Consider the following 57,671-nt stretch of genomic DNA (forward strand, 5'->3'; position numbering starts at 1 on the left):
CATATCTGGCGTTGACTTTTGGCACGCTGTTGAGTTCTCAAGGAACGGACGCTTCCTTTGTTCCTGTTTCACCAGGATCTCCGGGCGCTTCCCTTCGGTGTTTCACACTCTATCAGGCCTTTTTCGTCTTCCGAACCGCCGCTTTTCTGCAAAAAAATGCAGATGCGCGCAATTCTTGAGTCGCGATCAAGACGCTGGGAGTGCCGCCCACCTCAACCGGACGCAATTGATTGCGTCCTTGCTGTCCGGGGCAGGTCTCAGACACTACAGCTCCGGTGTGGGCGAGGCAAATCGATTCAGCGGGACGCGCGCTCCGCAACCCGGCGTCTCTCATGCGGAACCGTCAGTTCTTATGACTTACGCTTCTGAACGGTGCGCCGTCCAGGACAGGTAGTGACGGCGGCCTGATGAATCTCCACCCCTGGGAGGCTTCCCATGACCACCGTGACGTCCCCTCTTGCCGGACGCGCCATCGGACTCGCGGCTGTGCCCGACCCGGTGTTCTCCGGAGCGATGGTGGGTCCCGGTACCGCCATCGATCCGGTGCGTGAGCCGTCTACTGCTGTTTCGCCCGTGGACGGTGTTCTCGTATCGCTGCACCCGCACGCGTTCGTCGTCGTCGACTCCGAGGGGCACGGCGTGCTCACCCACCTTGGTATCGACACCGTCCAGCTCAATGGCGAGGGCTTCGAGCTGCTCGTGAACAAGGGTGACACCGTTGCCCGCGGCCAGGAGATCGTGCGCTGGAACCCGGCGGCGGTCGAGGAGGCCGGTAAGTCGCCGGTGTGCCCGGTCGTCGCGCTGGAGGCCACCGCGGACTCGCTCGGCGAGGTGCGCGAGGACGGCGACGTCAAGGCGGGCGACCAGCTCTTCTCCTGGCAGTAGCCGGGCGCCGTCCCGAACGGCAGGTACGACATCCATCGCGGCGGCTTCGCCCGTCGCATCAACCGGAGACGGGTGCAATGGAGACAACGCTGCGAGGCGTCGGCGTCAGCCACGGTGTGGCGATCGGCGAGGTGCGGCACATGGGCACGGCGGTCCTCGAGCCGCCGGCCAAGCAGATTCCGGCGGACGAGGCGGAGCGCGAGCAGGGGCGTGCCCGGCAGGCCGTGGAAGCTGTTGCCGCTGACCTGATAGCGCGGGGGAATCTGGCGGGCGGCGAGGCCCAGGCCGTGCTGGAGGCCCAGGCACTGATGGCTCAGGACCCCGAGCTGATTGCTGATGTCGAGCGGCGGATCGCCGTCGGCTCCACCGCCGAGCGCGGTGTGTATGACGCGTTCGCCGCCTATCGGGCGCTGCTCGCCGGTGCCGGTGAGTACCTCGCGGGCCGGGTCGCCGACCTCGATGATGTGCGCAACCGGATCGTCGCCCGGCTGCTGGGTGTGCCGATGCCGGGTGTGCCGGACAGCGATGAGCCGTATGTGCTGATCGCGCGCGATCTGGCGCCGGCCGACACCGCGCTGCTCGACCCGACGCTGGTGCTCGGGTTCGTGACCGAGGAGGGCGGGCCGACCAGCCACAGCGCGATTCTCGCGCGGGCGCTGGGTGTGCCGGCCATCGTCGCGCTGCCCGGTGCGGGTGAACTCGTCGAGGGCACGGTCATCGCGGTCGACGGCAGCACCGGTGAGGTGTTCGTGGAGCCGAGCGCCGAGAAGCGTGCGGTGCTGGAGCAGGCCGCGGCGGAGCGGAAGGCCGCGCTGGCGGCGTCGTCCGGTCCGGGTGCCACGTCCGACGGGCACAAGGTGCCGCTGCTGGCGAATGTCGGCGGACCCGGTGATGTGGCCGCGGCGGTCGAGGCCGGGGCCGAGGGTGTCGGTCTCTTCCGTACCGAGTTCCTGTTCCTGGACGACAGCAAGAGCGCGCCGTCCGAGGAGAAGCAGGTCGAGGCGTACCGGAAGGTGCTGGAGGCGTTTCCGGAGGGCCGCGTGGTCGTGCGCGTGCTGGACGCCGGTGCCGATAAGCCGCTGGACTTCCTGACGCCGGCCGATGAGCCGAACCCCGCGCTGGGTGTGCGGGGGCTGCGGACGCTGCTCGACCACCCCGATGTGCTGCGTACGCAGCTGACGGCGCTGGCGAAGGCGGCCGAGGGGCTGCCGGTCTACCTCGAGGTCATGGCGCCGATGGTGGCGGACCGGATCGACGCGAAGGCGTTCGCGGATGCCTGCCGGGAGGCCGGGCTGCGGGCGAAGTTCGGCGCGATGGTGGAGATCCCGTCGGCGGCTCTGCGGGCGCGGTCGATTCTTCAGGAGGTCGAGTTCCTTTCGCTGGGGACCAACGACCTGGCGCAGTACACCTTCGCCGCCGACCGTCAGGTCGGTGCCGTCTCGCGGCTCCAGGATCCCTGGCAGCCGGCGCTGCTGGATCTGGTGGCGGTTTCGGCCGAGGCGGCCAAGGCCGAGGGCAAGAGCTGTGGTGTCTGTGGTGAGGCGGCCTCCGATCCACTGTTGGCGTGTGTGCTGACGGGGCTCGGGGTCACCAGCCTTTCGATGGGTGCGGCATCGCTTCCGTACGTGCGGTCGACGCTGTCCAAGCACACGCTGGCGCAGTGCGAGCGGGCGGCGGCCGCGGCGCGTGCCGCGGACACCGCCGAGGATGCGCGGGCTGCCGCGCAGGCGGTGCTCTCCGGGGAGTGATCTCGCGCGGCGCATGCGTCGCAGGAGTGTTGACGGCCGTCCCGCCCTTCTGGGCGGGCGGCCGTTGTGTGTTTGTGGGCCGGGCGGGGTGGTGCGGTCAGTGGTGGTGGGGGTCGGGCGGGGGTGTGAGGGGGAGGCCGGGGGCGTAGTCGACGCGGTGCTCGGGCGGGATCGGTTCGCCGGTGTCGGCGTCGGTGCAGTAGGCCGTGAAGACCTCGGCGGCACCGAGGGGGCGGGGCCAGGAGTCGCCGAGGGTCCAGCCGCGGACCGTGTCGTGGGCACCGTCGCCGGTGGCGTCACGGTCGGTGGGGGCGGTGGTGGTGCGGGAGACGAGGCCGCCGGGGGTGCGCAGGGCGAAGCCGGCGGCGAGGACCGTGCAGAAGACGAGGGTCTCGGATTCGGCGAGCCGGGGCCGGGCGCCGTCGCGGCCGGTGGCGTGGAGGACCGCCAGGAGGGGCGGCTCTCCGGCCGCGACGGAGCAGACGAGGTGGTGGGTGCCTTCGCCGAGGGAGGCCAGAAGCTGCTGGAGGGCCTGGGTGGCGCGGGCGAAGGCGGCGTGGCCCAGGTCTTCGCCGCACTCCTCGCAGGTGCCGGCGCGGGCCAGGAGGCCGGAGGCGTGGTCCCAGGTCGCCTGGCGGTCGGCTTCTTCGACGAGTAACGGGAGCAGCTGGGTCAGCGGCTCGCCCTGGTAGGTCAAGGTGGCGCCGGTGCGGGCGACTTCGGCGGTGTAGCGGCTGCGGCTGTCGGGGCGGTCCGGGTCCAGGGCGAGGTCCGCGCAGTATTTCTCGTAGGCGGCCGGGTCGAAGAGGCTGATGGTCGTGAGCACGCCCTGGGAGGCGAAGCGGCGCAGCAGGGTCTCCATCTGCCGGAGGTAGCTGCGGTGGTCGTCGAACGGGAAGGTGCGGTAGCGGCGCATGGCGCTGAAGTCCTGCTCGTCGGCCAGGACGGCGGCGCTGCTGGGGACTTCGCGGCGTAGTGCGCGTCGGGCGGTGGACGGGTCGGTGTGCCGGGATGCGGATGTCATGACTCCCCCTGAGTGAGATGCGCCGGCTCTGTCCGAGGTGCGGCGGCCGTATATCACTTGTCACAGAGAGTAATCGAGGGGTCTGACAATGCGGCGCGGCGCCGGACCGCGGGGCGTGGGTGCCCTGGCGGTCCGGCGCCGGACGGGCCTACTGCGCGCTGTCGGCGGCGCGCTCGCGGGCCACCCGCTCGTAGAAGCGGAGCAGTTCGAGGTTGTCGACGGAGCCGGGGTTGACGGCCTTGTCGAGCGGGGTGCCCTGGAGGAGGCGCTTGACGGGGACCTCGATGCGTTTGCCGGTGAGGGTGTGCGGGACACCGGGGGCTTCGATGATGTCGTCGGGGACGTGGCGGGGCGAGAGCTGGTCACGGATGGTCCGCTTGATGCGGTCGCGCAGGGCGTCGTCGAGGGTGGCGCCGGGGGCGAGGTGGATGAAGAGCGGCATCCAGTAGCCGCCGTCGGGGAGCTCCAGGCCGATGACGAGGGATTCGCGGATCTCGGGGAGCCGTTCGACGGCTTCGTAGATGTCGGCGGACCCCATCCGGACGCCCTGGCGGTTGAGGGTGGAGTCGGAGCGGCCGTGGATGACGACGCTGCCGCGGGAGGTGACGGTGATCCAGTCGCCGTGCCGCCAGACGCCGGGGTACATGTCGAAGTAGCTGTCGTGGTAGCGGGTGCCCTCGGGGTCGTTCCAGAAGCGGGTGGGCATGGACGGCATGGGGTTGGTGACGACGAGCTCGCCGACCTCGTCGACGACCGGCTTGCCCTGGGGGTCCCAGGCCTGGAGGTCGGTGCCGAGGCAGGGTGCCTGGAGTTCGCCGATGTGGACGGGCAGGGTCGGGACGGCGCCGGCGAAGCAGCTACAGACGTCGGTGCCGCCGCTGACGGAGGCGGTCCACAGGTCGGCGCCGCTCTCCGCGAAGGAGTCGTGCAGCCAGCGGAAGCCGTCCGGCGGGAGCGGGGAGCCGGTGGTGGCGACGCAGGTGACGGCGGAGAGGTCGAGGTCGCGGGCCGGGTGGATACCGGCCTTGCGGCAGGCCATGACGTAGGCGGCGGAGGTGCCGAAGACGGTGGCGCGGGTGGTTTCGGCGACCCGCCATTGGGCGGAGATGTCGGGGTGGCCGGGGCTGCCGTCGTAGAGCACGATCGTGGAGCCCACCAGGAGACCGGCGACGAGGAAGTTCCACATCATCCAGCCGGTGGAGGTGTACCAGAAGAACCGGTCGTCGGGGCCGAGGTCGCAGTGCAGGCCGGTCTGCTTGAGATGTTCGAGCAGGATGCCGCCCTGGGACTGGACGATGGCCTTGGGCAGGCCGGTGGTGCCGGAGGAGTACAGGACCCACAGCGGGTGGTCGAACGGGAGCTGCTCGAAGACCGGTTCGGTGTCGTTCGAGGTCAGGTCCGACCAGTTCAGGGCGCCTTCGGGGGCGGGGGTGCCGAGCAGGGGGATGTGGACGACGGCACGCACGGTGGGAAGTTCGGCGCGGAGTTCGGCGACGGTGTCGCGGCGGTCGTGTTCCTTGCCGCCGTAGCGGTAGCCGTCGACGGTGAACAGGACGACGGGTTCGATCTGCTGGAAGCGGTCCAGCACGCTGCGGGCGCCGAAGTCGGGGGCGCAGGAGGTCCATACGCCGCCGACCGCGGCGGTGGCGAGGAGCGCCACGACGGCCTGCGGGATGTTGGGGACGTAGGCGCTGACGCGGTCGCCGGGGCGGACGCCGAGGCGGCGGAGTTCGGCGGCCAGTGACCCGACCTGGGCGCGCAGCTCCGTCCAGGTGACGGGGGTGGGCTCATGGGTCTCGTCGACGTACAGCAGCGCGGGGGCGTCGGCGCGGGCCGGGTCCTGGGCGGCGCGCAGGGCGTGCTCGGCGTAGTTGAGGGTGGCGCCGGGGAACCAGCGGGCGCCGGGCATCGCCCGGTCGGCGAGGACGGTCTCGTACGGGGTGGCGAAGCGGACGTCGAACCACTCCGCGGTGGCCTGCCAGAAGGCGGGGAGGTCGTCGACGGACCAGCGGTGCAGAGCGGCGTAGCTCGTGGCGGGGTCGCCGGGGGTGGGGGCGGGTGCGCCGTGGTGCGTGGCCGCCCAGGCGTGGAAGCGGGTGACCTGTGCGCCGGCGATACGGTCCGGGCCTGGTTGCCAGAGGGGTTCCGGCTGCGGGGCGGACTGCGGTGCGGTGGTCATGATGCGGCTCCCGGGCGGTACGCGTCGTAGGCGTCGGGCGCGCACGGCGGCGGGGGTCCCCCGGCCCAGCGGATGGGCGTGTGCGCGTGACACGGCTTGCCTGGACGATGCCATGTGATCGACTTCCGCACCAGGGTGGTCTCCCCACATTCGGGGGGTGGCGGATGTGGTGGCGGCATGTGGTGCGGGACGGTTCCGGGGGCGCACAGGGGGACATACGGCGAGATTCAGCCATCGGACGGCGATCCGCGGGCCTGAAGGTGGCCGAGCGTGACCCGGTGCAGGTGAACGGCAGTTGAACGGTGCCCGCGCACCCGGCCGGAAATGGCAGGCTGACCGGCATGGACGGGCGGGATCTGGTGCGGTCGGTACGGATGATCAAGGCGATCGGGCCGGCGCAGGGGCTACGGTCCGTGCGTACGGCGTGGCGGGCACGGCGGGCGGATGCGCTCGCGCTGCCGCGCCGCACGGCCGAGCGGGCACGGGTCCCGGGCGCGGCGCGCGGCGCGGAGTCCCAGCCGGGCGGCGGAGTGATCCACTTCGCCCGGTCGTCGCTGCGGGTGCGGGTCGCCGCGGGCGGGGCGGTGTTCTGCGGCTGGGACGGTGCCGAGCCGGAGCCGTCGTACGCACTGGCCGGGGCGTGTCCCGAAGTGGACGCGCGGGTGGTGCTGGAGCCCGATACGGACGGCGGCTGGCGGGTGGTCTCCGAGCGGGTGCTGGTGGTGGTCTCCCGGCACGGTGCGGTGGAGGTGCGGACGCCCGGCGGGGCGGTGCTGCGGCGGGAGTTGCCGCCGCGCTGGTGGGAGGGCATAGCCGCGGAGGGTGCGGGCGGGCGGCCAGAGGGCGGTGCCGCGCGCTGGGTGCAGCGGGCGGAGGTCGCGGCCGATGCCCGGTTCTTCGGGCTGGGCGGCCGGGCGCACGGGCCGCGGCTGCGGGACGGTGCGTACCGGCTGTGGAACACGGATCCCGGTGGCGCCTTCGGTCCGGGGGACGATCCGCTGTCGCTGACGATGCCCGTCCAGCTGGTGGTGGCCGACGCCGGTACGCATCTGGTCTTCCACGACAATTCCTGGGACGGCCGGGTGACGCTGCGCGAGGGCGCGGAGGGCGCGGGCTCGGGTCATGACCGGCCGGGCACCTGTGAGCTGCGGATGGACGGCGGACCGCTGCGCTACTGGGTGCTGGCGGGCACCCCGGCCCGGGTGCTCCAGGGCTGGACGGCGCTGACCGGGGCGCCCGCGCTGCCGCCGCAGTGGGCGCTGGGATATCAGCACGCCCGCTGGGGCTTCGGCGGGGAGGCCGAGGTGCGCCGGGTGGTGGCGGGCTACAAGGAGCGCGAACTTCCGCTGTCGGCGGTCCATTTGGACATCGACCACTACGACCGGCACCGGGTCTTCACCGTCGACCGGCAGCGCTATCCGGATCTGCCGGGTCTGGCGCGGGAGTTGCGGGCGGACGGGACACGGCTGGTGTCGATCGTGGATCCGGCGGTGAAAGCGGAGCCTGGGGACGCGGTCTACGAGGGCGGGGCGGCGGCGGACGCCTTCGTCCGGGACGCACAGGGGCAGGAGGTCCGCGGGGTGGTGTGGCCGGGCGAGTCGGTGTACCCGGATTTCACCGATGCGCGGGCGCGCAAGTGGTGGGGGGCGCTCTACGCGGAGCGGCTGGCGCAGGGCTTCTCGGGGTTCTGGCACGACATGAACGAGCCGGTCTCCTTTGCCGCTTTCGGGGAGCGGACACTGCCGCGCTCGGCACGGCATGCGCTGGAGGGGCGGGGCGGCGACCACCGGGAGGCGCACAACGTCTACGGCCTGGCGATGGCACGGGCCGGCTTCGAGGGGCTGTGCGAACTGCGGCCGGCCGAGCGGCCGTTCCTGTTCTCCCGTTCGGGCTGGGCGGGGATGCAGCGCTACGGGGGCAGCTGGTCGGGCGATGTGGCGACGGGCTGGCCGGGGCTGCGCGCTTCGCTGTCGCTGGTGCTGGGGCTGGGGCTGTGCGGGGTGCCGTACAGCGGTCCCGATATCGGCGGGTTCTCCGGGGTGCCGTCCCCGGAGCTGTATCTGCGGTGGTTCCAACTGGGTTCCTGTATGCCCCTGTTCCGTACGCATTCGGCGTTCGGGGCGGGGCGGCGGGAGCCGTGGGAGTACGGGACGGAGGTGCTCGAAGCGGCCCGTACAGCGCTGTACGAACGGCAGCGGCTGCTGCCGTACTTCGAGACGCTGGGGCAGCTGGCGCGGCTGACCGGGGCCCCGTATGTCCGGCCGGTGTGGTGGAGCACGCCGCGGGACCGGGCGCTGCGGGACTGCGAGGACGCCTTTCTGCTGGGGGATGCGCTGCTGGTGGCGCCGGTACTGGCGGCGGGCGTGACCCGGCGGCCGGTGCGGCTGCCGCGCGGCCGGTGGTACGACACCGCGAGCGGGCGGGCGTACGACGGCCCCGGGCAGGTGTGGGTGGAAGCGCCGCTGTCGCGGATTCCGGTGCTGGCACGGGCCGGGGCCGTGCTGCCGGTGACGGGGGCGGACGGCGGGACGGAGCTGGAGGTGTGGGCGCCGGTGCCCGGCCGCGGGGGCAGCGGGCTGGTGGTGCCGGACGCCGGGGACGGCTGGCAGCGGCCGACCGTCGAGCGCTTCGTCTCGCGGCGGGAGGGCGCCCGGGTGGTCGTGGAGCGGCGGGACGGGGACGCGGTGGGGTATCCGGTGCGGGTGCGGGGGCTGGAGGAGGGGGCGGAGGCGTAGCCGGGCCGGGCCGGCTGGAGGCGGTCGGGCCGGGCCGGCTGGAGGCGTAGGCGGATCGGCGGTGTGGCGGACGGCAAGACAGCGGGGCGGAAGGGGCGGGTGCGGCGCATAGTTGGGCCTGTTGCCGCGGCGGACCGGTGGTGCGGCGGGTCTTCCCCTCCTGCTGCCGTGGCTGGTAAACGGGGGCCATGCCGAGACTTGTTGCCGCGCTGCGCGGCCTTGCTGCCGCTGCCACCGCGCTGATCACCGTCGCCGCTGTCCCTTCGGGTGCGGCGGCGGGCACTCTCCCGCACCGCGGGGCACCGTCGTCGCATCCGGCCAACGACCCCAAGGCTCCGAGGGAGTTCGTCGCACTGCGGGACGTGGATCCCACGATCATCCAGGAGATGCGCTACGTCACCCCGCACACCTTCATGGGGGTGCCGGTGACCGGCTACCGGGCGCCGATGTGCCTGCTGACCCGGGATGCGGCACGGGCGTTGCACCGGGCGCAGCGCTCGTTCCTGGGCCGCGGATACTCCCTCAAGGTCTATGACTGCTACCGGCCGCAGCGCGCCGTGAACCACTTCGTGGCCTGGGCCAAGGACCTCGGCGACCAGCGGATGAAGGGCGAGTTCTATCCGCGGGTCGACAAGTCGATGCTCTTCCGGGACGGCTATATCGCGGAGAAGTCCGGGCACAGCAGGGGCAGCACGCTCGATCTGACACTGGTGCGGCTGCCGGCCCTGCCGACCCGGCCGTACGTCCCCGGGGAGCCGTTGTCGTCATGCCACGGCCCGAAAGCGGCCCGCTTCCCGGACAATTCACTGGACATGGGAACCGGCTTCGACTGTTTTGACACCCTGGCGCACACCCTCGACCCGCGGATCAAGGGCGCGCAGCGGGCGAACCGGCTGCTGCTGAAGGACGGCATGGAGCGCGCCGGCTTCGTCAACTACCCGTACGAGTGGTGGCACTACACCTTCACGCCGGAGACGTTTCCGGACACCTACTTCGACTTCCCGGTCGCCCGGCGGTCGCTCGTCCGGCACTGACCGCCCGCGCCGGCGGCCCGGCCAGAGGCCCTGTCGGCAGCCCGGCCAGCGGCCCTGCCTTGTCCGCCGCCGTCGGTCCGTAGGACTCCAGGAGGACCGGGGCGGACAAGGCGGCGGAGAGGGCGTCGGTCCAGGCGTGCGGGTCGCTGCCGGGCGTCTGCCAGCGGTCCGGGCGGGCGCTCGACAACTGGTCGGTGAGCGCCTGTTGGCGGCGGAGGTCGCCCGGCCGCGCGGCCGGGATGCGGTCCATGAGTCCGTCCGGGGTGCGGTAGCCGTGGGCGAGGCGCAGCGCGCGGTGGCGGGCCGGGGCGTCGAGATGGGTGACGGCGAGGGCGTCCACTCCCCCGCAGGCAGCGAGGGCGTAGGCGTGCGCGGGAACGTCGAAGTGGCCGGCGCGGAAGGCTCCTTGCCAGCGGCCGTGGCCGTTGTGCGGCTCGGGGAGGGCGGCTGCCAGGGCGGGGTCCTCGGTGACGAGCGGGCCGGGGCCGTGCCGGGTCGTATAGGTCCGTACGACGCCCAGGCGCAGCGCGGTGTGTGGCCGGCCGGCCTCGGCGAGGAGGGTTTCGGCGCCGTCGAAGGTGGTGGTGGACCAGGTGGTGTAGGGGTGGAAACCGTGCCCTTCGTCCAGCAGGACGCCCTGGGCGCCTTCGAAGACGGCCGGGCCGCGGCGCAGCAGGCCGGGCAGATGGGTCTCGTCGACGAGCGTGACGTGGTCGGCGAAGGCGGTGCAGGCGTCCAGGCAGGCGTCGACGGGTGGTGCGTCGAGCGGGCCCACCGCGGCGGTGAGGCGGTCGCGCAGCAGGGTGAGTTTGCGGCGCAGGGCCGTACGGGAGGTGCAGTCGCCGGCCGTCGGGGCGTCGGCGGGATGGGCGAGTGCGTAGGCGGCGGTTTCGCCGATGCCCATGCCGCAGGAGCCGTGCCGGGCGGTGCCGCGGGCGCGCTCCCGGGCCCGGTTGGCGGCCGCGTGGTAGGGCGTGGTGAGACGGGCGCGCCGGTCCACGGTCAGCAGCGCGAGCGGGTCCGGGACGCCGAGCGAGGCGAGATGCCGGGCCTCCGTGGCGAGCGCCAAGGGGTCCACCAGCATCAGGTGGGACAGATGGGTGGGGACGCCGCTGAAGGTGCCGGAGCCGAACTGGGCGAAGGTGTGGTGGCGGCCGTCGGTGGTGACGACGTTGTGGGCCGCCTGGGCGCCGCCGTTGAAGCGGATCACCGCCGTGACCGGCGCCGCGTCCGGTCGGGGGACGCAGAGCCGGTCGACGACGGTGCCCTTGCCCGCGTCGCCGTAGCCGAGATCGACCACGATGGTGTGCACGGAGGGTTCCTCTTTCCGAGGGGGCACAGATTTCCGAGGGGACACGGTGTCCCGGGGGTCACAGCCGGGTGGTGCCGCCCGGTCCGGGGGCGCCGGGAGCGCCGGGGGTGTCGAGCAGGGGCGCCGTGGAGTGCGCGACGGTGCCCCGGCCGCGGCCGAGCGTGGCCAGCGCCTTGCCGACGGTGCCGCCCGCGTCGGAGCCGATGTCGGCGAGGTCGTCGAGTCCGGCGGCGAGGTCGATGGCTTCCTCGCCGAGCCCGACGGTCAGGGCGAGGGTTTCGCAGACCGCGCCGAGGTCGTCGAGTTCGATGACGTTCTGGCCGAGGAGCTTGCGCCAGGTGCGCAGGACGGCGGTGTTGCCGACATGGGCGGCACCGGCCGGGACGATGAAGTAGACATCGAATTTCCGCTGTACCTCGGCGAGGACCGAGGGGAGCGGGAGGTCTTCGCTGAGCTCGTCGCCGAAGACCGCGCGGACCTCGCGGGCCTTGACCTTCCCGTAGGGCATCTCGTCGCCGATGAGGAAGAGGTAGCCGCGGCGGCCGCGCTTCTCGTGGCAGTCGATGCTGGTGTGGCGCGCCATGGCGTAGAGGGCGAGCTCGTAGGACTCGGTCATCTGGCCGCCTCCACCGCCTTCCAGGAGGATGTTGCCGAGGTCGTCGTCCATACGGTTGTCGGACTCGAACTGCCCGATCTGGAGCGGTACCCGGTCGCAGGTGGCGTCGCCGACGGCCCCGAAGAGGATCTGCGGGTGCTCGACGTACCCCTTGCGCAGCAGCAGGCCGAACAGCTCGGGAAGTTTGGTCTGAAGCGCCCGCGGCACCGCGCGCATCGACCCGGTCACGTCGAAGAGGACGGAAATGGCGAGCGAGGCGGGGTGTTCGTCGGAGTCGCGGCTCTCACGGGTGGCCAGGCCCTTCGGGTCGAGCGAGGGGTGCGCCGTCCAGGTGTGCCGCGGGGACGAGGTGGTGACACGGTCGCTGTAGTCGAAGGCGCTGGTGCCGGCGGCGGCGCGGTAGTGCGCCGCGGCGCCGTAGACGTCGGTGGACCAGTTTCCGCTGCCCATGGTGAATCCCCCTGTGTGGTGGGCGGGTGGTGTAGTGGAGAGAGGTGCGGCGCGCTCCCGTACGGGGCGGCGCGCCCGGCACACGGCTCACGGATGCGGTGTGGGCATCGTGAACGGGCGGAAGGTGCGGGGCCCGTAGAGGCGGTCGAGGAGCGCGTCCAGCTCTGCCAGCAGTTGCCAGGCATCGTGCGGACGGCGGGCCTCGGCCGGCAGGGTGCAGCCGCGCAGGAACGCCCGCATCGGCTTCGGGGTGCGCTCCCCCATGAGGGTGGCCATGGTGTGGGAGGCGAGGTGGATGTCGGTGGCCTCGGTCGCCGGGCGGCGGCCGGTGACCTCCGGCGGATAGGCGGCACGGTGGCGTTCGACGAGCGCGGGGACACGGTCGCCGAGGGCCGTGCTGTAGCACCAGTTGACGAGGACCAGGCCGTGCAACCCGGGGTGGATGAGGACGTGTTCGGGGAGTACGGCGCCCTGCACCCGGCCAGCGCGGTGTGCCCAGCCGAGGGCGGTCAGGAGTCTGCGCCACATCCAGGCGGCGTCGCGCGGGTCGAGTCCGTCCGGGTGGGTGTCGTGGACCTCGGCGAGGGTGTGGAAGCCGCCGGACGGTACGAGGGTGTCGGGCGGTACGAGGGTGTCGGGCGGTACGAGGGCGTTGACGCGGCGTTCACTGCCGGTGCCGGTCTCATGGTGGCGGAAGGACTCCAGCAGGCGGGGTGCATAGGCACGGTGGCGCCGGTCGCCGTGTCGCGCCAGCCGGTCCAGCGCCTGGGCCTCACGCTCCATGAGGTCGTTGTCGGTGACCGCGCGCGGGATCTTCAGCAGCGCGCGGTGCCGGGTGCCGTCCTGCTCGTACGACGCCTCCCGGAGCACCGCGAGGTCACCTGCGACCAGGGGCGCGCCGAGGGTGTACGTGCGGCGGCGAGTGGTCAGGGTCGGGCGGGTGGCGGCGGTGTGCCGCTGCCAGAGGGTGTCGAGGCGGGCGAACTCGGCCTCGGCGTACGGGCGTTCGGCGGCCGGCGCGGTGTCGGGGTGCAGCAGTCGGGCGAGTCTGCGGTAGGTCCGGGCGGCAGCGGTGGCGTCGTGGGGGAAGAGGTCCGCGGGGCGGCGGGCGGCGGCCAGCGCGGTGCGGGCGGCGGCGCGAGTGCGCGGCGCGTCCGCGGCCGTGGGGGTCATCGCACGCTCTCCTCCCGGTCGGGGCGCAGCAGCGCCGGGTGCAGCAGACGGGCGTCGCCCGCACGGTAGAGGCGGGCGCGCGGACCGCCGCGGGCTCCCCCGCGGGCCGCCGTCGCGCCGGTGGATTCGACGAAGCCGGGGACGGAGAGCACTTTGCGGTGGAAGTTCCCGGCGTGCAGCGGGCTGCCCCAGATGGATTCATAGACGCCGCGGAGCTCGACGATGGTGAATTCCTCCGCGAGGAACGCCGTGGCCAGCGGGGTGTACTCGATCTTTGCGCGGGCGCGGTCGAGTCCGTCGGCGACGATGCGGGCGTGGTCGAAGGCGAGCGGGCGGAGGGTCTGCGGGCCGGGCTTCCCCTTCGCCGCCGTGTCGTCGGCGGGCCGGGGCACGGAACCACCCCCGTCGATCCCGTGCCCCGGACCCTGCTCTGGGGGACGCGGCCGGGCCGCGTCCGGTTCGGTGAAAGTCTGCGAAGTCACCCTTTCGGGGCCCTGCGTCTCCGCGCAGCCCTCGCACCGACCGCCGAGATCCAGCGCGGAGACGGGGACCCAGGCCGCGGACGAGGCGTCGCCGCCGCCCCGGGCCTCGGGGAGGTCGGGCGCGAAGGCCAGGTAGGCGACGGTCACGACCGGCATGCGCGGGTCACGGCCGGGGTCGCCGTACGAACCGAGCTGTTCGAGATGGACGCGCTCCAGCTGCGTGGCGTCCAGCCCCGTTTCCTCGGCGAGTTCGCGGGCCGCGGCCGCATCGAGCGACTCCCGTCCCGCGCGGACGAATCCGCCCGGCAGTGCCCAGGCGCCCTGGAAGGGCCGGCCGCCGCGCTCGACGAGCAGGATGTGCAAGGCCCCCGCGCGCAGCGTCAGCGCGACGATGTCGACGGTCACGGCGATGGCGGGGAACTCTCGCGGGTCGTAGGCGGCGAGGAATGCGCTGTCGCCGTCGTCCTGCGCGGCGCCGCTCCCGTTGCCCTGCCGATCCGTGGTCACAGCCGCCCCCGATGTTGTTCTCACTCCGAGTCTTTCTCGGAATGAGCACAACATAGCACCGGGTGGTGGCGGCGTCCAGGAGAGCAAGAGAGTGGTGACGTACCGCAGGTCCGCCAGGGGCGGCGAGCAGGCGCGGCAGGGTGTCTTGCCGGAGCCGGAGAGGCCGAGGAGGGAGAAGAACTCCCCTTCCCGGATGGTGAGCTCGCCGGCATCGACGGCGCACAGCCGGCCGGATTCCTTGGTGACGGCGGTGAGCCGTACGGCGAATGCGGCGGGTGCGGCAGGTTTGGTGAGTGCAGCAGGTGTGGCGGGTTCACGGTCCGGACGGGCGTCGATCCGGCAACTTCGGTTACGGGCGCCCCCTCGTGAACGGCTTGATCGCCCGGCGGCTGTGCCGGGGTTCCGCGCGGAGCGGCAGCGTGCCACACTCCTGACGTTCCGTCAGATATTGGTTCGGTCCGTCGGTTCTGTGGTTGTCGGTCTGCGGTCGGGGAGGGTCTGTGGCACATACGCACAAGCCGGTGGTGCCGGGGTGGTTCGATCCGGACGCGGCAGACTTCCGGCTGTTGGGGACACGCTGCCGGGCCTGCGACGCGGTGTTCTTCCCCCGCGAGGACGCGTTCTGCCGCAACCCCGCGTGTGGAGGCGACGAGTTGGCGGAGGTGCCGCTGTCCCGGCACGGCACGGTCTGGTCGTACACCGACGCGCGCTATCGCCCGCCCGCCCCCTACGTCTCCGATCCGGACGCCGAATGGCATCCGTACCTCCTGGTCGCCGTGGAGCTGGCGGAGGAGCGGATGGTGGTCCTCGGGCAGGCGGCACCCGACGTCCGCGCCGCTGAGCTCACCGTGGGCACGGAGGTCGAGCTGGTACCCGGGATCCTCAACGAGGGCGACGGGCACAGCTGGACGACGTGGCACTGGCGGCCCAGTGGGGGTGAGCGGGGGGCCGGCGCGGAGCGTGCCGCGCGGCGGTCCGGCACGCACGAGGCGGAGCCCGGCACCCCGCCCGTACACGTCGCCGCCCCCGATGCGGAAGTCGCCACCCGAGAAGCGGAAGCCGCCGCTCCCGGCGGGGAAACCGCATCACTACACCCGCCCACCCCCCGAAGGGGGGTGGGCGGCGGGGAAAAAACTGTAGGTGTGGGTGGGCGACGGGCAGGGAGGAGCCCCGGAAGCACCGCGACCCGGGATGTGGCGGTGCTCGGCGCGGGTATGCATCCCTGGGGCAAATGGGGGCGCAGCTTTGTCGAGTACGGCACGAACGCGGCCAGGGAGGCGCTCGCGGACGCCGGGCTCGACTGGCGCGCCGTGCAGAGCATCGTCGGCGCGGACACGGTGCGCGGCGGCTACCCCGGCTATGTGGCAGGCGCGACCTTCGCCAAGGCGCTGGGCTGGCAGGGCGCCCGGGTGACCAGCGTCTATGCGGCCTGCGCGTCCGGCGCACAAGCCATCGGCGCCGCGCGGGCGCAGATCCTCTCGGGGATGGCGGACGTGGCTCTGGTGGTGGGCGCCGACGCCGCACCCAAGGGCTTCTTCGCCCCGGCGGGCGGCGACCGGCCCGACGACCCGGACTGGTTGCGGTTCCGGGTGCTCGGGGCCACCAACCCGGCGTACTTCGGCCTGTACGCGCGCCGCCGGATGGCGCTGTACGGCGATACGGCCGACGACTTCGCGCAGGTGAAGGTCAAGAACTCGGCGGCGGGCGCGGCCAATCCGTACGCCCGTTACCGCAAGCGGGTCACCGCGCAGGAGGTCGCGGCGTCGGCCGTGGTCTGCGATCCATTGCGGCTGCTGGACATCTGCGCCACCTCCGACGGCGCCGCGGCACTGGTCCTGACCAGCATGGAGTTCGCGCGCCGGCACGGCGCCACGGATCCGGTCCGGATTCGCGCGGTCTCCACGGCCACCCCGCAGTATCCGCGGACCGTGCTGGACCTGCCGGATATCGCCACCGACTCCGCGGCTGCCGTACCGCCGCCGGAGACCGGCTTCCGGGCCTCGGTCGCGCACACCGCCTACGAGGAGGCCGGGATCGGCCCCGAGGATCTTTCGCTGGCCGAGGTCTACGACCTGTCCACCGCGCTGGAGTTGGAGTGGTACGAGGACCTGGGGCTGTGCGGCCCCGGCGAGGGGACGAAGCTGCTGTGGGACGGCGCGACGGCGCTGGGCGGGCGTCTGCCGGTGAATGCCAGCGGCGGTCTGGCCTCGTTCGGCGAAGCGGTCCCGGCCCAGGCCATTGCCCAGGTCTGCGAGCTGACCCGGCAGTTGAGGGGGCAGGCGGGCACGCGGCAGGTGGCGGGAGCCCGGGTGGGCGTGACCGCCAACCAAGGGCTGTTCGGGCACGGGTCGGCGGTCGTCGCGGTGCGGTGAACACGAGAGCGGGAGCGGTGAGGGCGGGCCCGGAACAGGAGCGGTGAGCGCGAGCCCGAAACGGAATCGGTGAGCACGGGCCCGGAACAGGAGCGGTGAGCACGGCCCCGGAAGCGGTGAGCGCGAGCCCGCCAGGCGCCGCCCCGCCCGGTCAGGAGGAAGCGCGGACCCGGTCAGGCGGAGGTGCGCGCCCGCGGGCGACGGCGACGGACGGTAGCGGCGCCCTCGCTGCCGGTCTCCGCATCCTCTGCTGTGCGCGACCTTGACGGCCCCTCAGCACCGGTGAACACTTCCGGATGCCAGTCGGCATCGCCGCACTCAGGCACCCCGGCCGGCTGGCAGCGGCTGTCCGCTGCCCGCCGGTGGCACGCACCCTGCACGGAGGACCGGGGGACGTCCCCGGGCGAGGGCCAAGGAGCCGCCATGTATTCCAATGGGGACATCGTCGTCGGTGAAGTGATCGGCACCGCGATACTCATACTCTTCGGCGCCGGTGTGTGCGCCGCCGTCACCCTGCACTACTCCAAGGCGAAGGGCGCCGGCTGGGTCGTGATCGCCTTCGGCTGGGGCATGGGCGTACTCGCCGGCGCCTACACCGCGGCGCCGCTGTCCGGCGGGCATCTCAACCCCGCTGTCACGCTGGGCTCGGCGGTCGCGGGCGGCACCGAGTGGTCGAAGGTGCCGCTGTACATCCTGGCGCAGATGGTCGGTGCGGCGATCGGGGCCGTACTGGCCTGGGCGCTGTACTACGCGCAGTTCGCCGCCAACGCGGAGCCGGACAAGGCCCAGCCGACGCTGGGGATCTTCTCCACCGGCCCGGAGATCCGCAAGCCGGCCGCCAACCTCGTCACCGAGATCATCGCCACCATCGGCCTGGTGCTGCCGCTGCTGTTCTTCGGCCAGAACAAGGGCATCGGCATCGGCCGGGTCCCCGGCGAGCACGTGGGCGTCTACGGCTCCGGGATCAATGTGCTGCTGGTCGCGCTGCTGGTCGTCGGTATCGGGCTGTCGCTGGGCGGGCCCACCGGCTATGCCATCAACCCGGCCCGTGACCTCGGTCCGCGCCTGGTGCACGCCCTGCTGCCGATCCCCAACAAGGGTTCCTCGGACTGGAGTTACTCCTGGATCCCGGTGGCCGGGCCGCTGATCGGCGCGGTGCTGTCCGGCCTGGTCCACAACGCGGCGTTCTGACACCGGCCGAGAAGTGTCCGGCAGAGAAGTGTCCGGCCGAGAGGTGTCCGCCCGACCGGCCCGGGCCCGCTGCACCCACTCACCAGGACTTCAGGAGGCGTGACGGCATGACGGAGCGAACCGGGAAGACCGAGAAATATGTGGCCGCGATCGACCAGGGCACCACGTCGAGCCGCTGCATCATCTTCGACCACGGCGGCGCGATCGTCGCCGTCGACCAGCGCGAGCACCGTCAGATCTTCCCCAAGCCGGGCTGGGTGGAGCATGACGCCACCGAGATCTGGTCGAAGGTACAGGCCGTGGTGGCGGGCGCGCTCGCCAAAGCGGGGCTGCGCGCGGACCAGCTCAGTGCGCTGGGCATCACCAACCAGCGGGAGACCACGGTCCTGTGGGACCGGGCGACCGGCAAGCCGGTGCACCACGCGATCGTCTGGCAGGACACCCGGACCTCCCAGCTGTGCGCCGAACTCGGCGGCGCGGACGGCCAGGACCGCTTCCGTGAGGCCACCGGACTGCCGCTGGCCAGCTATTTCTCCGGCCCCAAGGCCGCTTGGCTGCTGGATGAGGTTCCGGGGCTGCGAGCCCGTGCCGAGCGCGGCGAGATCGCGTTCGGCACCATCGACTCCTGGCTGATCTGGAATCTGACCGGCGGCACCGACGGCGGGGTGCATGTCACCGATGTGACCAACGCGGGCCGCACGATGCTGATGAACCTCGGCACCCTCCAATGGGATCCGGCGATCCTGTCGGCGATGAACGTACCGGCGGCGATCCTGCCGGAGATCAGGTCGTCGGCCGAGGTGTACGGCACGGCCGTGGGGCAGCTGCACGGGGTGCCGGTGGCGTCCGCGCTCGGCGACCAGCAGGCGGCCGTCTTCGGCCAGACCTGCTACGGCGTCGGCGAGGCCAAGAACACCTATGGCACGGGTTCGTTCCTGCTGTTGAACACCGGTAACCGCCCGGTCCCCTCCAAGAACGGGCTGCTGACGACGATGGGCTATCAGCTCGGCGGTGAGGCGCCGGTCTACTGCCTGGAGGGGTCCATCGCCATCACCGGTGCGCTCGTGCAGTGGTTCCGCGATCAGCTGGGCATCATCGCGTCGGCCGACGAGATCGAACCGCTGGCGGCGAGCGTCCCGGACAATGGCGGGGCGTACGTCGTACCGGCGTTCTCCGGTCTGTTCGCGCCCTACTGGCGTTCCGACGCACGCGGCGTGATCACCGGCCTGACCGGGTTCGTCACCAAGGCGCATCTGGCGCGCGCCGTACTGGAGGCGACCAGCTGGCAGACCCGGGAGGTCGTGGACGCCATGTTCCAGGACTCGGGCGTGCGGATCACCCAGCTCAAGGTCGACGGCGGGATGACCGCCAACAACCTGCTGATGCAGCACCAGGCGGATGTGCTGGATGTGCCGGTGATCCGCCCGGTGATCTCGGAGACCACCTGTCTGGGAGCGGCGTACGCGGCCGGTCTGGCGACCGGGGTCTGGCAGGATCTGGACGAGCTGCGGACCCACTGGAAGCGGGACACGGAGTGGACGCCGCGGATGGATGCGCAGGTCCGCGACCGCGAGTTCGCCAACTGGCGCAAGGCCGTGGAGCGGAGCTTCGGCTGGCTGGCCGACGACGGTTCGGCCAGGTAACGGCGTCGGCAGCGCGCAGACGTACGGCCCGTACCCCGGACGGCGGGGTACGGGCCGTACTTCCGCGCCCCGTCAGGGGAGCGCGGGCTCCCGGCGGCGGGCGCCGGCCTCCATCGCATGCTCGACGACGGAGACCAGCACATCCCGCGCGTCGTCCTTGAGGCGGGCGTCGCACAGCATCACCGGCACCTGGGGGTCCAGGTCCAGGGCGTCGCGTACGGATTCCGGCGGGTAGCGGTCCGCGCCGTCGAAGCAGTTGACGGCGACCGTGAAGGGCAGTCCGCGCCGCTCGAAGTAGTCGATGGCGGCGAAGCTGTCCGACAGCCGGCGGGTGTCGGCCAGCACCACCGCGCCGAGCGCCCCCCGTGCCAGTTCGTCCCACAGGAACCAGAAGCGGTCCTGGCCCGGAGTGCCGAAGAGATACAGCACCAGTTCCTCGTTGACGGTGATCCGTCCGAAGTCCATGGCGACGGTGGTGGTGGTCTTGCCCTCCACCCCGTCGAGGTCGTCGAGCGGCCTGCCCGCCTCGGTCAGCCGTTCCTCGGTCCGCAGTGGTTTGATCTCGCTGACGGCACCGACCAGGGTGGTCTTACCGACCCCGAAGCCGCCCGCGACCAGGATCTTGAGCGTCACCGGCTCGACGGCGGCGGACCGTCGGCGGCGATCGGATCGCCCGAAGGCCATGGGATTCTTCTCCTGAATTGCCGTATATACGGGGGGAGCTCACGCTTGGCACCCGAGCGTCGGCGCACGGGGCAGCTGGTGCAAGGGAACGGTACAACGTGCTCGGCACGGCGCCCACTTGAGATGCGTCACGCCGGCGAGACGTCGTGGGTCAGAGGTGGCCAACCTGCCCAAAAGGGCGCGCCGGCACGGGCCGTGGAAGCGGGTGGAGCGGAGCCGCCGGCGCTCAGCGCGCGGCGAGGACGCCGGGCCGGTCGAGCAGTCCGAGCATGCTCACGAAGCTGGATTCGACGAAGGCGCAGAGCTCTTCGCGGGCGTCGGGCTCCTGCACGGGCCAGTTGACGACCGCCTCCTCGGCGAACGCCATCCAGGCCCGGGAGGCCAGTTCGAGCCGCGGGGCGTCCGGCAGGCCGAGCCGCTTCCGGCCGTCGCGCACCCGGCGGGCGACGGTCTCCCGGGTCGCGCCGACGATGTCGGTGACCGCGGGATGGCTTCCGGCGGCGCCCCGCACCAGGGCGAGGTACACCTGACGGTGCTCCAAGACGTACGCCACGAAGCCCGTGATGAAGGCCCGCATCCAGGCGACCGGTTCCAGCGAGCCGTCCGGCTCCGTCGCGTCGGTGAAGCGGTCGCACGCGGCGCGGACCACCGCGCGGTAGAAGTCGCGCTTGGAGTCGAAGTAGTGGAAGAGCAGCCCGCGGGAGATACCGGCCCGCCGGGCCACCTCGTCGGTGGACAGCTCGTCCAGGGAACGTTCGGCGAGCATCTCCAGACCGACGCCGACCAGCTGCTCCCTGCGCTGGTGGGGCGTGAGGCGGGTGGTGCGCTTGCCGGGCATGCCCGCAGTTTACGGCGACGGCGGGCCGGGACACCGGGGCGGTCCCGGCCCGCCGTGGTATCCCGGCCCGCCGCGGTATCAGGCGTACTGGCCGAGGTGGTCGAGGATCTTGGGCGTGACCACGTCGGGAACCTCTTCGGGCAGCCAGTGGCTGGCGCCCTCCAGGGCCTCGAAGCGGTAGGGGCCGTCCACCCACTCCCCCGTGGACTCGGCCGCGCCACGGCCCAGGGCGGTGTCCTCGCTGCCCCACAGGAAGAGGGTGGGAACGGTGATCCGGCCCGCGGGTACCGAGATGACCGACTCGGGGGCGCGGTACCAGTTGAGCGTGGCGGTGAGTGCACCCGGGGCGGAGAGCCGCCGGACGTTGCCGTCCACGAGCTCGGCAGGCACCTTGCCGGCGTATGCGGCGCGCAGCCGGGCGGCGTCGTCGGCGAGCAGCGCGGTCTCCGCTGCGCCGTCGTCGCCGCGGAAGAAGCGGACGTAGTCGAGACGGTGATGCTGGACGGAGTCCTCGGCGGCGGCCCGGTTGAGCGCGTCCGGGTGCGGGGTGGCCAGCACGGTCAGGGACTTCAGCCGCTCGGGGTGGGCGCCGGCCAGCGCCCAGGCGACCATGCCGCCCCAGTCGTGCGAGACGAGGTGGAAGCGGCCCGCGCCCTGGGAATCGGCGAAGGCCAGCGCGTCGGCGACGAGTTCGGGCACGGCGTAGTCGGCGATGCGGGGCGGACGGGCGCGCGGCGAATAGCCTCGCTGGTCGACGGCGACGGCACGGTAGCCCGCCGAGCCCAGGGCGGGGAGCACGGCGCTCCAGGAGTCGGCGAACTCGGGCCAGCCGTGCAGCAGCAGTACGAACTCCCCGTCGGCCGGGCCGCAGGCCAGTGCGTCATAGGTGTGCGGGCCGACCTGGATCTCCAGGTGTTCGACGGGGGCCGGGGTCTCGTCCGTGGCCATGGCGCGGATCTCCTCCTGTTGACAGTTGCTCAACAGGAACCGTACCGCGGGGCCGGTCCGCCGCCACTCGTGGCCGGTTCACCGGCGAGGCCGGTGAACCCACGGCGAGATCCGGCGGATTCGCGTGCGGCCGACGGAGGCGGTCTCGCGGCGGGGCCGGGCCCGGCCGCCGAGCGGTGGCCGCCGTCGCGGAGGAGCGCTCCGGGCGACGGCGGCCGGTGGGCAGGGCGGCGGGTCACAGCGCGCGCAGGCCGTCGATCACCTCGCGCAGCACCTTCTCGTCCGGCAGCTCGGCCGGCGGTACCGGCCTGCTGACATGGACCAGCTCCGCATCCAGCAGGTCCCCGATCAGGACCCGTACGACGCCGACCGGCAGGTCGAGTTCGGCCGCCAGCTCGGCGACCGACAGCGGCTCCTGGCGGCACAGGTCGACGATCTCGATGTGCTCGGGCGACAGCGTCCGGTCGTCGACCGACTCCTCCGCACGGCTCTCGGCGATCACCAGCGCGATCAGATCGAGGCGCCCCTCCGCGGCCGTGCGGGTGCGCCCGCGCGTCATGGCGTACGGCCGGACGACAGGGCCCGCGTCATCGTCGAACCAGCGGGCGGCGTCCCGGTCCCGCGCCGCCCGGCCGTCCTGGTCGCTCATGCCGAAACCTCGCTTCGCTCGGCCTCGCATTCGCGCGGCGCGCACCTCTCGCATCTTCGCTCGCCGCGCTCACTCATGGCGTCACCGTCGTCGTGCTCAGGTGGAAAGGCCGGACCTGGGCGCCGTGCCCAGGTGCGTGCCCACCCGCTTGACCAACAGCGTCATCTCGTACGCGATCAGACCGACGTCGGAGTCCGCGTCGGCCAGTACGGCCAGGCAACTGCCGTCGCCCGCCGCGCTGACGAACAGGAACGCCTCGTCCAGCTCGACCATGGTCTGCCGTACCTGCCCGGCCTCGAAGTGCCGGCCGACGCCCTTGGCCAGACTGTGGAAGCCGGACGCGACCGCGGCCAGATGTTCGCCGTCCTCGCGGGTCAGGTCCTTCGAGGCCCCGGTTGCCAGCCCGTCGCTGGAGAGGACCAGTGCCTTGCGGATGGAGCCGACCCGCTCGACGAGCTCGTCCAGGAGCCAGTTCAGCTCCCCGGATGCCTTCTCCGAGACCGATGCGGTGGAAGCTGCTGCCTTCGGTGCGGTCATGGACCGTCCCCTCCCGATGTGGTTCCTGGTGGTGCTGTGCTGCCCGTGTCGTGGCCGTCCTGTGTGGCTGTGGCACGGGCGTCCGGGTCTGTGGTGTCCGGTCCTGTGGTGTCCGGGGCCGTACCGCCCGCAGCCGCCGTTGCACCGGCTGCGGGGGCTTCTCCCCGTGGTGTTGCGGTCTCGCGCGGGTCCTCGCCGTTGTCGCGGCGGCCGCGCTGCCAGCCGCGCTGGAGCGAGGCCATCCGGGCGCGGACCGCCTCGGCGTCGCGGTCGTCCTCGGCCGCCGTGTTCCGCCCCCGCACCTCGGTCTGCCCGGTGGCGTCGGCCTTGAGCTGGGGCGCGAGGCTGGCCTGCCGTACCCGGCGGGGCAGCCCCGTGGGTGTGGTGGGCGCAGGCCGCTCGCGGTCCTCGGTGGGCTGCGGGCCGTCCGGGGCCGGGCCCTGCGGCGCGGGCGCGGCGGACGACGGCGGCCGGGCCACGGAGCCCTCGGGGCGCGGACGCCCGGAGCCGGGACGCTCGGCTGCCCGCTCCTCCTGGGCGCCGCGGTCGTCGACCGTTCTGCCGTGGTCGGCGACCAGCACCGGCGGGCGGGGGCGGCGGCGCGGCAGCGGTGCCAGCCCGCCGGGTGCCTGGTCCCGGGTCTGCTGGTGCTGCTCACCCTCGGGGACGGGCGGCACCGGTGCGATGGCGCGCGGTGCGGCGGCCGGGCCGTCGGGGGCGGGGTCGGGCCCCTTCCGCTCGCGGCCGCGGTCCCGCTTGCGGAAGAGGGCGTCCTCGTCGTCGGCCGGGCCCAGCTCGTCCGGGCCGAGCGGCGCTTCGAGTTCCACCGGGCCGTCGATGACGGCCGGGACGCGCCGCTCCCGGCGGGGCGGTGCCTGGGAGAGCGCGGCCAACTTGCCCGCCGCATGCTCCAGTTCATTGCCGACCGGGCCGCCGGGCAGACCGTCCGGCGCCGGGTCGTCGTCCTCCCGGCCGCCGGCGGCGCTCTCGGTGAGGATCCTCCCCGGGAGGAAGACCACGGCGGTGGTCCCGCCGTACGGCGACGGCTGAAGGGAGACCCGTACGTCCTGCCGCCGGGCGAGCCGGCTGACCACGAACAGCCCGAGCCGGTCGGTGTCGGACAGCTCGAACTCGGGCGTCTCGGCGAGCCGGAGGTTGGCCTCCAGCAGCAGATCGGGGGTCATGCCCAGACCGCGGTCGTGGATCTCCAGGGTGAAGCCGTTGGCGACCCGCTCGCCCAGGACCTGCACGGCGGTGTGCGGCGGCGAGAAGACGGTGGCGTTCTCCAGGAGTTCGGCTATCAGGTGCGTGAGGTCGGACACCGCGGGACCGTCCACCGCGAGCCGGGGAAGGCGGCGCACCTCGATCCGCTCGTAGTCCTCCACCTCGGCGACCGCCGCACGCACCACGTCCATCAGCTGGATCGGCTTGCGCCACTGCCGGGAGGGTGCCGCGCCGGAGAGGATGACCAGACCCTCAGCATGCCGTCGCATACGGGTGGTCAGATGGTCGATCCGGAAGAGGTCGGCGAGTTCGTCGGTGTCCTCGGTGCGCCGTTCCATGGCGTCCAGGAGGGTCAGCTGGCGGTGCAGCAGGACCTGGCTGCGGCGGGCGAGGTTGACGAACACCTCGGAGACACCACGACGCATTTCGGCCTGTTTGACGGCGGCCTCGATCGCGGCCCGCTGGAGGGTGTGGAGCGCCTGGCCGACCTGGCCGGTTTCGTCCGGGCCGAATTCGAGCCGGGGCGCCTCGGTCTCCACATCGACCTGTTCGCCGGCCGCCAGCCGGCGCATGACGCTCGGCAGCCGTACGCCGGAGACGTCATGGGCGGTCTTGCGCAGCCGGATCAGGTCCCGGACGTGGCGGCGGCCGATGCGGAACGAGACGATGACCGAGACCAGCAGCGCGGCAAAGCCGAGGACGCCGGCGATGGCGGCCTTGAGAAGGACGTTCATGGCGACAGGGGCGACACGCTCCTGGTAGCGGTCCCCGGCGTCCTTGCCCATCCGCTGGAGGTCGTCGAGCACCTTGCGCGACGTGGTGTTCCAGCGCTCGGCGTTGACCGCACGCGGTCCGGCCTGCGGACCGGCGGCGATCACCCGGTCCTCGTAGGAGGTCAGCTCGCGGGCCTTCGCGGAGCGCCAGTAATCGGCGTAGAGACCACGGTCCTTGGCCGGCAGGGCGGGCAGGCTGGTGCGGTAGAGGACCCGGCGCTCGGCGACCCGGTCGGACAGCGCGCGCAGATCGCGCCTGCTCATGCTGCCGGAGGCGAGCACCGCGGACATCAGGGCGTCCTCGCGGGAGACCGCCTCCCGGGCCCGGGTGACGTTGACCAGCGCACGCGCCTGCTTGTCCATCTCCACGTTCTCCAGGGCGTGGAGCGCGGCGAGGAAGTCGTAACCGGGGTCGACGAGGGCGTTGTAGCTCTCCATGGCCTCGTCGCGGGAGACGGTGTTGTCCTCGACCTGGGCACGCAGCGGGCCGAGTGTGTCCAGGCCCTTGAGGACGCCGGTCAACCGGTCGCCGGTGCCGTCGCTCAGGTCCTCGCGGAGATCTCGGAGGTCGATGTCGGCGCGCAGCCGGCTGACGGCCTCGTCGGTGGCCCGGGTCTGCCGGTGGAGCGCGTCGAGCGCGTCGGCGCCGCGCCGGTCGGCGAGGTACAGCAGACTCTGCCGGCGCTCCCGTTGGAGGGTCTGGATGACGTCCTCGACCGGATAGCCCAGATTCTTCACGACGTTGCCGACGTCCAGCAGCTGGTTCGCCTCACGCCCGGTGATATAGGTCGTGAACGCCCACAGGGACATCAGGGACACCAGTGGTACGAGCAGCAACGCCACGATCTTCCGGCGGACCGACTTCCCGCGAAAGCGCATGGCCTCCCCTACGTCAACCCCGGCGCACGGGGGTGGTGTTCCGTCAACAAACGGCGCGAGCCTACTACTGTCGAGTGACCCAACCGAAGGCCTCTCGTGACGCCGGGGAAGCGGCCGGGGCGGGATCATCATGAGTTGTCCGCTGATTCCCGGACAACCCGCCCGCATTGGTGGGCCGGTTCACCTCTTCCCCCTGCGGCAAAGATGCCGGACGGTTGGCCGGTTTTGCTCTACCCCGGATCACTCCGCGTGGCCCCGGTACGTGACCATGCAAGGAGACGGGGTGCGGCGCGAGGGGCATGTACCCGGCACATCCGGGCAGCCACCGAGGAGTCGGACATGCGGGGAGAGTACGGGGAGCGTGACGCGTTCATGGACACCGGCAGACAGCTGTTGTGGCAGGAGGAGCCGGCGGTCCGGCGCCGGATGGCCGATCCGGTGCGCACCGCCGCGGTGCGTGCCGTCATCATCGCGGCACTCACCCTGACCCAGGCCATGGTGGCGTTCCTGTGCACCCTGGCGGGCTCCTGGTACGCGTTCCCCGCGGTGCTCAGCACGGTCGCCAGCACCGTGGTCGCCACGTGGGCGGTACTGGACGTCTGGGTGACCCGTCAGGTGTGGGTGCAGCGCAACGGGGTGCAGTCGCAGCCCAGCAGCACGGCCAGGGAACTGCGCCGGGAGCGGCGCCGGGCGCGCCGGCAGCGGCGCAGGGAGGCACGGGAGAACCCGTCGGGGATCGACCGGGCGGCCGCCTGAACGGGCGGGCGGGACGAGCTGAACCGGCGGGCGGGACAAGCGGCTTTCCGGAGGACTCCTGGCCTGCCTGCCCCCTCGGGCCGTCCGGCCTCCCGGGGCGAACCGAGGAACCGCACCCGGCCGGGACGGCCACGACGCGCTCGCCGTGACCGGGTGGTTACGCCACCGCCTCTTCCCGTACGGCGGGCCGTACATGAATCATGCCGTCCAGGACACTGACCTCGTGGGTGCGCACCGGCCTGCGGGCGGGCAGACAGGTCGGGGCCCCGGTACGCAGGTCGAACAGGGCCGCATGCAGCGGGCATTCGACGAAGCAGCCCTCGACCCAGCCCTCGGAGAGGGAGGCGTCCTGATGGCTACAGGTGTCGTCGACGGCGTAATAGCCGCCCTCGGCATGAAAGACCGCGATGGCCGGCGTGACGTCGTCGATCTCGATCCGTACGGACTCGCCCTCGGGCAGGTCCTCGATGCGGCAGATGGGAATCATCTGGCCCCCCTCTCGCTGATCGGTATCATGTGTTCTGAATAACGCATCGCAGAGCGCGATGCGCAACAGAATCCAAGCCGGGAAGCGGGCCGTCAAGGGCTTCCCGGCAGATGCCCTCAGACGTGCCCCTCGGGGGCCACCAGGTGGTGACACAAAGACCCATGTCGAAGACGAGCGATACGACGGACGACCGGTCCGAGGAACGGCGCGGCGGGGCGGGATCCGTCCAGTCCGTGGACCGTGCGGTGAGCGTGCTGGAGATCCTGGCCAAGCTGGGCGAGGCCGGGGTGACCGAGATCTCCGAGGAGCTGGGCGTCCACAAGTCGACCGCGTTCCGGATCCTCGGGGTGCTGGAGAACCGCGGGCTGGTGGAGCAGGAGCGGGACCGCGGGAAGTACTACCTGGGCGCCGGGGTCCTGCGGCTGGCCGGCGCCGCGGCGATCCGGCTGGACATCTCCCAGGAGGGCCAGCCGGTGTGCCGGGCGCTCGCCGAGGACACCGGGGAGACCGCCAACATCGCGGTGCTGGACGGCGATGCGGCGGTCAACATCATGCAGGCCAGGGGCTCCGCGGCGGTCACCGCGTACAACTGGCTGGGCCGCCGCACTCCGTTGCACGCCACCGCCAGCGGCAAGGTCCTGCTGGCGCACCTGCCGAAGGAGCGCCGGGAGACCCTGGTGACCCGCAAGCTGCCGCGGTTCACCGAGAACACCCTGACCACGGCGGCCGGTGTGCGCGAGCAGCTCGCCGCCGCGCTCGCGGACGGATACGCCTGCACCAGCGAGGAGTTGGAGATCGGGCTGAACGCGGTGGCGGCACCGGTGCGGGCGCACGACGGCGCGGTGATCGGCGCGCTCGGCGTCTCCGGCCCGGCCTACCGGATGGAGCGTGAGCTGCTGCCGGAGCTCGCGGAGCGGTCCGCGAAGGCGGCCGCGGAGCTCTCCCGCCGGATGGGGTACGCCGGTTGAACCCCGTAGCGGAAAATCCCCCTTGACGGATCCCTGACCGGACTTCCAGCATGTCTCCTATAGCACAACCCGGCGCACTATAGGCAACACGGCGACGGGGGTGGACCGTCCTCCGCCGCTGTCACCGTTCCCAGGTTCTCAGCACCCCGTCCTCCCAGGTTCTCAGCACCGCGCACCACTCCAACCCCTCACAGGCATCCGTGCCACCTCACGCGTGCTACCCGCCCCTGCCGCCCCGCAGGGCGCTGTTTTAGGAGTGAGACATGCCGCACGAAGCCCGCGCCGTCGTCGCCCTCAAGAAGGGCGCCCCCGTCGAGGTGCTGCCGATCCTCGTACCCGACCCCGGCCCGAGCGAAGTGCTCGTGACCGTGCAGGCCTGCGGGGTGTGCCACACCGATCTGCACTATCGCGACGGCGCGATCGGCGACGCCTTCCCCTACCTGCTCGGCCATGAGGCGGCCGGGGTCATCGAGGCCGTCGGCACCGGAGTCACGGACCTGGCGCCCGGCGACTATGTGGTGCTGGCCTGGCGGGCGCCCTGCGGGCAGTGCCGCGCCTGCCGACGCGCCCGCCCCTGGTACTGCTTCGCGTCGCGCAATGCCGCTCAGCCCATGACCCTGCTGGACGGCACGGAGCTGACGGCGGCCCTGGGCATCGGCGCCTTCGCCGAGAAGACCCTGGTCGCCGCCGGGCAGGCGGTGAAGGTCGATCCCTCGGCGCGCCCGGAGGCCGCCGGTCTGATCGGCTGCGGGGTGATGGCCGGGTACGGTGCGGCCGTCCACACCGGAGGGGTGGGCAGCGGGGACACCGTCGCCGTCATCGGCTGCGGCGGCGTCGGCAACGCCGCCATCGCGGGCGCCTCCCGGGCCGGCGCACGACGGGTAATCGCCGTCGATCTCGACGACGGCAAGCTGGACGCCGCGGAGCGGTTCGGCGCCACCGATACCGTCAACTCCCGTGGTACGGACCCCATCGAGGCGGTCCGCGCGCTGACCGGCGGGCACGGCGCCGATGTGGTGATCGACGCGGTGGGCCGCCCCGAGACCTACCGGCAGGCCTTCTACATGCGCGATCTGGCCGGCACGCTGGTCCAGGTGGGCGTCCCCGAACCGGACATGCGCATCGAGCTGCCGCTCATCGACCTCTTCTCCCGCGGCGGCGCGCTGAAGTCGTCCTGGTACGGCGACTGTCTGCCCAGCCGCGACTTCCCCGTACTCATCGATCTGTTCCTGAGCGGCAAGCTCGACCTGGAACGGTTCATCAGCGAGACGATCACGCTCGACGACATCGAACCGGCCTTCACCAAGATGCAGCGCGGGGAGGTCCTGCGGTCCGTGGTGGTGGTGTAGGGCGTCCCCTGCGGACCCGCCCGGCTCCGCCCGACCCGGCCCGCAGGCCTCCCGCGACGCCGGTCACCCGGCGTCGTCGTCCGGCTGCTCCTCCGGAGCCGGGTCCTCGGGACGGCGGTACATCCGCGTGGCCGTGATCTGCCCGTGCACCGCCTCGCCGGACGGGTCCGGCTGCGGCAGGCCCGGTCGCAGATGCTCCTCCACGCTGATGTACTTCAGGCCCGCCCGCAGGTCCGCGTCGTTCCGCAGCCGGATGACCAGCGGGAACTCGGCGAGCGCCGTGGTGTCGAAGAGGCCGGTGGTGTACAGCAGCTGGACGCCCAGCGCGTCGGCGACGGCACGCTGCAACTCCAGCAGATAGGTCGCGTTGGCACGGCCGATGGGGTTGTCCAGGAACAGCGTGCCGGCGTGCCGCTGCTTGTCGCGGCCCCGGTCGTTGCTGCGCAGCGCCGCCATCGTGCAGTACAGCGCGATGGCGGCGGTCAGCAGCTGGCCGCCGGAGAAGACATCGCCCATCTGCCCGACCGGCACCCGCTCGGCACGCAGCACCGCATCCGGCTTGAGGATCTCCACCGCCACACCGCGCGGCAGCAGCGCCGCGCCGACCCCGCGCAGCAGCAGGGACATCCCGTCCCGCCGCAGATCGCTGTTCTTCTTGACGGCCGCACGGGTCGCCTCGTCGATCACCTCGCCGAGCCGCTCGGTGAGCGTGGCCTGGTCGGGGTCCTCGAAGCGGATCCGCAGGAACTCCTGTCCTGACCACTCCCCCAGCCCCTCCGGCAGCCGGGACAGCCGCTGGGCGGAGCGCAGTGTGGTCAGCGACGACTCGACCAGCCCGCGCAGCCGGTCGACGATGGAGTCGCGGTTGCGCTCCAGCTGCTCCAACTCGTCGGTGAGCACCCGCAGCCGGGGCGCGAACGCCTCCGCCCACTTGGCCGCATGATCCGGCAGGGCCGCGGCGGGCAGTTCACGGATCTGCTGCCGGGCGGGCGTACGGACCTGTTCGTAGCGGGTGGAGTTGGCGTGCCGTACGAGGATGTCGCTCGCCTCGCGCACCGCGGACTCGGCGGTGGAGAGGTCGGCGGCACAGCCGCGCAGCGAACGGCGGGACTCGGCGGCCGCCTGCCGGGCGTCCTCCACCCGGCCGGCGTACGGCTCGGTCCGTCCGTCGGCGGCGTCCTCGGCGTCCTGGTGGTCGCGGAGCAGATCGCGCAGCAGGGCGGCGGTCTCGTCGAAGCCGCCCGCGGCGTCCTCGGCGGCGCGGTGGCCGCGCAGCAGTTCCTCGTGCCGCTCGCGGGCGGTCTCCAACGCCTCGGTGGTGGTGGCCAGTTCGCCGGCCGCGGTGCGCAGCAGCTCCTTGGCGCGGTCCGCGTCCTTGGGCACCAGCTCGTCGGGCAGCTCGGTGTGCGCCTCGCCGTCTGCGGGGGCGAGGCGCTCGGCCTCACCGCGCAGCCGGCCGAGCTGTTCGCTGGCGGCCGAGGCGCGGGTCTCCAGCATCTGCACCAGCGATTCGGCACGGCCGGCGGCGGCCTGCCGGGAGGGGCCGTCGGCGGCGTCCGGGCTCTCCAGCAGCGCCTCGGCGCGGGTGCGGACCTTGTTGGTGAGGCGGTTCAGCTCGGCCAGGGCGGCGCTCTCATCGCCCTCGGCGCGTGCCTGTTCGGCGCGCAGATCGGCGCCTACGCCGACCTTCTCGTAAAGCTGGGAGGCGGCGCGGTAGGCCTCGCGCAGCGCGGGCAGCGAGGCGCTCGCGCCCCCGGGGGCCTCCCCCACGTCGTCCGGCACACCGGCGATCTCGGCGCGCTCGGCGCGCAGCGCGCGGGCGGTGCGGTGAGCGTCGTCGGCGGCGCGCTGGGCGGCCCTGCGGTCCTCGTCGGCGGCCCGCGCGCGGTCCACGCACTCCTCGGCGCGCGCCTCGAACTCGGCCGCTTCATCGACGAGTTCACGCATCCGGGACTGCCAGGAGGCGCGCTCCCGCAGCCGGTGGGCGAGCCCGGCCAGCAGGTCGGCGGCGCGACGGGCGCGCTGTGCGGTCTCCTGGCGCTCGTCCCGCACCCGGGTGGTCTCGGCCGCGACCTCATCGGTCTCGGCGCGGGCGGCACGGGCCTCGGTCAGCTCGGCGGCGGCCTCGTCCGCCGCCGTACGGGTCTCGTCCGCGGCGGCGGCCAGTTCACCGAGCCGGCCGGCCGGGCAGCCCGCCCGCCACGATCCGAGCCGGGCGGCCAGCGCACGGTCCCCGGAGAGCCGGGCGGCCAGTGCCCGGATCTCCTCGTCACGCTCTATGGCGCGCGCCCGCAGCGCCTGGCGCTCCTCGTCGGCGGCGGACTCGTCGTGCATCGCCGGGTTCGGCGTTACGAGGAAAACGCTGTAGACGCCGGAGTCCCGCTCATCGGGGGCGGGCGTGGGTGCGAGCAGCGCGGCGGCGGTACCGACCGCGACGGCCGAACGCGGCAGCAGCGCGGCCTGGGCGAGCACCTCGCGGGCCCGTGCATGGGTCTCCGGGTCCGTGATGATCACGCCGTCGACCAGCTCGGGGCGGGCGGCGAGCACCCGGGTGTGGTCGGCGGGGTCGACGGACTGGGCGAGATAGCGCCAGCCGGGCAACGCGGGGACGCCGTGCTCGCCGAGGTACTCCACGGCGGCCAGCACATCGGGGCCCGGGGGCAGCAGTCCGCCGTCGCCCAGCGCGCCGAGGATCCGTGCGTCGTCGGCGGCGGCCGTGCGCAGGTCGAACAGCTGCCGTTCGGCGGCGGCGACGCCCTGCTCCAGCAGCTCGTGCAGCTCGTCGGCGTTGCGGTCCAGCTCTTCGGCGGTGAGCGGGCCGGCGGCGGGACGGCGCGGGGTGACCGGGTCCGTGCCGGGCGTGGCCGTACGGGGGCCGGGCACGCCGAGGGGCTTGGTCTCGGACTGCGGGAGTCCGAGGAGGTCGGCGAGCCGCTGCTCGGCGCCGATGGACTCGGCGGCCCGGCGCTCGGCGTCGTAGGCGTGCCCCGCGGCCTGCGCGGCGTCCTCGGCGCGGGCCGCCGCGAGTTCGGCGGCGGAGTGCCGGGCGGTGGCCTCGCGGGCGCGGTCGGTGGCCTGCCGGGCGGTCTCACGGGCCGAGTCCCAGGCCTCGACGGCGGTCTTCTCGGCGTCCGAGGCGGCGAGCGCGGCACGGGCCGGGTCTGCGTCGGGGGCGCTGTCGTCCAGCCAGCCGGCCCGGACGGCTTCGGCGGTCTCCTCGGTGACCTCCGCCAGCCGCTGCTTGAGGTGGTCGGCCTCGCTGCGGGCGCGCTGGGCGTGGGTGGCGGACGTGGTGGCGTCGCGGTGCGCGGATTCCCCGGCCTCCTGGAGGGCGGCGGAGCGCTCCTCCTCCTCGTTGGCGACCTGCTCACCGGCCTCGGCCGCGGCATGCAGGGCGCGTACGAGGTCGGTGGCGGCGGTGGCCCGGGCGGCGAGCGCGGGGGCGGCGTCCCGCTCGGCCTCACGGATCGCGACGGCGACCCGCGCGGCGCGGTCGGCGGCGGCGCGGTGGCGCAGCGCGGTCTCGGCGGCCTGCCAGGCGCTGTGCAGCGTACGGGCGTCGTTCAGCTCACGGCGCTGGGCGGCGGCGCCCTTCTCGGCGGCGGCCAGCGCCAGCGAGGCATGCCGGTAGGCGAGTTCGGCTGAGACCAGGGAGCGGCGCTCACGGACGCGCTCGGCGTCGGTGACGCGGTGGGCCGCGGCGGCGACCTCTTCGGCCAGCTCGGCGGCGCGGCCGCGCTCTTCGGTGCCGCGTGCGTACAGCCGCTGGGCGAGGCCGCGGGTGCGGCGTTCGGCGCCCGCATGCACCTCACGGGCGCGTTCGCGCTGCTCGGCGGCGGCGGCGATACGGGAGAGCAGGTCGAGGGAGCCGGCGGTGAAGTCCCGCTCGGCGGTGAGCTCGGCGCGCCGGCCGAGCTTGTGCGCGAAGCCGTGCACCAGGTCGGCGAGACCGTCGGTGTCCCGGGTGTCCGTGACGGCGCGCAGCAGCAGGTCGGTGAAGTCCGAGTCGTTCTTCACCGCGAACAGACCGGCCGCCTCGCCCTCGTCCGCGTTCATCTCCCGCTGGTAGCGGAAGAGTTCGGGGTCCAGTCCGAGTTCGCCGAGGTGTTCGTTCCAGCGTTCGTGGATCTCTTCCCAGACGACGTCGAGGTTGGGGTAGCTCTTCCCGGCCTCGGTGAGGACGTCGCGGAAGCCCTTCATCGTGCGCCGGCGGCCCTGGGCGCCGGAGCCGCCCTCACCGCTCTCCTGGCGGGGGCGGACGACGGTGGCCTCGGCGACGGGGAGGGAGTCCAGGCTCATACCGGGTCCGGGGCGGAAGCTGTACCAGGCCTCGGCGAACTTCCGCGGGTCACTGGAGACCTGCCGGCCGCGCCATTCGCTGACCTTGCCGACGACCACGCTCTCGCCGGTGAGGACGTGCTGCCACTCCAGGGCGACATGGCCGCAGTCGTCGGCGAGCAGGAACTTGCGCAGCACACCGGAGCTGGCGCCGCCGAGGGTGTTGCGGTGGCCGGGCAGCATCACCGAGAAGATCAGCTTGAGCAGGACGGACTTGCCGCCGCCGTTCTCCAGGAAGAGCACGCCCGCGGGCGCCGGGCGGCGCGGCGGGCCGACCGGTTCGTCCTCGAAGAAGTCCGCCTGGGCCGGGGCCGGTTGGGGCACGGGCGCGCCGACTCCGCGCAGGTCCAGCACGGTGTCGGCATAGCGCGCACCGGCGGGCCCGATGGAGTAGAGGCGGACCCGGGACAGCTCGTACATGGCGGACTCTCGTTGTTGTGGCGGGAAGGGGGTGGTGGCCGGTCGGAAAGGCCGGTGGCCCGTCAGCGGCCGGTCGTCCGTGGTCGGCCGGTCAGTCGGAACGTCAGCGGTCGAAAGGCCGCCCCGTCAGCCGGAGTGGAAGGGCAGTCCGGCATCGGAAACCAGCTCGAGGTCATCGGTCTCCTCGCCCGGCAGCAGCGCGGCGCTGCCGTCGGCGACGGGGACGATGCCCAGCTCCAGCAGCTCGGCCATGGCTGCGCTGCCGGCCATGTCGCGGACCTGGAGCTGATAGCGGGCGGTGGTGCGGTAGGCGCCGCCGGCGTCGTCGCCGGTGCGCTGGAGAAAGCCGGAGTCGACGAGGAACGTGACGGCCTTGGCGATGATGCCGGTGGTGGAACCGGCCAGCCGTCGGGCGTCCTTGGTGGCGCCGGTCGCGCTGCGCCGCGCGTAGATGCGCCAGGCGGACTCCAGGCCAGGGGTGTCCGTGGCCGGGTCGGTGTTCTCGCCCTCCTGCTCGGCGCGCTCCTCCAGCCGGCGGCAGGCCTGCCGGACGAAGGCGTCCACGCCGTTGACGGTGATCCGGCCGATATAGCCGTCGTCGGCGAGGTCCTCGGGACGCGGGAAGGCCAGTGCGGCGACGGCGAGATGGGCCAGGCCGTGCAGGAAGCGGTCGGCGGAGTCGGCGGAGGCGCGACGCGCGTAGTCGCCCATCCGTACGGCGAAGACGGAGTCCTCGTCGGCGGTGACGGCCATCCCGGCGCGGGTGGAGACCTCCAGGACGACCAGGCCGAGGCCCGTGGCGACGGCATCGGCGACGCGGGCGAACGCGGGCTCGTCGCGATAGCGGCGCAGCAGTTCGCCGTATTCGGCGTCACGGGCGGGCAGCAGCTTGGGCTGGAGGCCGAAGGAGACCAGCCGTGCGGCGTCGGCGGCATCGGCCGGGGTCAGGGGCGCCGGCCCCGCCGCGGCCGGCTCGGCTTCTGCGGTGGGCGCACCCCAGCCCGGTTCACCGGCCCCGGACGCCAGGTCCGGCTGCGGTGCCTCGTCGTACTGGGTCACGGAACTAGCTCCTTGCGGGGGACGGTCTCGGAAATCTCTGGCCGGCACGACGGCGGGCGGCCGCCGGACGCGCCGGGGCCCGGCCGGACCGGGCGCGCCGCGCCGTTCGCCGGCCGCTGCTCCCGGGCGCGGGACATCACGCCACCTCCGAACGGTCCGCTGCCATCCCGGCGGAGTCCAGCAGGGCGGTGCCGACGATGAGGTCGGCGCCGCCGAACTCGGGGTCTATCAGCTCCGTGCCGTCGTCCACGGCGAACAGCAGCTGCTGTTCGCCCTGGCGGTAGGCCGTGCCGACCGGCGGGCTGGCGGCGTGTACCGCCAGCAGGGCGACGAGGTAGGGGAGGTCGGGGTCTCCTCGGCGCGCCTCGGCGAGCAGTCCGGAGAGCCTGCGGGGTGCGTCGGCGGGCAGGTCGAGCAGCGCCATCGCGGAGTCGAGCTGCGCCTCGCTGAAGCGGCTGTCGTCGGGCGTCGCCACCAGGTCGGGCTCGGGCATCTCGGCGCCGAGATGCTCGCGCTCCATGGGCGGGGTGAGCAGCACCTCGACGAGATCCCCGATGCGCACGGCCGAGGGGGTGCGCAGGCCCGTGCCCTTGGCGAAGAAGGCGTCGGTGACGCGGATGGCCTGCTCGGCGGGGAGCGGCAGCAGCGGGGCGACGAGCTGGCCGTACAGGTCGAGTCCGGAGCGGGCGGCGGGGGTCGCGAAAGCCTGCCGGTCCTGCTCGGCACGGAAGAGCGGTCCGGCCTCCAGCAGCCGGGACTGGAGCTGGGTGTGGCGGCGGATGCAGTCCTTGACGATGTCGACGAGCTCGGCGGCGCGGCGCTTGTGCTCGGGCTCCTCGGTCTCGTCCCGGGCCTTGCGGATGTTCGTGAGGATGGCGTTCTCGTGGCGGTAGCGGTCCGCGACGTGGTCCAGCGCCTCGTTGATCATGTCCGGGACGGTCTCCAGCCAGTCCACGGCGCGGACGTTGCGGCGGGTGGCGTCCAGGGTCCTGCGCAGCGTCTCGGCGTACTGCACGGTGCGGTAGCGGGCCTGCTCGGCGGCGAGCTGGGCGTCGGCCAGCCGGCCGCGGTTGATCAGCACCTCCAGCTTGACCTCGGCGGCGATCTGGGCGCTGGTGACGTCCGTGTCGAGCGCGCCGACCAGGACATTGACGGCTTCGTCGGTGGCCCGCAGGAAGACGCTGCCGCCGGCGCCGGGGACCTCCTCGATGAGCTTGAAGTCGTAGTCGCGGCGGACGTACTGGCCTTCGGTGTCGAAGGTGCCGTAGACGGCACGGAAGCCGCGGTCCACGCTGCCGACGTTGATCAGGTTCTCCAGCACCCAGCGGGCCACCCGCTCGTGCTCACCCGTGGGACGGCGGGGGGCCTGGGCGGCGACCCGCGGGAGCACCTTCGCCACTATCTCCTCGTGGTCGGCGCCGGTGTCGAAGTCCATGTTGAGGGTGACCAGATCGATGACGGCGAGCGCCACCTCCGCCATGGCATAGATCCCGTACTCGCCCGTGAGGTTGGCCTTGCGCACGTCGAGGTCGTGCAGCGGCGCGGTGCACGCGAGGGCGCGCAGCCGACGGGCCAGGCCTTCGTCGGCGGCCGGGCCCGGCGCGGGCCGGTTCGGGCCGTTGAGCTGGGGCGCAGCGGCCCCCGGGGCGGAGAAAGTCACGTCGCACAGAGTAGGCGCTCGCACTGACAACGGACGAAACGGCGCGGATCCGCTCATGGGTGGAACCGCTGGTGGAACCGTTGACGGACCACTCGCCGGACCGGCGCGTCAGTCTACGGCGTGGCCCGCGGCAGCCGGCCGCCAGGTCCCGTGGGCGCCGGTGCCGGTCTCAATGGGTGGCCCCGCCGGCGACGCGGAGGTCGGTGCGGGTGTGCGCGGCGGTGACCGCGATCTCGCGCAGGGCCCGGGCGACCGCACCGACCGGCAGCGACGGCTGGGCGCGGTCGACGACCTGCTCCGGTGCGTAGGGGACGTGGACGAAGCCGCCGCGCAGGTCGGGCAGTTCGGTGGCGATGAGGTGGGCGAGGCCGTAGAAGACGTGGTTGCAGACGAAGGTGCCCGCGGTGTTGGAGACGGAGGCGGGCAGCCCGGCGGCGCGCACGGCCGCCACACACGCCTTGATCGGCAGGGTGGAGAAGTACGCGGCGGGGCCGCCGGGCACGATCGCCTCGTCGACCGGTTCGGCGCCCGAGACATCGGGGATCCGGGCGTCGTCGACGTTGACGGCGAGGCGTTCGACGGTGATGTCGGGGCGTCCGCCCGCCTGGCCGACGCACAGCACTATCTCGGGGCGGGTCTCCTCGATGGCGGCGCGCAGCACCGCCACCGACGCTCCGTAGACGCAGGGCAGCTCGACGGCGAAGGCCTCGATGCCGGTGGGCGGTTCGTCCGCGGCGGCGCGTACCGCCTGCCAGGAGGGATTGGTGGATTCGCCGTCGAAGGGTGCAAATCCGGTCAGCAGTACCCGGGTCATACGGTCATCCTTGGTGCGATGCGTCCGGTGGTGGGGGCAGCGAACAGGGTCGGGTCACGGTGCCGTGGAGTGCGGCACCTGTGCCCGGAGCCGGCTCAGAAGGCGAACAGCGCCATGATCAAGATGTTGCAGCCCAGCAGGACGCCCGCGGTGGGCAGCTGCGCCTTGATGGGTCCGTACTGGTCCTTCAGTTCCAGCAGGGCCGCCGGAACGATGTTGAAGTTCGCGGCCATGGGGGTCACGAGGGTGCCGCAGAATCCGGCGAGCATGCCGATGGCCAGGACGGCGGCGGGGTTGCCGTCGAAGTGGCCTATGAGAACGGGCCAGCCGACGGCCGCGGTCATCACGGGGAAGGCGGCGAAGGCATTGCCCATGATCATGGTGAACACGAACATGCCCACGCAGTAGACGACGACCGCGACGTAGAGCGAGTCCTCGGGGAGTACGGAGGTGGCGATCTTGCCGACCTGGTCGCCGACGCCGGAGACCTGGAAGATGGCGCCCAGCGTGGCCAGCATCTGGGGCAGCAGCATCGCCCAGCCCATCGCCTCCAGCATGGAGCGGCCGGACTGCACGGGCACGGAGATCCGCTTCTCACGAAGCATGATCATGCCGACGACGAGAGCGGCGACGGCGCCGATCCCCAGGCCCAGGATGGTTTCGCTGCCCTCCTGGAGGACCGGCTCACCCCCGATGGACAGGTGCTTGACGCCGATGGCGCAGGCCATGGCGACGGCCGGGATGGTGAGCGCCGGAACGAACAGCTTGTTGCCGAGCTTGGCGGCGCTGGCCGTGCGCTGCTCGGGGGTGGTGGTGCGCGGGGTGCCGCGCCCGGTGCAGCCGAAGCCCGCCAGACAGGCCATGACCAGCACCGCGACGCCCAGCGGCTCGGCCGGTGCCTGCTTGGTGACGACCCAGCTGCTGTAGATGAAGCCGGCACCGATCAGGCCCCAGAAGGCTCCGGTGCCAAAGCGCTTGGGGTTGCTGCGGTCGGTGACCATTTGAGAGGCCATCACCAGGAAGCTGAGGCCCACCAGCCAGTAGAACCACTCTGCCTTGATCACTGGGCGGCCTCCACTGCGGCGGTGTTGTGGACGTGGGCGGTGAGCAGTTCGCGTTCCAACTGGCGGTCCAGGCGCAGCAGTCGCCAGCCGTGGACCACGAAGGCGCACAGGGCGGTGGGGATCGCCCACAGCGCGAGCTGAAGCGGTTCGAGGTGGGTGCCGTAGGTGGTGTTGACGAAGCCGGTGATCAGCAGGATCGAGCCGACGGCGAGGAAGACGTCCTCCCCGAAGAAGAGGCCGATGTTGTCCGCGCTGGCGGAGAACGACCTGACCTTCTCCCGTGTCCGGTCCGGGAGTTCGCCGTATTTGCGCACGGCCGCCCCCTCGGCCATCGGGACGGCGAGCGGGCGGACGGTCTGGGCGTGGCCGAAGACATTGGTCAGCCCGACCGCGGCGCCGATCTGCCGCAGCCCGAGGTAGAGCGCCAGGAAGCGTCCGGTCGTGAGCTTGGCGAACCGGGCGATGAGGTTACGGGCCTGCTCCTGGAGGCCGTAGCGCTCCAGGAGGCCGATGACCGGAAGGGTGATCGCGAAGATCGTCACCGCCCGGCTGCCGGCGAAGCCGTCGCCGAACGCGGCGAGCACCTTGCCCGGCGACAGCCCTCCGAGGAGGCCGGTCGCGATGCCGGCCACCCCCACGACCAGCAGGGGATTGCGTTTCGTGGCGAAGCCGATCACGACCACGAGCACGCCGAGGAGCACGATCATGGATCCGCCTTCCGCGTACGGGGGACCCCACGGGGTCCACAAGGAGATGAAGAGATTGCAGCGGAGGCTAGGCGATTGTTCAACGATCCGACAAGGGGTCTGCGAGGACGGATCTCAAGCCGCCCCCGCGGCGCAAGCCGGCGCCCTCCCCACGGCGGCTCACACCGCGGGGCTCACCCCTCCGCGATGCGCTGCGCGTACGCTCCCGACAACTGGCTGCGCGAGTCCTCCAGGTAGGACAGCAGCAGCCGTTCGGCCTCGGGGGCATCGCCCGCCTGTAGCGCCTCGACAATCTGGCGATTACGGGTCAAATAGGGTGCATGGAAGCGCCGGGGGTCGGCCATGACATGGAAGACCAGCCGGAGCTCGGCGAGCACGGCCCGCATCAGCTCATCCGTGCGCGGGCTGCCCGCCAGCGCCACGATGCCCTGGTGAAAACGGATGTTGGCAGTCGAGAGCGCCTGCCACTCCCGGTCCCCGGAGGCGGCCTCGCCGGCCTCCACGGCGGCCTCGATCGCCGCGACGGCCGCGGTCACACCCGGGTCGTAGGGCCCCTGCCCCAGCCCCCGCACCGCCGCACACTCCACGAGCATCCGCACCCGGTAGATGTCCTCGAGATCCTCGACCGTCACCATCCGGACGAACACCCCGCGGTTGAGCTCGTGCACCAGCAGCCGCTCGTGCGTCAACAGCCGGAACGCCTCCCGCAGGGTGTTGCGCGAGACGCCCAGCGCACCGCCGATGCTCTCCTCCGAGAGCCGGGCGCCGGGCGGGAAGTAGCCCTCGGTAATCCGGTCGCGCAGGATGTCGGCCACCCGCTCGGCCGTGCTGGAGCGCCCCAGCAGAGCGCGGTCCCCCTCAAGGCCCGCGACCTCGGTGAGCCGCCACTGATCGTTCTTCGCCGCTCCGCCCGCCATACCGCTCCCCGCTCTCGCGCCGTACCGGGGCGGCAGTCGAGGCCGCCCTGGTGTCGTGTGAGCGAAAGTCAATCCCAGATGGGGGAACAAAACAACGCATCCCCTCCCGGATGCAGCCCACCTCTTGTCGGATCGTTCAACGATCCTCTACGTTGTCGTCCATGCCGGTCGGCTCGAGTTGCCCTCGGGGGAGAGCCACTACGGATATGGGCCGGCCGGTGCGGAAGCCCCCGCCCACCCCGCCCCGAAGCGGCCGGCGCACCCCGCACACCCACCCGGCACCGAGCACCGAGCACCGAGCACCTCTGGAACGGATACACATGAGCGACGGCCCGGAGCCCCCTTCCGTCATCGACCTCAACGCCGACCTCGGGGAAGGCTTCGGCCGCTGGCAGCTCACCGACGACGAGGCCCTGCTCTCCGTCGTCACCAGCGCCAATGTCGCCTGCGGCTTCCATGCCGGTGACCCGGCCACGATGCGCAGGGTCTGCGAACTGGCCGCCGAGCGCGGCGTGGTCATCGGTGCCCAGGTCTCCTACCGCGACCTGGCCGGCTTCGGCCGCCGCGCGATGGACGTACCGCCGGACGAGCTGTCCGCCGAGATCACCTACCAGATCGGTGCGTTGGAGGTCTTCGCACGCGCCGCCGGTGCCCGCGTCGGCTACGTCAAACCCCATGGCGCGCTCTACAACCGCTGCGTCCACGACGAGGAGCAGGCCGCTGCCGTCATCGACGGCATCAGCGCCGCCGGCGGCAGCCTGCCCGTCCTCGGCCTCCCCGGCTCCCGGCTGCACGAGGCCGCACAGCGGGCCCGCCTCCCCGTCGCCGGTGAGGCGTTCGCCGACCGCGCCTACACCGCCGAAGGCACTCTGGTGCCGCGCCGTGAACCGGGCGCGGTGATCCACGACGCCGACGAGGTGGTCAAACGCGCCCTCGGCATGGCCCGCGACCGCACCGTCACCTCCCACGACGGCCGGCACGTCGGCATCACGGCCCGCTCGCTGTGTCTGCACGGCGACACCCCCGGCGCGGCGGACCTCGCCCTGCGCGTACGGTCCGAACTGGCCGCGGCCGGGGTGCACGTCCGGAGCTTCGCATGAGGCCGCTGCCGGTCGGTGAACACGGCCTGCTCATCGAGCTGGACAGCGCCGAGGAGGTCGAGGCACTGCACGCCGAACTGCTGCGCCGGGCCGCCGACGGCGCCCTGCCGCCGGTGCGCGAGATCGTCCCGGCCGCCCGTACGGTGCTCCTCGACGGCCTCGCCGACCCCCGCGGGCTCATCGCCGAACTCGCCGCCTGGGACATCCCGCCGCTCACCGCCGGCGACCGGCCCGCCGTGGAGATCCCGGTCCGCTACGACGGCCCCGACCTCGCCGATGTGGCCGCCCTGTGGGACGTCACCCCCGAGGACGTGGTGCGACGGCACTCCGCCACGGAGTTCCATGTCGCCTTCTGCGGCTTCGCCCCCGGCTTCGGCTATCTGACCGGACTGCCCGAGCCGCTGCACGTACCGCGCCGGGACACTCCCCGCACGAAGGTCCCGGTCGGCTCGGTCGCCCTGGCCGGCCCGTACACCGGTGTCTACCCGCGCTCCTCCCCCGGCGGCTGGCAGCTGATCGGCACCACCGACACCGTCCTGTGGGACCCGCGCCGCGAACCGGCGGCGCTGCTCACGCCCGGCACCCGTGTCCGCTTCGTCCCGCAGGAGACCGCCTGATGACCGACCGCGCCTTCTCGGTCGTCCGGGCCGGTGCGCTCACCACCGTCCAGGATCTCGGCAGGCCCGGCCACGCCCACCTCGGTGTGCCGCGGGCCGGCGCCCTGGACGAGCCGGCGCACCGCCTCGCCAACCGCCTGGTCGGCAACCCCGAGTCCGCCGCCACGCTGGAAACCACGCTCACGGGCTGCGCCCTGCGGGTCCGTACGGCCACCACCGTCGCCGTTACGGGCGCGCCCTGCCCGGTGACCGTCGACGGCCGCCCCGCCCCCTGGGGCGCGCCGGTCCGCGTCCCGGCGGGCGGCGTCCTGAACGCGGGTCCTGCCACCCACGGCCTGCGCTCCCACCTCGCCTTCGCCGGGGGCATCGACACCGAACCGGTCCTGGGCAGCCGCGCCGCCGATCTGCTCTCCGGTCTGGGCCCCGACCCGCTCACCGATGGCGCCGTCCTTCCCCTGGGCGACCCGCAGGGCCCGCCGGCCACCGCCGACGCGGTCCCGCACACCGGTCCGGCGACGGAGCTCCTCCTGCCGTTCCTGCCCGGTCCCCGCGACGCCTGGTTCACCGACGCCGGCCTGCACACCCTCGTCACCGGCCGCTTCCGGGTCTCCCCGTCCAGCAACCGCATCGGCCTGCGCACCGAAGGCCCGGCCCTGGAACGCGCCCGGACCGGCGAACTCCCCAGCGAGGGCATGCCGCTGGGCGCCCTCCAGGTCCCGCCCGACGGGCTGCCGGTGCTCTTCCTCCACGACCACCCCACGACCGGCGGCTACCCGGTCATCGGCGTCGTCCCCGAGCGCTACCTGGCCCCCGCCGCCCAGGCGGTACCGGGGACGGCAGTCCGCTTTCTCCGCATGCGGTGAGCACCGCGCCGGGCTACCGGGAAGTGCCGCGAGGTGCCGTCGTGCGTCTGCGGCTGCGTTGTGGCCGGTCGCGCGGTTCCCCGCGCCCCTGGCGGGGCGCAACCGAAGCCCGCCGAAGGCCCCGTCAGCCGCCGTCCGGCGCCCCGTAACCGCCGCCGCCCGGTGTGCGCAGCACCAGCACATCGTCCACGCCCACGTCCGCCGCGTCGCAGCCCGCCAGTTCCTCGCGCGAACCGTCGGCCCGTTCGATGGAGTTGGCGCCCAGCGCACCGGGGGCGCCGCCCGCCATGCCGTACGGCGCGACCCGACGGTGGTTGGTCAGCAGGGCCACGGTCATCGGCTCCAGGAAGCGCAGCCGGCGCTCGACACCGCAGCCGCCGTGCCAGCGGCCCGTACCGCCGCTGCCGGAGCGGATGGCGAAGCTGTCGACACGGACGGGGTAGCGCCACTCCAGCACTTCGGGGTCGGTCAGCCGGGAGTTGGTCATATGGGTCTGGACGGCGTCCGCACCATCGAAGCCGTCACCGGCGCCCGAACCGCTGGCGACGGTCTCGTAATACTGCACCCGGTCGTTGCCGAACGTGACGTTGTTCATGGTGCCGGAGCCCTCGGCCTGGACGCCGAGCGCGGCGTAGAGCGCGCCGGTGACCGCCTGGGAGGTCTCCACATTGCCCGCGACGGTGGCCGCCGGAAAGACGGGGGCGAGCATCGAGCCCTCCGGGATGCGGACCTCGACGGGCTTGAGGCAGCCGCTGTTGAGCGGGATGTCGTCGGCGACCAGGGTGCGGAAGACGTACAGGACGGCCGCCATCACCACCGAGCTGGGCGCATTGGCATTGCCGGGCTGCTGGGGCGAGGTGCCGGCGAAGTCCAGTACGGCGCCGCGGGCGGCACGGTCGACGGTCAGCGCGACATGGATCTCGGCCCCGCTGTCGGTCTCGTAGCGGCAGCTGCCGTCCGACAACCGCGCGATGATCCGCCGGACCGATTCCTCGGCGTTGTCCTGGACGTGCCCCATGTAGGCCTGGACGACATCCAGCCCGAACTGCTCGGTCATCCGCCTCAGTTCCTGGATGCCCTTCTCGTTGGCGGCGATCTGGGCGCGCAGGTCGGCGAGGTTCGCGTCCGGTGCGCGGGAGGGGTAGGGGCCGGCGGCGAGCAGCTCGCGGGTCGCGTCCTCGCGCAGTTCGCCGTCGCGTACCAGCAGCCAGTTGTCGAAGAGGATGCCCTCCTCCTGGATGGTGCGGCTGAAGGCGGGCATCGAGCCCGGGGTGATGCCGCCGATCTCGGCGTGGTGGCCGCGGGAGGCGACCAGAAACAGCAGCTCCGCCCCCTCGGTGTCGAAGACGGGAGTGACGACGGTGACGTCCGGGAGGTGAGTGCCCCCGTGGTACGGGTCGTTGATCGCATACACATCGCCCGGCCGCATCTCGCCGGCGCGGCGCCGGAGCACCTCCTTGATGGACTCCCCCATCGAGCCCAGGTGCACGGGAATGTGCGGGGCGTTGGCGATCAGATTGCCGTCGGCGTCGAAGAGGGCGCAGGAGAAGTCGAGGCGCTCCTTGATGTTGACGGAGTGTGCGGTGTTCTCCAGGCGGACGCCCATCTGCTCGGCGATGGCCATGAAGAGGCTGTTGAAGACCTCCAGCATCACCGGGTCGGCTTCGGTGCCGACCGCGACCCGGTCGGTGCGCGGCCGGGCCCGGGTCAGCAGGAGGTGCCCGCCCTCGCCCATGGCCGCCTGCCAGTCCGGGTCCAGGACCGTGGTCGCGTCCTCCTCGGCGATGACGGCCGGGCCGGTGAGGGTGTCGCCGGGGCGCAGGTCCGTACGGCGGTAGAGGCCGGTGTCCTGCCAGCGGCCGCCCGCGTACATCCGGACCGTGGCGGCGGGCGCCGGCTCCCCCTCGCTGCCGCCGGACGGCGCCTCGTAGCCGCCCGCGCCGCCGGCCGCGCCCAGCGCCTCGACCGACACCGCCTCGGCCACCAGGGGTTTGTCCATGGTGAAGGCGTAGCGCTCGCGGTGTGCCCGGACGAATTCCGCGGTCATGGTCTCGGCGTCGGCCAGCGGGACGCCGATGGTGGAGTCGGTCCCGGCGTAGCGGATCAGCACCCGGGCGCGGGTGCTGACCGACTCGTCCGGCACCCCGTCGTCGAGGAGTTCGCGCCGGGTCTGTCCGGCGAGGGCCTCGCACACCTCGTGCACCCGGCCGACGGCCCCGGGGTCGGTGAACTCCGCCTCGACGGCCTGCTCGCGCATCGCGGTGGCGTCGGCGACCCCGATGCCGTACGCGGAGAGCACCCCGGCCAGCGGCGGGACGAGCACCGTGTCGATGCCCAGTGCGTCGGCGACCGCGCAGGCGTGCTGACCGCCGGCCCCGCCGAAGCTGGTCAGGGCGTAGCGGGTGATGTCGTGGCCGCGCTGGACGGAGATCTTCTTGACCGCGTTGGCCATGTTCAGCACCGCGATGTCGAGGAAGCCGGCCGCGACCTCCTCGGGGCCCCGGTCGTCGCCGGTCTCGGCGGCGGCCCGCGCGGCAAGCTCCGCGAAGCGGGTGCGCACGATGCCGGCGTCCAGCAGCTCGTCGCCGTCCGGCCCGAACACCGCGGGGAAGTGGGCGGGCTGGATGCGGCCGAGCATCACATTGGCATCGGTGACGGTGAGCGGTCCGCCGCGCCGGTAGCAGGCCGGTCCCGGGTCCGCGCCGGCCGAGTCGGGGCCGACCCGGTAGCGGCGGCCGTCGAAGTGGAGTACGGAGCCGCCGCCGGCCGCGACGGTGTGGATGTTCATCATGGGGGCGCGCATCCGTACGCCCGCGACCTCGTTGCCGAAGACCCGCTCGAACTCCCCGGCGTAGTGCGACACGTCGGTGGACGTGCCGCCCATGTCGAAGCCGATCACCCGGTCGTGGCCGCCGCCCGCCTCGGCAGCCGTACGGACCATGCCGACGACGCCGCCCGCGGGACCGGACAGCACCGCGTCCTTGCCGCGGAAGTGTGCGGCCTGCCGCAGTCCGCCGTTGGACTGCATGAACATCAGCCGGATGCCGGGGAGTTGGGCGGCGATCTCGTCGACGTACCGGCCCAGGATCGGGGAGAGATAGGCATCGACGACGGTGGTGTCGCCGCGCGGCACCAGCTTCATCAGCGGGCTGACCTCGTGCGAGCAGCTGACCTGGGAGAACCCGGCCCGGCGGGCCAGCTCGGCGACGGCCCGCTCGTGCTCGGCATGGCGGTAGCCGTGCACCAGGACGACGGCGGCGCTGCGCAGGCCGTCCGCGCGGGCCCGGATCAGCGCCCGGCGGACCTCGTCCACGTCCAGCGGCCGGACGAGCTCGCCCTGGGCGCCGATCCGCTCCGGTACCTCGATCACCCGGTCGTAGAGCGCCTCGGGCAGCACGATCCGGCGGTCGAAGATCCGCGGCCGGTTCTGGTAGGCGATCCGCAGCGCGTCCCGGAATCCTTCGGTGGTCAGCAGCACCGTCGGTTCGCCCTTGCGCTCCAGCAGGGCGTTGGTGGCGACGGTGGTGCCCATCTTGACGACGGAGACCCGCTCGGCGGGCACCGGTTCGTCCGGGCCGAGCCCCAGCATCATCCGGATACCGGCCACCGCGGCGTCCCGGTAGCGCTCCGGATGGTGCGAGAGCAGCTTGCCGGTGACCAGCCGCCCGTCCGGTCGCCTGCCGACGACGTCCGTGAACGTGCCACCGCGGTCGATCCAGAACTCCCAGCGTCCGGTCATCCTGTCATTGTCGCAGCGCCTTTCACCTTCGCAGGGGCTTTCCGCTCCGGGTCACCGTCCGGTTCGGCCAGGGCGGCGAGCGCACCGCGGGTGGCCCGCTCGGCCGCGGCGTCCAGCAGCCGCCCGGATCCGGCCAGACCGTGCCGGCACTCCTGGAGCGCCAGGCCGAGCAGACCGGGCAGCAGATCCGTGCAGCGGTCGGCGATCCAGCGGGTGCCGCGGGTCGCCATCCACCGGGCGGATCCGGCGCGGGTCGGCGGCGGACCGTCGAGGGTGAGCGCGGGCGGCGGTCCGACGCTCACACCGGCGGCGGCGAGCGCCGTGTGGAAGCCGCGGGCCAGCAGCCGGTGGCCGCGCTCGCCGGGGTGCAGCCGGTCCACGCTCCAGGAGGCCCGCTCGGCGACCCAGGGGTGCTCGGCGAGGTGCAGATGCAGGCCCTGGTAGCGGGCGGACACCGCATGGACGACGGTGTTCACGGCACGCATCCGGCGGGCCAGCGGACGGGCCAGCGGCGCAGGCAGCCCCAGCATCCGGCCCGGATCGGGCAGACACGCCGTCAGCACCACGGCCCCGTCGGCGCTCAGCGCGCCGTGCGCCCGGTCCAGTGCGGCCGCGACCCGCTCGATGGCGAAGGCCGCACGCAGGGTGTCGTTCGCCCCGACGACCAACGACGCGAAGCGCGGTGCGAGCTCCCGCGCCGCAGGCAGTTGCCGCTCGGCCAGCTCCGCCGCCAGTGCCCCGCTCCGCGCCAGGTTCACCAGCTCCACGCCGCCGGGACGCTCGCCCAGTGTCCCGGCGAGCAGGGCCGCCCAGCCCCGCCAGCCGCCGCCCGGTACGGGGTCGCCCAGGCCCACGGTGAGCGAATCGCCGAGCGCGACAAAGCGCGCCGGTGCCGGGCCACGGCCGCCGCCCGGCACCTGCTCCGGTATCACCGCCCTCTCGGATCCCACCGTCACCACCCGCCCAGCGGGCCGGCCGGGGACGGCCAGGACGTGGCGGCAACCGGCCTGCCGAGCGGTGCGGGCGCATCGTGCGCCGCAAGGAAGGCGTCGACGGCGGGCTGCCAGCCGTAGCCCTCGGCGCGGCGGCGGGCGGCGGCGCGCCGGGCGGGCTCGGGCCGGGCCAGGACCCGCTGAACGGCATCGGCGAGCGAAGGCCCGTCGTCGAGCGCCGTGTCACCGCCGCTGCCGACGAGACCCGCCAGCGCCGATGCCGCACTGGCGACCACCGGCGTGCCGCAGGCAAGCGCCTCCAGGGCGGCCAGCCCGAAGGTCTCGGCCGGGCCGGGCGCCAGTGCGACGTCGGCACCGGCCTGCAACGCGGCGAGCCGGGACCGGTCGGCGAGATGTCCGAGGAACGCCGCGGACAGCCGCTCGGACCGGGCCCGTGCCTCCAGACGTGCGCGCAGCGGCCCGTCACCGGCCACCACCAGCGTCGCGTCGATCCCGCGGCGCCGCAGCTCCGCCAGTGCGTCCAGGGCCCGCCCGGGACGCTTCTCCTGCGACAGCCGGGAGCACAGCAGCAGCAGGACCTCCGCCCGGCCCGCCCAGCGCCGTCGCAGCTCCGCGCTGCGGCAGTCCGGGTGCCAGGCGGTGAGATCGACACCGAGCGGAGCGCGCACCACATTGCGCACCCCGGCCCGGGTGAACTCCGCCGCCGCCCAGTCGGTGGTGCACACGACGCGGCTGTAGGCGTGCGCCGTACGGAGGTTGAGCCGGTCCGCGGCGGCGCGGGCCAGCGGGCTCGGTACGCCCCAGGTGCGCAGCACCCCGTCGACGCTCTCGTGCGAGACCATCACCGCGGGCACCCGCGCCCGGCGCGCCCACTGCCCCGTCCAGCGCAGCGTCGTCCGGTCGGAGACCTCCAGCCGGTCGGGGGCCAGCGAGTCCAGCAGCCGCTGGAGCCGGCGGCGGTCGGTCAGCATGCGGTAGCCGCCGCTGCCCGGCAGCTCAGGACCCGGCACGGTGATCACCCGCCCCTGCGCGGTGACTTCGTCGCGGAGGCCGGCCGTCCCGCCCGTCCCCGGCGGTCCGGGGACGATGAGCACCGGCTCGTGCCCGGCGGCCCGGTAGCCCGCGCCCAGTTCACGCAGCGCGGTGCGCAGACCGCCGGAGGCCGGGGTGACGAAGTTGGCGATCCGGACGATCCGCAGGCCCGCCCCGGTGGTGCGCCGCGCGTTCATGCCGCCACCGCCGTCCGGTTGCTGAGCACGGCCTCGTAGTGGCCCAGGAGCTGGTCGCCGACCGCCGCCCAGGTGCGGTCCGCCACGGCTCTGCGGGCCGCGGCACCGTACCGGACCCGCAGGTCGGCGCTGCCCGCGAGCAGCCGCACCGCGTCCCGGAACGCGCCGCCGTCGCCCGGCGTCACCAGCAGCCCCGTACGGCCGTGGTCCACCAGGTCGAGCGGACCGCCCGCCCGCGGCGCCACCACCGGCACGCCGGAGGCCATCGCCTCCTGCACCGTCTGGCAGAACGTCTCGTACGGCCCGGTGTGGACGAAGACGTCCAGCGAGGCGTAGAGCCGGGCGAGTTCGTCCCCGGTACGGCGGCCGAGGAAGCGGGCCTCCGGCAGCGCGGTGCGCAGCCCGGCGGCACTGGGCCCCTCGCCGATGACGACGGTGCGTACGCCCGGCAGCCGTGAGGTCTCGGCCAGCAGCCGGACGTCCTTCTCCGGCGCAAGCCGCCCCACATACCCCACCAGCAACTCCCGCCCCGCGGTCAGCGAGCTGCGCAGCACCGCGTCGCGCCGCCCGGGGTGGAACCGTTCGGAGTCGACGCCGCGCGGCCACAGATGCACCCGCGGCACGCCGTGCTCGGTCAGGTCCAGCAGCGCCGCGCTGGAGGGCGCCAGGGTGCGGTCGGCGGCGGCGTGCACCGCGCGGATGCGGCGCCAGGCCGCTGCCGCGCCGCCGCCGAGGTAGGTGCGGGCGTAGCGGCCCAGATCGGTCTGGTAGACGGCGATCGCGGGCACCTGGCGGCGGGCGGCGGCCGCCATGCCCCGGGCCCCGAGGACGAAGGGGCTGGCGAGGTGCACGAGGTCGGGGCGGTGCCCGTCGAGCGCCGCGGACAGCCGGCGTCCGGGGAGCGCGATCCGCACCTGCGGGTAGCCGGGCAGCGGCATGGAGGGCACACGGACGACGGGGCAGGGGCTCTCGTACGTACCGGCGGCCGGCGCAGCGCCACCGAGCGGTGCGATGACGAGCGGATCGTGGCCGTGCCGGACGAGATGCCGGGCGGTTTCCAGGGCGCAGTGGGAGACGCCGTTGACATCGGGCGGGAAGGATTCGGTGACGAGGACGACACGCATACCGCTGTTCTCGGCGCGCCGTGCGTGGAGGGGACCAAGGGGATCTTTCCTGGCGGAGAACGTCCTATGACCGTCCGCTGCGCTTGGTCTGCTTCCCACGTTTCCGGCTGTCCCGCCGTGGTGGTTTGTCGCCGTTGCGCCTCTCCGCTGCGCTTTGCCTGCGGCCCACGTTGTCGACTGTCCCGCCGTAGGGGTTGTTCGCCGTGGCGCCTGCGGCGGGCCTCTCCGCTGCGCTTTGCTTGCGGCCCACGTTTTTGGCTGTCCCGCCGTGGTGGTTGTTCGCCGTCGCGCCTGCGGCGGGCGGGCCCACCGGCCTTCTCCCACCCCCCAACGGGAGGGGACGCGCCGCAGGACGAAGTCCGGAGGAGCGGCACCGCACCCGACAGCCCCGCGCAGCGACCCCGGCCCGCCGCAGGCGCAACGGCGGGCGCACCGCGCAGCGGGCGGCAAACGGCGGACAACCCCCACGGCGGGCCAGCCAAAAACGTGGGCCGGAAGCAAAGCGCAGCGGAGAGCCTAGGACTCAGGTCCGATCCGGCTGCGCACGGCCGTCTGTACCTCGGCCTCCTCGGCCGGGTCCGCGGCGAGACGGCGAAGCTGTTCGACGACCCGGTCGTCACCGGTGGCGGCGTGCCGGGCGGCCAGTTCCCGGGTGGTCTCCTCGCAGTCCCACAGGCACTCGACGGCGAAGCCGGCCGCGAAACCGGGGTCGGTGGCGGCGAGCGCACCGGCGGCCCGGCCGCGGAGGTGGGAGGAGGACGTTTCCCGGTAGATGTGCCGCAGGACGGGGGCGGCGCAGCCGACGCCGAGGCGGCCGGTGCCGTCGACCAGCTCCCACAGGCCGTCCGCGTCCGGCCCCTCCTCACGGACCGTGCGGCGCAGCGCGGCCAGCACCGGTCCGGCGTCGCGCCGTCCGCCGCGGCGGGCGAGCATCGCGGCGGCGGACGCACCGAGCAGGTCCGTGCGCGGCGCCCAGACCCGGGCCCGCTCGACGGCGGCCACACTGCGCATCCGTGCGAAGGCGGCGAGCGCGGCGGCCGCCAGCTGCTCGGAGGAGAAGGGGTCGACGACCGCGTCCTCGATCAGGTCGAGGGCGTCCGGGTCGCCGCGCTCGGCGAGGTGGTGAAGTACGGCGGCGCGGGCGGCGTCCGGTGCGCTGCGCGCGGCGCGCAGCAGCTCCGGGCGGTCCTCGGGACCGGCGACGGCGGCCAGGCAGCGGGCGGCGGCGAGGTGCCGGTGTTCCTCGGACTCGGGCTCCAGGCCTTCTTCGGCCCACTGGAGCACCTCGGTCACGCTCCAGCCGGGGCGCGGCCCGCGGGGCCGCAGCTGCCGCTGCCAGCGGTCGAAGGAGCCCTGTTCTCCGGCGGCGGCCAGTCGCGGGCCGTACCGGGGGTCCTCGGCCCACAGGCGCCAGGGCCGGGGCTCGAAGGCATCGCGCACGGCGGTGGCCAGCGCGGCCCGGCCGTCCTCGGTCTCCGGGAAGCGGGCGAGCACGGCGGGCGCGAGGGTCATCAGCCCGGCGTCGTCGTCACGCAGCGCAAGCTCGTCCAGGGCCCAGCGCCAGTTGCTGCCGGCCGCGGCATAGCTGCGCAGCAGCAGCCGGGCGGCGTCCCTGCCGTACGCGGCGAGGTGGCCGAGGACCGCGAGGGCCAGGCCGGTGCGCTCCTCGCCGGTGTCCACGAGGTCGTCGGGGTGGAAGAGGTGCCGTTCGATCTCCTCCAGCCCGCCGTCGAGCTGCATATAAAGGCGCGCGTAGTAGAGCGAGCGGTTCTCGACCTGCCAGTCGCGACGGGGATCGCGCAGCACGCTGTCGTTCAGTGCCGCGAGCGCCTCGGCCCGCGGCGCCGCGAGGGCATGCAGGGTCCCGTCGCCGCGGCCTCGCTGGAGGAGGCCGAGCAGGGTGCCACTGGGCGCTATGTCTGGATCGAACATGAGGTCAGCATCCGGTGCGGGGGGCAGGCTGGCAACGGGATTTCCGCTGACCGGCATTCTTGCCGGTGGCTGCGGGCCGTAAGCCTCGTTCCCACCATGGATCGGCGGAAGCGCCTGCGTACGGCGGCCGAAGCCTAGCCTGGAAGCTGTCATTCCGCCGATTCGCCCCCGGTATGCCCCAGGAAGGCCGGGGGCATATGCCAGATGCACCACCGTATCGGGTAGTGCCAAATCCCTTACAGACGGTCGCCGCCTGTGCGACAGTCGTTACCGGCCCTTCAGCCCGGCGCCGCCTGATCACGGAGTACGTCATGCCGTCCCCTCTCTTCGCGGATCACCCAGCCGACCGGCCCCCCGAGCGCGACACGGTCGAGTCACTCATCACGCAGGCCCGCCGCCTGCGCGGTGACCTCGATGCGGTGCGCCAGGGGTCCGCAGTGGACACCGGCCTCGCCACGGACCCGCAGCTGCGCTGGCAGCGGGCGCTGTGTGATCTCGCCGTCCACCACCTCGACGACCTCGGGGGCCATCTCGACCAGCTGAGAGAGGGCCTGCCCGCCGAGAGCGAGGACGCCCCGGCGCCGGAGGCCGAACTCCCCCCGGCCGCGCCGGAACCCCAGCCGCATGAGCGCGGTGCGCTGCTGCGCCGGGTGGGCAGCGCCGAGTGGAATCTGCTCACCGACGAGGTCAGCTGGTCCGACGAGCTGTTCGCCATGTTCGGCAGGGCCCCGTCCGACGGACCGCTCACCCTCGACGAGCTGCCGTCCCTGGTCCACCCCGATGACCAGGAGGGGCTGGCCACGATGGTCACCGACTGTCTGGTGGACGGCCGGCCGATCGACGGTGAATTCCGCATCGTGCGCCCGGACACGAGTCTGCGCACGGTGCACATGGTGGGCGAGCCGGTGCTCGACGCCGACGGCAGCACCGCCTGTATGTGGGCCGTGCTGCGGGACGTCAGCGAGCTGCGCCGCAGCCAGCAGGCGGTACGCGAGACCCGTGACTCGCTGCACCGCGAGCGGCATATCGCGCAGACCGAGCACCGGCTTGCGGTCGAGCTACAGGAAGCCGTGCTGCCCCCGTGGCGCGGCTCCCTGCGGTTCCCGCAGGGCGGTCCGGTCGCCCTCGATCTCTCCGGGCGCTATCTGCCGTCCGGCACCCGTGACCTGATCGGCGGGGGCTGGTACGACGCACTGCAACTCCCCGACGGCACCACGCTGTTGAGCGTCGGCGATCTCACCGGCCACGGCGCCACCGCCACGTCCGGTATGGCCATGGTCCTCGGCGCGCTGCGCGGTATGGCGGTCGCCGGAAACCGCCCGGGGCCCCTGATGTGCTTCCTCAACCAGCTGCTGGACACCGCCGCCCAGCCGGCGCTGGGCAGCGCGGTGTGCGGCCGGTTCGATCCCGCTGCGCGGACGCTGGAGTGGGCCCAGGCCGGACACCCCGCGCCACTGCTCTTCCGCGGCGGCACGGGGCGCGCGCTGGACCCGCCCGAGGGTGTCCTGCTCGGGGCGACCTCGGGCGCGGCCTACACCCAGCACACCGAGCAACTGGAGCCCGGTGACCTGCTCGTCCTGCACACCGATGGTCTCGTCCCACGCCGTACGCACGGTGTGCACGCCCCCCATGAGGGCACCGAGCGGCTCCTCGCCCTGGCGCCTCGGTTCGCCGCGGCGCGCAGTGCGCAGGACAGCGTCCGCATCGTCGTCGAGGAGTTCGGCAGCCCCGAGCGTGAGGACGACGCGTGTGTGCTGATCGCCAGGGTCGGCGACTGACACACCCCGCGGCAGCTGAGGGCGGACCGGCGCATCCAGAGCCTGCCGCCCCGAGGGCGCCGGTGGGCGGACCATCGGCTGACGGATGAGGCAGCGGAGCCGTGGAGGACGCCACCCCTACGAGTGACGTACCGTCACGCTCGCCGCATCCTCCCGTCTCAGGCCGAGAAATTCTTTCCGACTCGTGATCCGATTCCGGGGCCGAGACCCGATCCCTTGGTCTTGGGCTTCGCCTTCGGCAGGACATGCTGGATCTCCTCGCGCAGGTCCTGGATCTTGGCGTAGTTCGCATACTGTCCCGTGAGGCGGAACATTTCGCGGAGCCGGTCCCAGGTGCGGTGCGAGGAGTTCTCCCCGATGGAGACCAGCGCCAACCGGGCGTAGCGGTCGGCCTGTTCGGGGTCGTCGCCGATGAAGCAGGCCGAAGCCATCGAGATGTAGTCGAAGATCTGTGACCGCTGGCGGCCGTTCTCCCGCAGTTTCAGCGCCCGCTTGGCGTGATGCTGGGCGATCCTGGCGGCCGACGGATCGTGGTCGGCGAGCGTACGGAACGCCAGCGCCTGCATGCCGTGCAGATCCGCCTCGTCGAACATCTGCATCCAGCTCGGCGGCGGCACATCGCCCTTGTCCGAGACGAACAGGTCCTCCGCCTCGCCCAAGGTGCGGCGCATCGCCTGGCCGTGGCCCTTGGACGCCTGCGCCCAGGCCTCGATGGTGTGCAGCATGGCGCGGGTGCGCGGCAGGGTTTCCTCTCCGGAGCCGGACTTGGCGAGCTTCATCAGATCCAGCGCATCGTCGGGGCGGCCCAGGTGGACCATCTGACGGGCGGCACGGGAGAGCGCCTCGCCGGCGCGTGGGCGGTCGCCGCCCTCGCGCGCCGCATGGGCGGCGATGATGAAGTACTTCTGGGCGGTGGGCTCCAGGCCCACGTCATGGGACATCCAGCCGGCCAGCACCGCCAGATTGGCGGCCACCCCCCACAGCCTGCGCTGGAGGTGGTCGGGGTGGCGGTAGGCGAGCATGCCGCCCACCTCGTTGAGCTGGCCCACCACGGCCTTGCGCTGTAGCCCGCCGCCGCGGGCCGCGTCCCAGGCGCGGAACACCTCGACCGAGCGCTCCAGCGCATCGATCTCCTGCGACCCCACGGGGGCCGCCTCATAGCGGTCCAGGCCGATCTGGTCGAGTTCGTCGAAGGAGTCGGAAGCAAACAGGTCGTGGCGTGGGGCGGCCGCCGGGGCCGGGTCGGTGTGCAGCCAGTCGTACATGGCGCCGGTGAGTGCGGAGCCCGCGGCGAGTGCGGCGCCCGCACCCACCAAGCCGCGTCGGTTGAGCATGAGGTCCATTCCCGTGAATTCCGTGAGGACCGCAGCGGTCCGTTCGGGAGCCCACGGCAGACCGTCCATGGCCTGCCGCTTCCCCGAGCGACCGGTTCTTGCGAACCCGAGGTCCTCGATGGTTACGACACGGCCGAGGCGCTCGGTGAACAGGGAAGCCAGAACCTTGGGCACCGGATCGCGCGGGGTCTCCCCCATGTCGATCCAGCGCCGCACTCGTGAAGTGTCGGTCGCCAGCTGCGGATGGCCCATGGCCGCCGCCTGCCGGTTGACCAGTCTCGCCAGCTCTCCCTTGGACCAGCCGGCCAGGCCGAAAAGGTCCGCGAGACGGGTGTTCGGCTGCCTGTCCACGTCAAGCCCCCAGGTTCCTCGACTGAGTTGACAGTAACGGCCGGTGACATGGGCTGTGGGCATTCGCCAGGGTTCGCCAGGGTGCGCCAGATGGTCTGCCACCCGCAGCCGCGTGTTCTGTAGATATGCCGCCCCCGGCCTGGTGGCGGGACCGCATTCCCCAGGGTGCGCGCCCTTCACAGGGGCCCTGGATCGGCCTCCTGCACGGGGCCCGTTCACGGGTTCCCATCACCGGGCCGGGGAGCGCACGCAACTCGCCGGCGCACGAAGGGATCTGTTTCACCCATGTATGCAGCATCGTCCGCCGTGACCGCCCCCGCCCGGCCGTACCGCCCGCACCCCACCGGAAGCGGGCCGTATCTCGACCCCTCCCCTTCCGCGGGGGCGCTCACCGGTCTCCCCGGCGGCCGTACCCGGCGGACGCAGACGACGGGCGCCCAGCCGCTCAGCGGGAGACTCGACTTGTCCGGCCCCCAGGGCGCCCAGTTGCGCGCCGCGGTCGCCTCGGTGCACCGCATCTGCCCGGAGTTCAACCCGGTGCAGGTGCTGCGGCGCAGCGGCAAGTCCGTCCTTCTCGTCGGCACGACGGGCCGCATGACCGCGGTCGCCAAGTGTTTACTGGACCAGTCCCCCGCCTGGGCAGAGAGGTTCAGGCAGGAAATAAGCGCATACCGCGCATTCGTCCGGCATCGTCCGCCGGTACGGGTGCCGCGTCTGGTGGCGGCCGATCCCGACAACTGCACACTGATCGTGGAGCGGATGCCCGGCCGGGCCGCGGCGCTGACCCGGCACCCGTCCGAGGCGCCTCCCCGCGCGGACGTACGGGCCGCGCTCAGCGCGATCTGCCGGATCAACCTCTGGCGTCCGCCGGCCGGGCTGTTCGACGCCCCGCTGGACTACGCGGGCCGGATCGGCCGCTATCACGACCTGGGGCTGCTCACGGACCGGGACATGGGCGATCTACAGAAGCTGCTGCACGGTCTGTCGCACACCCAGGGCCAGTTCTGTCACGGCGATGCGCTGCTGAACAATGTGCTGCTCTCCCCCGCGGGCCCGGTCCTGCTGGACTGGGACAGCGCGGGCTGGTATCTGCCGGGCTACGACCTGGCGACACTGTGGTCGGTGCTCGGTGACGCGCCGGTGGCCCGCCGGCACATCAGCCAGCTCGCCCAGAACGCGGGACCGGCCTCGCGGGACGCCTTCCTGGTGAATCTGATGCTGGTGCTCACCCGCGAGATCCGACGCTATGAGACCGCGGTCCAACGGACCATGCGCGAACCCACGCCGACGGGCACACCGGGTCCGGGACTACCCGGCGTGCCCGCGGCGGGCGAGGAGCAGCGGCTGCTCCTGCGCCGGCTGCACGACGACTGCCAGATGGCACGTCGTGCGGTGCGGGCGGCGGTCGGCACCCGCTGACTGCCGAAGGGGTGCCGGATGTCGCCGGCACCCGCAAGGGGGACTGTGAGCGGCGCGCCCGGGTACGGGGTGCGCCGCTCACCCATGTCCGGCGCACCGGCCTTCGCCCCTCTCCTCCGGCCCTCTCCTCCGGCAGGCCGTCCGTCCGGCGGCCGTCGTCCGCGTCAGGTCATTGGTCCATTCCACTGACGCCCCGCAGGCCGGGCACCGGTCCGGGAAGGCTCCTCTGGAGACGCCCTGACATGCGAAATCCCGAACGGGCACGGTGATTGACGGACCCTCGGCAAACGTATAGCTCTAAGCCGACGGGGGCTCTAGTCTCGGGTCCCGCCCATGCGGCCGTTTGCGCACCCGCCGTCACACCGCCCCGGCTCGGGCCGGCTCGAGGAGGTTGCTTTGCGAGGATCCGCCCCGGAAGACGAGAAGAGATTCCACCGCCCCGCCCTGCGCAGATCCGCCACCGCGGTCGCGGCAGCGGTACTGCTGCTGCCGCTCCCGGGGGCGCCGTCCGCACACGCCGGGCCGCCCCGGACGGATGAACTTCAGCGAGCCTTCACCGACGCCGCCGCCCGCTTCCATGTGCCGCGCAGTGTGCTGCTCGGCGTCGCGTACCTGGAGTCCCGCTGGGACGCCCATGGCGGCGCGCCCAGCGTCTCCGGCGGCTACGGCCCGATGCATCTGACCGACGCCCGTACGGCGCTGGCGCGGGCCCCGGAGTTCAGCGAGGGCGACGAGGACGCCCGCGGCGACGGCGCGCGGCCCCGTAAGAACGTGCCTGCCGGGGGTGCCGCGAAGCGGGCCGTGGTGCCC

Annotated in this window: 42 protein-coding genes and 1 pseudogene (1 of these 43 running past the window's edge); 17 read left to right on the top strand and 26 right to left on the bottom strand. The window is 72.9% G+C overall.

Annotated elements, in window-relative coordinates:
• Positions 1-435: 435 nt before the first annotated feature.
• Both IF67_RS0116695 and ptsP read left to right on the top strand, forming a co-directional pair.
• On the top strand, positions 436-885 hold the full coding sequence (locus IF67_RS0116695; RefSeq protein WP_030088803.1) for a PTS sugar transporter subunit IIA: 450 nt from the start codon (positions 436-438) through the stop codon (positions 883-885).
• Between the two features lie 77 nt (positions 886-962).
• The gene (ptsP, locus tag IF67_RS0116700) at positions 963-2,633 is read left to right on the top strand and encodes a phosphoenolpyruvate--protein phosphotransferase (RefSeq protein WP_030986392.1); all 1,671 of its coding nucleotides are present in this window, start codon (positions 963-965) and stop codon (positions 2,631-2,633) included.
• Between the two features lie 97 nt (positions 2,634-2,730).
• Here the strand turns inward: ptsP and IF67_RS0116705 are convergent, their stop codons facing one another.
• The gene (locus tag IF67_RS0116705; protein WP_030986393.1) at positions 2,731-3,657 is read right to left on the bottom strand and encodes a hypothetical protein; all 927 of its coding nucleotides are present in this window, start codon (positions 3,655-3,657) and stop codon (positions 2,731-2,733) included.
• Positions 3,658-3,805: 148 nt separating this feature from the next.
• Complete coding sequence (locus tag IF67_RS0116710) at positions 3,806-5,836, bottom strand: acetoacetate--CoA ligase (RefSeq protein WP_030986395.1); 2,031 nt, start codon at positions 5,834-5,836, stop codon at positions 3,806-3,808.
• A 341-nt stretch (positions 5,837-6,177) separates the two neighbouring features.
• Here IF67_RS0116710 and IF67_RS0116715 point away from each other — a divergent pair, with 341 nt between their 5' ends.
• The gene (locus IF67_RS0116715) at positions 6,178-8,571 is read left to right on the top strand and encodes a glycoside hydrolase family 31 protein (protein WP_030986397.1); all 2,394 of its coding nucleotides are present in this window, start codon (positions 6,178-6,180) and stop codon (positions 8,569-8,571) included.
• A gap of 188 nt (positions 8,572-8,759) precedes the next feature.
• Positions 8,760-9,605: a M15 family metallopeptidase gene (locus IF67_RS0116720; RefSeq protein WP_030986399.1), complete on the top strand. Its 846-nt coding sequence runs from the start codon at positions 8,760-8,762 to the stop codon at positions 9,603-9,605.
• On the opposite strand, the gene IF67_RS0116725 is transcribed toward IF67_RS0116720, so the two are convergent.
• The 4 genes from IF67_RS0116725 to IF67_RS0116740 all read right to left on the bottom strand — a co-directional run bounded on the left by IF67_RS0116725 (position 9,535) and on the right by IF67_RS0116740 (position 14,145).
• On the bottom strand, positions 9,535-10,917 hold the full coding sequence (locus IF67_RS0116725; RefSeq protein ID WP_078889475.1) for an adenylosuccinate synthetase: 1,383 nt from the start codon (positions 10,915-10,917) through the stop codon (positions 9,535-9,537). The genes IF67_RS0116720 and IF67_RS0116725 overlap by 71 nt on opposite strands.
• 58 nt (positions 10,918-10,975) lie before the next feature.
• Positions 10,976-11,983 carry a hypothetical protein gene (locus IF67_RS0116730; RefSeq protein WP_030986404.1) on the bottom strand — a complete coding sequence of 336 codons (1,008 nt, stop codon included), beginning with the start codon at positions 11,981-11,983 and terminating at the stop codon, positions 10,976-10,978.
• A gap of 87 nt (positions 11,984-12,070) precedes the next feature.
• Positions 12,071-13,156 carry a J domain-containing protein gene (locus IF67_RS0116735; RefSeq protein ID WP_051818150.1) on the bottom strand — a complete coding sequence of 362 codons (1,086 nt, stop codon included), beginning with the start codon at positions 13,154-13,156 and terminating at the stop codon, positions 12,071-12,073.
• The gene (locus tag IF67_RS0116740) at positions 13,153-14,145 is read right to left on the bottom strand and encodes an NUDIX hydrolase (protein ID WP_051818157.1); all 993 of its coding nucleotides are present in this window, start codon (positions 14,143-14,145) and stop codon (positions 13,153-13,155) included. The genes IF67_RS0116735 and IF67_RS0116740 overlap by 4 nt, the downstream gene beginning before the upstream one ends.
• Before the next feature lie 521 nt (positions 14,146-14,666).
• Between IF67_RS0116740 and IF67_RS44245 the strand changes: the two are divergent.
• The 4 genes and pseudogenes from IF67_RS44245 to glpK form a co-directional block, all read left to right on the top strand.
• Positions 14,667-15,080: pseudogene (locus IF67_RS44245) on the top strand (Zn-ribbon domain-containing OB-fold protein); the annotation flags it as partial.
• 207 nt (positions 15,081-15,287) lie between these two features.
• Entirely contained in the window at positions 15,288-16,517 is a 1,230-nt protein-coding gene (locus tag IF67_RS41575) for a lipid-transfer protein (protein WP_199812741.1), read from the top strand.
• A gap of 423 nt (positions 16,518-16,940) precedes the next feature.
• Complete coding sequence (locus tag IF67_RS0116750; RefSeq protein WP_030986414.1) at positions 16,941-17,708, top strand: MIP/aquaporin family protein; 768 nt, start codon at positions 16,941-16,943, stop codon at positions 17,706-17,708.
• A 107-nt stretch (positions 17,709-17,815) separates the two neighbouring features.
• Positions 17,816-19,351 carry a glycerol kinase GlpK gene (gene glpK / locus IF67_RS0116755; RefSeq protein WP_030986417.1) on the top strand — a complete coding sequence of 512 codons (1,536 nt, stop codon included), beginning with the start codon at positions 17,816-17,818 and terminating at the stop codon, positions 19,349-19,351.
• A gap of 72 nt (positions 19,352-19,423) precedes the next feature.
• Here glpK and IF67_RS0116760 read toward each other — a convergent pair whose 3' ends face one another.
• The 6 genes from IF67_RS0116760 to IF67_RS0116785 form a co-directional block, all read right to left on the bottom strand.
• A complete protein-coding gene (locus tag IF67_RS0116760) occupies positions 19,424-20,035 on the bottom strand; it encodes a GTP-binding protein (protein WP_030986418.1) in 612 nt (203 codons plus the stop codon).
• 226 nt (positions 20,036-20,261) lie between these two features.
• Positions 20,262-20,873 carry a TetR/AcrR family transcriptional regulator gene (locus tag IF67_RS0116765; protein ID WP_037839478.1) on the bottom strand — a complete coding sequence of 204 codons (612 nt, stop codon included), beginning with the start codon at positions 20,871-20,873 and terminating at the stop codon, positions 20,262-20,264.
• Positions 20,874-20,951: 78 nt separating this feature from the next.
• On the bottom strand, positions 20,952-21,821 hold the full coding sequence (locus IF67_RS0116770) for an alpha/beta fold hydrolase (protein WP_030986421.1): 870 nt from the start codon (positions 21,819-21,821) through the stop codon (positions 20,952-20,954).
• Between the two features lie 235 nt (positions 21,822-22,056).
• On the bottom strand, positions 22,057-22,470 hold the full coding sequence (locus tag IF67_RS0116775) for a DUF742 domain-containing protein (RefSeq protein ID WP_030986423.1): 414 nt from the start codon (positions 22,468-22,470) through the stop codon (positions 22,057-22,059).
• 96 nt (positions 22,471-22,566) lie between these two features.
• Positions 22,567-23,007 (bottom strand): roadblock/LC7 domain-containing protein, encoded by a 441-nt coding sequence (locus IF67_RS0116780; protein ID WP_030986425.1) that lies wholly within the window; start codon positions 23,005-23,007, stop codon positions 22,567-22,569.
• A complete protein-coding gene (locus IF67_RS0116785; protein ID WP_030986427.1) occupies positions 23,004-25,883 on the bottom strand; it encodes a nitrate- and nitrite sensing domain-containing protein in 2,880 nt (959 codons plus the stop codon). The genes IF67_RS0116780 and IF67_RS0116785 overlap by 4 nt, the downstream gene beginning before the upstream one ends.
• A gap of 204 nt (positions 25,884-26,087) precedes the next feature.
• Here IF67_RS0116785 and IF67_RS39245 point away from each other — a divergent pair, with 204 nt between their 5' ends.
• On the top strand, positions 26,088-26,639 hold the full coding sequence (locus IF67_RS39245; RefSeq protein ID WP_420708673.1) for a hypothetical protein: 552 nt from the start codon (positions 26,088-26,090) through the stop codon (positions 26,637-26,639).
• Positions 26,640-26,796: 157 nt separating this feature from the next.
• Here the strand turns inward: IF67_RS39245 and IF67_RS0116795 are convergent, their stop codons facing one another.
• Positions 26,797-27,126 (bottom strand): bifunctional 3-phenylpropionate/cinnamic acid dioxygenase ferredoxin subunit, encoded by a 330-nt coding sequence (locus tag IF67_RS0116795; RefSeq protein ID WP_030986431.1) that lies wholly within the window; start codon positions 27,124-27,126, stop codon positions 26,797-26,799.
• 161 nt (positions 27,127-27,287) lie between these two features.
• Between IF67_RS0116795 and IF67_RS0116800 the strand changes: the two genes are divergently transcribed.
• Together IF67_RS0116800 and IF67_RS0116805 are read left to right on the top strand one after the other, a co-directional pair.
• The gene (locus IF67_RS0116800) at positions 27,288-28,094 is read left to right on the top strand and encodes an IclR family transcriptional regulator (protein ID WP_030986433.1); all 807 of its coding nucleotides are present in this window, start codon (positions 27,288-27,290) and stop codon (positions 28,092-28,094) included.
• Positions 28,095-28,357: 263 nt separating this feature from the next.
• Positions 28,358-29,443 carry an S-(hydroxymethyl)mycothiol dehydrogenase gene (locus tag IF67_RS0116805; RefSeq protein ID WP_030986435.1) on the top strand — a complete coding sequence of 362 codons (1,086 nt, stop codon included), beginning with the start codon at positions 28,358-28,360 and terminating at the stop codon, positions 29,441-29,443.
• Between the two features lie 63 nt (positions 29,444-29,506).
• Here IF67_RS0116805 and IF67_RS0116810 read toward each other — a convergent pair whose 3' ends face one another.
• The 7 genes from IF67_RS0116810 to IF67_RS0116840 all read right to left on the bottom strand — a co-directional run bounded on the left by IF67_RS0116810 (position 29,507) and on the right by IF67_RS0116840 (position 40,422).
• Positions 29,507-34,201, bottom strand: coding sequence for a hypothetical protein (locus IF67_RS0116810; protein ID WP_030986438.1), 4,695 nt, complete (start codon positions 34,199-34,201; stop codon positions 29,507-29,509).
• Positions 34,202-34,327: 126 nt separating this feature from the next.
• Positions 34,328-35,260: a hypothetical protein gene (locus IF67_RS0116815; protein ID WP_030986439.1), complete on the bottom strand. Its 933-nt coding sequence runs from the start codon at positions 35,258-35,260 to the stop codon at positions 34,328-34,330.
• 136 nt (positions 35,261-35,396) lie between these two features.
• The gene (locus tag IF67_RS0116820; protein ID WP_030986440.1) at positions 35,397-36,920 is read right to left on the bottom strand and encodes a hypothetical protein; all 1,524 of its coding nucleotides are present in this window, start codon (positions 36,918-36,920) and stop codon (positions 35,397-35,399) included.
• 169 nt (positions 36,921-37,089) lie between these two features.
• Complete coding sequence (gene pcp / locus IF67_RS0116825; protein ID WP_030986441.1) at positions 37,090-37,734, bottom strand: pyroglutamyl-peptidase I; 645 nt, start codon at positions 37,732-37,734, stop codon at positions 37,090-37,092.
• Between the two features lie 95 nt (positions 37,735-37,829).
• Entirely contained in the window at positions 37,830-38,798 is a 969-nt protein-coding gene (locus tag IF67_RS0116830) for a DUF979 domain-containing protein (protein WP_030986442.1), read from the bottom strand.
• Entirely contained in the window at positions 38,795-39,505 is a 711-nt protein-coding gene (locus IF67_RS0116835) for a DUF969 domain-containing protein (RefSeq protein ID WP_030986443.1), read from the bottom strand. The genes IF67_RS0116830 and IF67_RS0116835 overlap by 4 nt, the downstream gene beginning before the upstream one ends.
• 173 nt (positions 39,506-39,678) lie before the next feature.
• Positions 39,679-40,422 carry a GntR family transcriptional regulator gene (locus tag IF67_RS0116840; RefSeq protein ID WP_030986444.1) on the bottom strand — a complete coding sequence of 248 codons (744 nt, stop codon included), beginning with the start codon at positions 40,420-40,422 and terminating at the stop codon, positions 39,679-39,681.
• A 320-nt stretch (positions 40,423-40,742) separates the two neighbouring features.
• Here IF67_RS0116840 and IF67_RS0116845 point away from each other — a divergent pair, with 320 nt between their 5' ends.
• From IF67_RS0116845 to IF67_RS0116855, 3 genes are read left to right on the top strand one after another with little or no spacing between them, the layout of a single operon-like run.
• Entirely contained in the window at positions 40,743-41,522 is a 780-nt protein-coding gene (locus IF67_RS0116845) for a LamB/YcsF family protein (RefSeq protein WP_030986445.1), read from the top strand.
• Positions 41,519-42,139 (top strand): 5-oxoprolinase subunit PxpB, encoded by a 621-nt coding sequence (pxpB, locus tag IF67_RS0116850; protein ID WP_030986447.1) that lies wholly within the window; start codon positions 41,519-41,521, stop codon positions 42,137-42,139. Before IF67_RS0116845 ends, pxpB begins: the two co-directional genes overlap by 4 nt.
• A complete protein-coding gene (locus IF67_RS0116855; protein ID WP_030986449.1) occupies positions 42,139-43,002 on the top strand; it encodes a biotin-dependent carboxyltransferase family protein in 864 nt (287 codons plus the stop codon). The genes pxpB and IF67_RS0116855 overlap by 1 nt, the downstream gene beginning before the upstream one ends.
• Positions 43,003-43,126: 124 nt before the next feature.
• On the opposite strand, the gene IF67_RS0116860 is transcribed toward IF67_RS0116855, so the two are convergent.
• From IF67_RS0116860 to IF67_RS0116880, 5 genes are all read right to left on the bottom strand, one after another.
• A complete protein-coding gene (locus tag IF67_RS0116860) occupies positions 43,127-46,741 on the bottom strand; it encodes a hydantoinase B/oxoprolinase family protein (protein ID WP_030986451.1) in 3,615 nt (1,204 codons plus the stop codon).
• Positions 46,738-47,658, bottom strand: coding sequence for an SGNH/GDSL hydrolase family protein (locus tag IF67_RS39250; protein ID WP_051818199.1), 921 nt, complete (start codon positions 47,656-47,658; stop codon positions 46,738-46,740). The genes IF67_RS0116860 and IF67_RS39250 overlap by 4 nt, the downstream gene beginning before the upstream one ends.
• Before the next feature lie 35 nt (positions 47,659-47,693).
• A complete protein-coding gene (locus IF67_RS0116870; RefSeq protein ID WP_030986455.1) occupies positions 47,694-48,923 on the bottom strand; it encodes a glycosyltransferase in 1,230 nt (409 codons plus the stop codon).
• Positions 48,920-50,047, bottom strand: a complete 1,128-nt coding sequence (locus IF67_RS0116875; RefSeq protein WP_030986456.1) for a glycosyltransferase family 4 protein — start codon at positions 50,045-50,047, stop codon at positions 48,920-48,922. The genes IF67_RS0116870 and IF67_RS0116875 overlap by 4 nt, the downstream gene beginning before the upstream one ends.
• A 516-nt stretch (positions 50,048-50,563) precedes the next feature.
• Positions 50,564-51,979, bottom strand: coding sequence for a hypothetical protein (locus IF67_RS0116880; protein ID WP_030986458.1), 1,416 nt, complete (start codon positions 51,977-51,979; stop codon positions 50,564-50,566).
• A 311-nt stretch (positions 51,980-52,290) separates the two neighbouring features.
• On the opposite strand from IF67_RS0116880, the gene IF67_RS0116885 reads away from it, so the two are divergent.
• Positions 52,291-53,757 carry a PP2C family protein-serine/threonine phosphatase gene (locus IF67_RS0116885; protein ID WP_030986460.1) on the top strand — a complete coding sequence of 489 codons (1,467 nt, stop codon included), beginning with the start codon at positions 52,291-52,293 and terminating at the stop codon, positions 53,755-53,757.
• A 158-nt stretch (positions 53,758-53,915) separates the two neighbouring features.
• Here the strand turns inward: IF67_RS0116885 and IF67_RS0116890 are convergent, their stop codons facing one another.
• Positions 53,916-55,442, bottom strand: coding sequence for a hypothetical protein (locus IF67_RS0116890; RefSeq protein ID WP_030986462.1), 1,527 nt, complete (start codon positions 55,440-55,442; stop codon positions 53,916-53,918).
• A gap of 285 nt (positions 55,443-55,727) precedes the next feature.
• Between IF67_RS0116890 and IF67_RS0116895 the strand changes: the two genes are divergently transcribed.
• The gene (locus tag IF67_RS0116895; RefSeq protein WP_030986465.1) at positions 55,728-56,861 is read left to right on the top strand and encodes an aminoglycoside phosphotransferase family protein; all 1,134 of its coding nucleotides are present in this window, start codon (positions 55,728-55,730) and stop codon (positions 56,859-56,861) included.
• A gap of 396 nt (positions 56,862-57,257) precedes the next feature.
• Positions 57,258-57,671 carry the 5' portion of an N-acetylmuramoyl-L-alanine amidase gene (locus tag IF67_RS0116900; protein ID WP_030986467.1) on the top strand. It continues 1,596 nt past the right edge of the window, so the window shows 414 of its 2,010 coding nt (coding positions 1-414); its start codon is at positions 57,258-57,260; the stop codon falls past the right edge of the window.

The sequence above is a fragment of the Streptomyces sp. NRRL S-1813 genome (assembly GCF_000719605.1).
In the GTDB taxonomy this organism is placed as follows: domain Bacteria; phylum Actinomycetota; class Actinomycetes; order Streptomycetales; family Streptomycetaceae; genus Streptomyces; species Streptomyces decoyicus.

Coding starts and splice junctions, on each gene's coding strand:
- IF67_RS0116695 (WP_030088803.1), top strand. CDS start 436: ATGACCACCGTGACGTCCCCTCTTGCCGGACGCGCCATCGGACTCGCG.
- ptsP (WP_030986392.1), top strand. CDS start 963: ATGGAGACAACGCTGCGAGGCGTCGGCGTCAGCCACGGTGTGGCGATC.
- IF67_RS0116705 (WP_030986393.1), bottom strand. CDS start 3,657: ATGACATCCGCATCCCGGCACACCGACCCGTCCACCGCCCGACGCGCA.
- IF67_RS0116710 (WP_030986395.1), bottom strand. CDS start 5,836: ATGACCACCGCACCGCAGTCCGCCCCGCAGCCGGAACCCCTCTGGCAA.
- IF67_RS0116715 (WP_030986397.1), top strand. CDS start 6,178: ATGGACGGGCGGGATCTGGTGCGGTCGGTACGGATGATCAAGGCGATC.
- IF67_RS0116720 (WP_030986399.1), top strand. CDS start 8,760: ATGCCGAGACTTGTTGCCGCGCTGCGCGGCCTTGCTGCCGCTGCCACC.
- IF67_RS0116730 (WP_030986404.1), bottom strand. CDS start 11,983: ATGGGCAGCGGAAACTGGTCCACCGACGTCTACGGCGCCGCGGCGCAC.
- IF67_RS0116735 (WP_051818150.1), bottom strand. CDS start 13,156: ATGACCCCCACGGCCGCGGACGCGCCGCGCACTCGCGCCGCCGCCCGC.
- IF67_RS0116750 (WP_030986414.1), top strand. CDS start 16,941: ATGTATTCCAATGGGGACATCGTCGTCGGTGAAGTGATCGGCACCGCG.
- glpK (WP_030986417.1), top strand. CDS start 17,816: ATGACGGAGCGAACCGGGAAGACCGAGAAATATGTGGCCGCGATCGAC.
- IF67_RS0116760 (WP_030986418.1), bottom strand. CDS start 20,035: ATGGCCTTCGGGCGATCCGATCGCCGCCGACGGTCCGCCGCCGTCGAG.
- IF67_RS0116765 (WP_037839478.1), bottom strand. CDS start 20,873: ATGCCCGGCAAGCGCACCACCCGCCTCACGCCCCACCAGCGCAGGGAG.
- IF67_RS0116770 (WP_030986421.1), bottom strand. CDS start 21,821: ATGGCCACGGACGAGACCCCGGCCCCCGTCGAACACCTGGAGATCCAG.
- IF67_RS0116775 (WP_030986423.1), bottom strand. CDS start 22,470: ATGAGCGACCAGGACGGCCGGGCGGCGCGGGACCGGGACGCCGCCCGC.
- IF67_RS0116780 (WP_030986425.1), bottom strand. CDS start 23,007: ATGACCGCACCGAAGGCAGCAGCTTCCACCGCATCGGTCTCGGAGAAG.
- IF67_RS0116785 (WP_030986427.1), bottom strand. CDS start 25,883: ATGCGCTTTCGCGGGAAGTCGGTCCGCCGGAAGATCGTGGCGTTGCTG.
- IF67_RS39245 (WP_420708673.1), top strand. CDS start 26,088: ATGCCGGACGGTTGGCCGGTTTTGCTCTACCCCGGATCACTCCGCGTG.
- IF67_RS0116795 (WP_030986431.1), bottom strand. CDS start 27,126: ATGATTCCCATCTGCCGCATCGAGGACCTGCCCGAGGGCGAGTCCGTA.
- IF67_RS0116800 (WP_030986433.1), top strand. CDS start 27,288: ATGTCGAAGACGAGCGATACGACGGACGACCGGTCCGAGGAACGGCGC.
- IF67_RS0116805 (WP_030986435.1), top strand. CDS start 28,358: ATGCCGCACGAAGCCCGCGCCGTCGTCGCCCTCAAGAAGGGCGCCCCC.
- IF67_RS0116810 (WP_030986438.1), bottom strand. CDS start 34,201: ATGTACGAGCTGTCCCGGGTCCGCCTCTACTCCATCGGGCCCGCCGGT.
- pcp (WP_030986441.1), bottom strand. CDS start 37,734: ATGACCCGGGTACTGCTGACCGGATTTGCACCCTTCGACGGCGAATCC.
- IF67_RS0116835 (WP_030986443.1), bottom strand. CDS start 39,505: ATGATCGTGCTCCTCGGCGTGCTCGTGGTCGTGATCGGCTTCGCCACG.
- IF67_RS0116840 (WP_030986444.1), bottom strand. CDS start 40,422: ATGGCGGGCGGAGCGGCGAAGAACGATCAGTGGCGGCTCACCGAGGTC.
- IF67_RS0116845 (WP_030986445.1), top strand. CDS start 40,743: ATGAGCGACGGCCCGGAGCCCCCTTCCGTCATCGACCTCAACGCCGAC.
- pxpB (WP_030986447.1), top strand. CDS start 41,519: ATGAGGCCGCTGCCGGTCGGTGAACACGGCCTGCTCATCGAGCTGGAC.
- IF67_RS0116855 (WP_030986449.1), top strand. CDS start 42,139: ATGACCGACCGCGCCTTCTCGGTCGTCCGGGCCGGTGCGCTCACCACC.
- IF67_RS0116860 (WP_030986451.1), bottom strand. CDS start 46,741: ATGACCGGACGCTGGGAGTTCTGGATCGACCGCGGTGGCACGTTCACG.
- IF67_RS0116870 (WP_030986455.1), bottom strand. CDS start 48,923: ATGAACGCGCGGCGCACCACCGGGGCGGGCCTGCGGATCGTCCGGATC.
- IF67_RS0116875 (WP_030986456.1), bottom strand. CDS start 50,047: ATGCGTGTCGTCCTCGTCACCGAATCCTTCCCGCCCGATGTCAACGGC.
- IF67_RS0116880 (WP_030986458.1), bottom strand. CDS start 51,979: ATGTTCGATCCAGACATAGCGCCCAGTGGCACCCTGCTCGGCCTCCTC.
- IF67_RS0116885 (WP_030986460.1), top strand. CDS start 52,291: ATGCCGTCCCCTCTCTTCGCGGATCACCCAGCCGACCGGCCCCCCGAG.
- IF67_RS0116895 (WP_030986465.1), top strand. CDS start 55,728: ATGTATGCAGCATCGTCCGCCGTGACCGCCCCCGCCCGGCCGTACCGC.